Source organism: Pontixanthobacter sp. CEM42, assembly GCF_017812015.1.
Lineage (GTDB): Bacteria > Pseudomonadota > Alphaproteobacteria > Sphingomonadales > Sphingomonadaceae > Pontixanthobacter.
This window is the reverse complement of sequence record NZ_JADQTN010000002.1, coordinates 911,463-969,133: the sequence shown is the minus strand read 5'-3', so window position 1 is coordinate 969,133 and position 57,671 is coordinate 911,463. Positions and strand designations below refer to the sequence as shown.

Below are 57,671 nucleotides of genomic sequence, written 5' to 3'. Positions count from 1 at the left end.
ACCGGGCCAATCTCAGACGAGTCGCTCCCGCTGAACTCGGGATTCATCATCGCGCCGACACCGAGGATCACGGACCAATCGCCGTCTTCCTCATCCTCTTCGGCTGACTGCGCGAGCGCAGGCGAGAATGGGATCATCGTAACAAGCAAAGTAGTAACAAGGCGGAGTCGTGTCCGCCCAAGGGAAAAGTATCGCTTCATAGGGGGTACCTTTTCAAATTCAGGCGCATAAGAGGGGGCCTGAGGGATTGGAGGTTGAAGCAATCGGGAACGGAACCCCACGGGGGATGGGTAATTAGCGCCCGACGACTTCGCGGGCTGCTCTCGTGGTTTTCGACCGGAATACCATCGCATTTGCACGAATGGGAAACGAAATACATGAAACGGCAGGCATAGACGTCTTGCCGGACCGGTGCGCAAAGAGTTGATCACTGCATTGGCGCGAGTGATTGAACTACCGGATGAGGAATTCAAGAGGCGTTCAAGACCTCACCCGGTAGAGCTTAGGCAGGAACTGGCTTACAGCTGCGCCTGCGCCTCGTTCCGCCCCTGCAAATAGGCAAGTGTTGTAAAGACCAGACCGATGATCCAGAGAGTTGGCCCGATCACCGAAGCCGGAAACGGTGTTTGCCCATAAAGCACCGGGAACACGATGAAGCCGATATCTTCGGCTGAGATAATGAACGCTGCCACCCAATATGCGGCTGTGTTGTTCCGCCAGTTAAAGTACGAACAGATAAGGCCGAACACACCGATATAGAAAAGCGTCCAATGCCCCTGAGCAAGCCTGCCTGTGGCTTCGGCCAACGCGCCTTCACCCGCCCTTTCGGCGAGGCGGGTCACCCCAAGCACAATATGCAGCAGCGACCAAAGCGCGTAGGAAATGGCGCCAATCTTCGCATAAGCCATCTTACTATTCTCCGTTCAAGAGATGCGACGCGAGCCACGGAACGGAGTTCGCGATGATCGGAACGCGCGAACCGCAGTGCCCCTCTCCATCGGTGTAGAAGACCTTTCCATTCTCTGACGCGGCTGCCAAAACTTCCATGTCTTCGGGAGGAGCCACACTGTCGCTTCTGGTGTTGATCACCATTACCGGGGTTTTCGTCCGAACAGACCCGCCAACTAGCCCTTGCTCCACCAGAGAGAATTTGCGCAGACGATCTGCGAATTCAGGCAATTGCGCATTGTCGATGGGCGGCTGCATTCCCAACCGATCCGTGACCACATCGAAAACGACTTTCGGCGTGTTGGCCCTGACGGCGTCAGGAGCCTGACGCGCCGCCTGATCGGGGATTGAGAGTGCGGCATGCACAGGTCCGCAAGCGGAGACCACTGCGCCAAAGCGATCGTCGGTAAAGGCTGCACGCGCTGCGGCATTGCCACCCCAACTCGCAGCCCAGGCGCCGACATTATCGCCATCAATCCTCGGATCACTCGAAAGAGCATCCAGGAACGCGCTGTAGACCGCATCATGTTTGTGGTTTGAAGGCAGGAAGTTGCTTTCACCCACACCCGGCAGATCAACCACCAACGCCGACATGCCCGCCTCGTTCAAGGCTTTGACAAGCGGGAAGTGCTCGACTTTGAACGTATCGATGCCGCCGGACACGACAACCAATGGTGCCGGGTTTTCCAACGCAGCTGGGGTCAGGTGGAGGTACCCCCTGATCGCACGTCCTTTATACGGCAGATTTACGACTTCCAGCGGAACAGGCAGAAACTCCCCCGCCTTCTCATACGCAACCATGCTGCGCTTGTAGGCGAAGAGGTAGTATGGATAATCCGCCGTGCGAATGAACGGGAATTTGCCGATCTGATAATAGTTGGAAGCGCTGAAATAGGCATCACGGGCGCCATCTCTGTCGCCTGCAGCCTCTGCTGTGGCAGCACGCTTCATTTCTCCATCACCCAGAGCCAGGAACTCGTATGTCCAGTGACCAGGGCCGAACTCTGCAATCGTGTCATAAAGCTCCGGATTGCTTCGTTCGACCTGTGATGATTTCATCGCTTCAAAAGTCGAGCTCAGAACTTCAGGATCCGCACCACCCCAAACCCAGCGCTCGGTTAAGTTTCCGTCTACATCCCGGTAAGTTTCACTCGCTTCTCCAGGATCGGCGGCGGCAGGCGAAACTATGCCAGCCGACGATGCGAAAAGGCATGAGACAGCGAAGGAGCAACAGATTTTTTTGCTTAGAATACTCATATTGGATTTCCTTGCATCGGATTGAAGGGGGATTTGAAAACTCTGGGCAACTCAGCGTTAATAGCTAGCGCTGAATGAGATGCCGTACGTCCGCGGAGCGGCATAACCGGCCTGTCTCTGGCTAAAGTTCGCCATTGGCCCAATGTCGGTGATTTCAGCATTGTCTAGAACGTTTTGAGCCCACAGTGCGACTTCGAAATCTTGGTTCTCTGACTGCCAGGCCAACCTTAGATCAAGCATCTCTTCGCCCGGACGGACGCCGAAAATCGGATCAGGATTGGCATCTTCATTCACGTCATCGCGAAGCTGGAAGTCTGTGCGAGCTCGCAAGCTTCCCATGCCCGAGGGCAGCGGGATATCAAGCTGAGCCGTCGCGGCAATTGTCCAGTCCGGAACGTTGGCGAGCGGATTGCCGGAATTGTCGATGCCGTCTTGATCAATGAACTCGTCATACTCATGATCGTATAGCGAGCCGGAGAAGCCGAGCGTCAATACGTCGATAGGTCGCCAGAGCGTTTCCAGCTCAACACCGGAAATTCGTGCGCTTGCGACATTGTTGACCACGACAGATCCCGCAGCGGTGAAGAATTCCGCCTGAATGTCGGTGAAGTCGGTATGGAACAGCGAAAGATTGAGGCGCAGGCTGTTGTCGAACAACTCCGACTTAAGTCCTACCTCATAGCTCAACACCGTTTCTTCGTCGAAGGGGGTGACCGCATCAAGATTGGTGGCGGGCTCCGGGTTGAAACCGCCGGACTTGTATCCGTTCCCAGCACTTCCATAAACGAAGATGTCAGGCGCGACCTCCTGATTGAGCGCAACTTTCCAGGTCACACTATCGAAGGTTGCGTCCGCTTGACCTTGGACGGGGTTGCTCGGATCAAGCAGGAAGGCATCTGCCAAGAAGCCGGTTGCCTCGTGAAAGATCGACTGCTCCTTTTCATCGAGTGAGTAGCGCAATCCCAGCTCAAGCTTGGTGTAATCGCTCAGAGCAATCTGAAGATCGCCGAAGATACCGAATGAGTCGGTTACGTTGGTCTGAGTGAAGTTCTGCTCGGTCGCGACAAATCCGCCCAGCACGTCAGGCAGAACGACTTTCGTTTCCGACCGCGACGTGTCTTCGTTCAGATAGAACAGGCCCAACATCCAGGTGAATGTCTCTGCCGAAGGGGCATTCGAAATACGGATTTCCTGATCGATCGTTGTCGCACGCTCTGACGCGAGCTGGATAACGACCCGTTGATCGGTGCCAAAAATGTCGCGCTCGACATCTGCGGCGCCTCTGCGTACGGCAGTCAAAGAGAAGATATCAATGGAATCATTCGACCAGTTAAGCTCGATCGCTCCGCCAAATATCTCACGTTGAATTCCATCAACTGGTGTGTTGGAAACAAGGTACGGATCGGTACTCAGCTCAGTGAATGAGAAACCCAGGTTAGGGTCGGCATAAGGCAGCGTCGGATCATACAGCTTACGAGCCTTCGGTCCGTGGTCCTCATCTGAGTAATGCGAGCGCACAAGGATCGACAGATTGTCCGTTGGCTCAAAAAGCAATTGACCGCGCAGTGCCACTACGTTTGAGAAATTGATGTCATTGCCAGTTACGGCATCGACAGAATATCCATCCTGATCCTGAGAATAGAAGCTCAAGCGAGCGGCCACCTTGTCCGACAAGGGGGCGGAGACATAGGCCTCAGATTCGATCAGACCAAAGTTCCCGATCTCGACGCGCGCACCAGCCTCTAGATCGAAAGTCGGCTGGTTCGTGATGATATGGAACACACCGCCAGTTGAGTTGCGTCCGTAGGTGGTGCCTTGCGGACCACGCAGGACTTCAACCCGTTCAACGTCGAAGAATGCACCAGAACGCATGAAGTCACGCGAGATCACTTCCCCGTCGATCATCATCAGAACGCCAGCATCACCTGATGCACCTTCGGTGCCCGAAGAGATGCCTCGCAGAGAGAAGAGCTGTTCGAGCGGTCCAGACGATGCGACGGCCGCGCCCGGCGTAAGGGCCAGAATGTCCTCGGCTACCCGAATTCTGCTTTCCTTGATTTGTTCGCCACCGATCGCGGTGACAGCGCTTGATACGGCCTGGACGTCAGATTCGCGCTTTTTCGCCGTGACGATAATCACGTCCAGCGCGTTGCCGGAGGCCTCATCCGCTTCTTGTGGGTCACTTTCTTGCTGAGCGCTTGCTGCTTGCGCCGAAATCAACAGTGCAAATGCAGATGCACCAGAAGCAAGCGCAGCTATCTTGTTATTTTTCCTCATTTTTCTCTCTCCCCATGGGTGCCCACAAAGGTGGGCGCCTCATAAAATGTCCCAAACCTCCGCTCTGACGGATGGTTTATGTCCCAGCCGAACTAGGGGATGAGGGCGCCTTGCAGGGCGGCAAAATCACGAAAGGGCAGGATTTTTCACGAATGGGCATGGCCACAATCGGCGCCTAACCGTTGCGCTTCGAGCATTTTTCCTAAAGGTTAGAGCAAGATGCGCTCGAGAAGAGCCCAAGAGCTAGTTGGATCGCTCGATCCGCGGTCTACGGCGCAGTTTCGGCTTGCAACGCAGGCTCAGGCTCGGAATTCATCTGATGCGAGAGCAAACCCAGCTTCACCAGACCATCGATATTGTCCTCATCATGCGATGGCAGCATGATCAAGTCGGGCTCGCGCTCTGCCAAGGCAATTACGCTGGCCAACTGATCATAGACCGCACCGCGATCTTCTGGTTCCGGCATCAGGAATTGCTGAACGAAACGCGGTCGACCCAAAGCATCACGGATGTTGGACATGTTCCAAACCGTGTCGCCCAAGAACAAGACCTCTCTACCATCAGCCATGGCAACGAAGAAAATCACGCTGCCCGGCGTATGGCCCGCTGCTGGCAACATAACCACGCCCGGTGCCACGACGGTGGGTTTGTCGGAGCTTACTGGTTTCAGTCCGGCGAGCATGGCAGGAAGTTCGCCATTGTCCGCAAACTTGGGAATGCCCGCCAGTTGCTCGGCGGTAAGGAGAATCCCGTCGGCATCTGGCCGGATTGATTCGATCTGCCCCAACAATCCGATATGATCGGGGTGTTCGTGAGTGACGACGATACTGCGCGCACCAGCCACCGCAGCTGTGACGCGCTCCATTGCCTCGGCCTCAAAGACATCTTCGGCCATGAACTCCTGCCGCGTCGCGTCCGTCATGCCGACATCAATCATCGTGTCGCCCCATTCCGAACGCAGCCGAAACACAGCTCTCGCCATAGTGATAGGCGACCGTTCAAGCCCTGCCTGAGTGCCCAGCTTGGGAACATCGCGGCGTGCGACAATCTCATATTCAATCGTGGTCGGTCGCAGCTCACTCGGCGCTTCTGCAAGCTCCCTCAATTCTTCGATGTTGATCGCAAATTCGGGGTCTTCGGGAAGGGCGCCATCCATGAAGTAATGGAAAACCGCACCGGCCAGTAAGGCAACGATGACACCCAGAACTGCGAAAATTTTCACTAACTTCATAACCCTAGTGTCTCCCTTGGGTGTGCCTCAATCCGATGTTGTCCGAACTGGGAAGCTGATGGTGATCGAGAAGCCAGGCTCTGCTGTCACCTTGATATCTGCATTATGCGCATCTGCGATACTCTTGACGAGAGCCAAACCAAGGCCGTGGCCCGGCGTGTTCTGACGATGCGATGCACGATAGAAAGCATCAAAAACATGCGTCCGGTCACTCATCGAGATTCCCGGCCCTTTGTCCGACACAATCAGATCAACAAAACCGGTCCGTTCGCTGAGCTCTACACTTATCGGTTGGGCCCCGTGCTTCTCTGCATTGTCCAAAAGGTTGCGCAGCAAGCGACGGATCATTTTCTGATCGCCGGTGATGCGCGGCACGATTTCGCTCGCCAGTTGGCAGCCGACATAATGAGCGCACTCTTCTGCTGAAAGCGCGACCAGGTCGACCTCTCCAACGGTCATCCGAAAATCCGGTGCATCGAACCTCGATAGCAGCAGAAGTTCATCGATGAGTTCGTCCAGCTCTCGGATGTCCTTCTTGATGGAGCGATATTGCTTAGGGGGAACATCGCTCTCAACCAGATCAAGACCCAGTTGAACCCTCGCCAAGGGTGTTCTGAGTTCGTGAGAGGTGTTGGCCAGCAAGAGTCGTTGGGACGAAACCAGTTTCTCGATCTGATCGACGGCGCCGTTAAAGCTCTTCGCAACCGAGGCGACCTCGTCATTGCCGCGAACATCAACCCGCGTTCTAAGCTTTCCCGACCCCACTCTCACCGCTGCACGCTGAAGAGTCTCAAGCCGCGCAGTCAGACTGCGGATAAACGGATACATAACCAGAATCAGGACGATTGCGGTCGCAAACAGAACCATGATCAGGGTCCGCAGTTCTTCGGTCTCTGGTGGCTCTTCAAGATCAACGACAATCCACCGACCATCGCTCAATTGCGTCGTCCAATGCAGCTGATCCTGGCTAACCTCCCAGTCTCCAAGTCGAAAGCCGGTTGCGCCTATGGGCGACACGAAATCGCTCGTCGCGAGCAGCGCGCGCTCCTCGTCATACAGTGTGATGTTCATTTCCAGAACACCACCGATTTCCTTCAACGCGGCATCATATGTGTCATTGGAGGAGCCAACTTCGGGCAGCAGGGTGGCAAACAGAGGCGCGCTCTTGTCGACCACGACGCTGTCATATTGCGACACCTCGACCCGCTTGAAAATGAAGTAAGCGCTGGTGGCAAAAGCCATAAGGCTTGCCACCACAACCACCATGATGCGGACAAAGAGGCGGGGCCTAAAGATCGCTAGTCCTGACTCTTGGCAAACACATAGCCAATTCCGCGAACGGTTATCAGCCTTTTGGGATGCTTTGGATCTTCTTCAATCGCGGATCTGATGCGCGAGATATGGACATCGATAGACCTGTCAAAAACCTCTATCCCGTTGCCCTTGAGCCTCATCATGACAGCATCTCTGCTCATCACTGCTCCCGCATTCTTGGCAAACAGGTCCAGAACTTGGAATTGATATGACGTCAGCTCACACCTTTGGCCATCCAGCCGAACCTCCATTGCGCCGCGGTCAATATCAAGCCGACCGAACCGTTCGCGCTCAACAACATCCTTTTCACCTCCGCGGCGCAAAACGGCTCTTAACCGGGCGAGCAGTTCCCGCGACTCAAACGGTTTGGGAAGGTAATCGTCGGCGCCCACTTCCAGTCCAACGATCCTATCCATCGGATCCCCCTTGGCTGTAAGCATGATCACGGGAACGCTCGATTCCTTTTGCAGGGCCTGACAGACATCAAGCCCGTTGGAGTCCGGCAGCATGAGATCAAGAACCACGGCCTCAAACCGCTGCTCGGCATGCATGGCCAACCCTTCGGCACCGGTATGAGCTAGCGACACGTTGAAATCCGAACGCGTAAGGTACTCCTTGAGCATCCCTGTAAGCTTTTCATCATCGTCAATCACCAACAGGCTGACAGTCATTCTTCGCGGCTCCTCAATTCGCAGCTCAGTCGCTGCAGCGGCTTATAGTGTGCGAGCCCGTTAATCGACAGGTCGCGAAGTGAGTACGCAATTTTGGCTTGCTCAGGATACGTACGTCTCGATGAACTTCGATCGATAAAGCGCAAAAGACACAGTCACTTGGATCGTCGATGACGTTGCCCGAGCGGGGGCGAGAGAAGCTTTGATTGAGTGTGCCAGAGTGATCTAGTTCGAATTGTAATCCTGACGCCACCCGGTTACTCCAGCATCTCTGCTTCGTAAATTTTTTTGTTATATTGTAAACGAAGGGTCAGACTGGTCCCAATAATAGCGGCAATGCGCTAAGAAAGCGCCATGATCGTTATCTATAGGGTATTCGCAGGCTGGCCGCAGGAATCAAGGTGACGGCATTGGGCGCCAATTCAATAGCACGTCGCGCCGTCGTTCTGATCGCGCTGTTGGTCGCGCATGGATTGTTCGCATTCTATAACGCTGGCCCGGTGATCAGATCGCTATCAATGCCCGCTTCCGTCGGCTTCTGGGTTGTCGAGATCAGCTTTATATTCGGGGCTGCCGCGTGGTTCCGGACACGCGTTGACTGGACCACGCACGACATCGTCAAATATTGCCTCGTCACGCTTAAGGTCGGACTGTTCACCGCCGTTTTCCTGATGATCCCGCTGACCTATGTGGATTATGTTTTCGGGGTCAACGATATGGCGTTTCTCCTCGACGCCCCTTGGGAAGGCATGCTCACGGTTGTCCTGCGTGAGCTGGCAGAGGAAGTCTTGTTTCTGGCCGTGCCATGCATTGTCGCCACCACTATTCTGAACTGGATTTTTCCTGTTGGATTCTGTGGCGACGAAGAAGGCAACATTGCAGAAGAAGAGAGTGCTGAGAAACCCGAACCCGTCGCATCCATGAAGACGCCGGAATTCTGGGAAAAGCTCAAACAGCACCGTCACGCCAAATTGATCGCGCTTGAGGCACAACAGCACTACGTCCTCGTCCACACGAACCTCGGGAGTGAATTGATCCACTACAGGTTTGGCGCCGCAGTTGATGAGTTGAGCGATCGTGACGGAGTGCTGGTGCACCGGTCCTATTGGGTGGCCAGATCCAGCATCAAAGACATCATTTGCAACGGGCGGAACACGATCGCAGTCCTCGGTTCAGGCCTTGAAGTGCCGATCAGCAGGTCGCGTAAAGAGGAAGTTCTAGCCCAGCTACGGCGCTCCGATGATCAAGCCTCGGCGGCGGCATAGGCTCTCCACAAATTCAAATTCAACCGACCACTGGGCAATGCAGTCGCGCGAAAGCCCATTCATGCAAATAACTGACCATTCGTGAATTAGCGCTGTGCATCCTTTGCTCGCTCGTCTTTAGAAGCTTTCGGCAATCAAATGACTGCCAGCCCGGACGGGTGAACGCTCGCATCGGCCCAATGCCCGCCGAGCATTCCCCGAGAGATAAAGCGCCGAAAAATGAGAGCGCAAACTGATGGACGCCGCGCGTAGGCGCCACAGAAATAGAGCGGAGATGACCAAGTCATGTTGAAAAAAATCGCCATAGCCGTGGGCTCACTGCTTACCCTGGCCATTGTCTTGGGGTTCGCTGCAATTCCGTGGGCCTTTTCGGCCAAATACACCGGTCCAACCATCACGATGAAAGACGGCAAAGAGCTTGTCACCTTCGTACGGTTGCCAGAGGGCGACGGCCCCTTTCCAACCCTGATTGTCCGTTCGCCATACGAACTGCCGCACACCCCGCTTTCCGGCATGCCGACCGAAGACTTTACCGATGTTCCCAATTCCGAACTTGGTAAGATCGGCTGGCCGGAAGTGACCGAAGCTGGATACGCACTGGTTATACAGCACACTCGGGGGCGGATCGGTTCACAAGGTGCGGCGCTTGGTTTGAAAGATCGCGAAGACGCGGTCGAGTTGATCAACTGGGTCAAGAAGCAGCCGTGGAGTAACGGCAAGATCGGAACCACCGGCGATTCCATCGAAGCGATCATGGCGATGTTGGCCAATGACGAAGCACCAAATCTGATCGATGCTTCCTACGTCCAGATTGGCACCCCGAACCTTATCACAGATGCCATGTATGGTCCGGGCGGTGTGCTCAAACTGGAAACGTTCCTCCCTTGGGCTGGCGAGCAAATTCTGACCGCCGACAAAAACCATTTCACCGAAGTGGGGTATGGCCCCATTGATCGCAGGACTGCCCGCATTGGCATGGGTCTTAAAGTCTGGGACATTCTCAGTGATCTTGAGAACCCACAGAACCTTGATGTCTGGAAGCATTTGCCAATTAAGGATTATCCTCATTTCGCAGAGGCCACTCCGTCATGGAACGCCATGCTGGATGCAAAACCCAATAGCGCCGCAGCAAAACACTATGATGCGTCATTGACCGATGTACCGACCTATTATGTCGCCGCATGGTTTGATGTATTTGCACCATCCCAGATCACCGCCTTTGCGCGGGGTGAGAAGGAGGAGCTCAATCAACGTCTCTTGATCCTGAACGGCACGCATTTCACGCCGGAGGATCCATCGGTTTGGCCCATCAAGCCAATGATCCCGTGGTTCGACTATCTCTTGAAAGGTGATGAGAGCGCGTTGGACGATATGCCGCGCGTGATCTTCCCGATCGCGAATGCCAAGAATGAATGGTATGGCGCAGACACGTGGCCGCTGAGCGCGTCGGAGACGAGCAAATGGTATCTGTCTGCGAATGGCGGGCTGGCGATGTCCGAGTCTGGGCCAACTGAGTCGGCCACGCGCACCTATGATTATGATCCCGACAATCCTGTCCCGACCGTTGGTGGCCGGAACCTGATGATTTCACACGGACCGCTGGATCAGCAAAAGGTCCGCGGCGACAAGCGTGACGATGTCCTGTCCTATGACAGTGGCAAGTTGACCGAAGAGGTCGTAATCGCAGGCCACGTGTTCGGGAACCTGTCAGTAAGCTCCAATGCGCCTGATACGGACTTCACCGTAAAGGTCCTTGATATCGCACCAGATGGAACCGCCACTCTGGTGACTGAAGGCATCCTTAGAGCCCGTTTTAGGGAAGGCCTCCAGAAAGAAGTCTTCATGAAATCGGGCGAGACCTATCAGGTCGAGATTGACCTTGGTCCGATCGCGTGGCGCTTTGGCTCAGGTCACCGCATCGGCATCGACATTTCATCAAGCAACTTCCCGCAATGGGCTAGGAACCTGAACACCGGCGCTCCCTTGTATTCCAGCGTTGAGAGAATGGTGGCGAAAAACACGGTTTTCCATGGTGCCAAGAACGGTTCATACATAGAGCTGCCAATCATATCGGATTGGGGAGCAGTCGAGCGGCTAACAGACTTCAGAACATCGGCCAGCAGATAAGTCGGCAATTGGGTCGTTAGCCGACTGGCCGCTCTGTGAAACTAGACGGCCAAAAGCAAACTGACAGCTAACGACCCACTTCTAGACATCCCGCTCCAAGCCGACTTTTATTGCACAAAGACTTTTGTGTCGTCGGCAGCTTGTATCGGTAACATTCATCGGAACATCCCATTGCAATTCGTTCGAACGAACAATAGGAAGATGGTGTGAAGCAACGACTCATAGAAACCGCTATCGAGAAATTCGGCAAGCACGGCCTCGATGGAGCGAGCACGCGTGATATCGCGGCCGCTGCGGATACGGCGATGAGCTCGATTACTTATCACTTTGGCGGGAAAGATGGGCTTTATCAGGCCGCCGCTGAACACATCTTCTCGCATTTGCGCAATTTGCTTTCCGACCCACCGATTGATCTGCCCTCAGCAGATGCCTCTGACGAAAAGCGGCTGGATGTCGTCTGCACCATGTTGGGCCGGGTTGCCGGTTTCATGCTGCGAGATGAATCTGCGGCGTTTTCGCTATTTATCGCCCGCGAGCAGCAATTGCCCTCCCCGCTGGTACGGGAATTGATGCGCAATCATATGGAACAGACCATGAGCCGCCTATCCGGCCAGATTGCCCTGCTAAGGCCGGAGATGGATCAAGTTGATGTTCGCGCAACCGCACTTTTTCTGTTCGGGATGGCTGTGACGTTGCGGCATTCACGCACCGCACTGCATTTGCTGATGGAAGTGGATGAAATCGACCAGAAATTGAAACAACGGCTGCTTACTCGTCTCGACACGATCATACGCGCAGCGCTGAAGGAGTGATGATGGCACGCTTTCGCACTTTTGCCTTGGCGGCGGCCACACTCCCGCTGAATGCCTGCATTTCTATGGCGCCCGCCGCAGAAGCGCCCTCTATCGTCAGTGAAATGCCAGCGGCATATTCGGCTGCGGAAATTGACGGCGCATATCGTCCCACAGATTGGTGGAAAGGGTTTTCCGATCCTGTTCTGAACAGCCTCGTGAATGACGCGCTTAGCAACAATCTCGATATCGCCGGGGCGGCGGCGCGGGTAGAACAAGCCAGCGCGCAGGCACGCATCGCGCGCTCGGCCTTGTTCCCGGCAGTTTCGGCCAGCGCCGGTACGAGCTATTCGGACAGCCCGCTGGCGGGAAGTGCGTTTGGCGGCTTTGGCGGTGGCACCATCGACCGACTTACCAACGAGACATATTCGCTGAGCATTGGCGCTGCCTATGAGCTGGACCTGTTCGGACGCGTGCGCGGTGATTTGGCGGCGGCGCGCAATGATGCAATTGCGGCCGAGTTTGATTTCCGGTCGGTCCAGCTTGCCTCTGCAGCAGAGACTATCAGCACCTATTTCGAAATCGTCGATACGCGCCGCCAGATCGAACTGACCGTCCAGACCGCAGAGCTGCTTGCTGACCGCGCAGAGCGGACCAATGATCGCTATGCTCGGGGGCTGGCCGAGAGTTTGGAACTGTATCAGGTGCGGCAGGATCTTCGAAATACGCAGGCTAGTCTCCCGCGTTTGGAAGCTGCATTGACGGCGGGAAATGGCCGGTTGGCGACGCTTGTGAGAGCTTATCCAACTGCGTTGCGTGAGCGTTTGGACACCGCGCTCACGCCCCGGCTTGTGTTTGAACCTGTGCCCGCCGGGCTGCCGTCGGATATTCTGGCGCAAAGGCCCGATGTCGCGGCAGCATGGACCCGGCTTGAGGCGGCGCGGCAGCGAATTGGCGCGCGCAAGGCGGAGCGTTTTCCGACGTTGCAGTTGAATGCATCGCTCGGCAGTCAAAGCGACAATCCGGGCAGCGTGTTCGATTTTGCTGACAATTGGCTGCTATCGCTCGGTTCCACTCTGGCTGCACCGATCTTCGACGCAGGAAGAATTTCTGCCAATATCCGTGCGGCACGCGCTGCATATGATCAGCAAGCGGCCGCCTATGCCAAGGCTGTGCTCACGGCCTATCGCGAGGTTGAAGTCGCGATCGATGATTATGAAGAAAAGCGGCAGCGTTATGATCTGATCACTGGCCAGCTCGCTGAAGCGCGCTCTTCTCTTGAGTTGCAGTCCAGCCGGTTCGAAGCGGGCGTAGGCAGTTACACTGCCTATCTCGACGCATTGCGGGCGGTCTATCAAGTCGAATCCAGTCTTTCCAGCGCGGCGCGTGATGTCGCTTTGTCGCGTCTTGGCATTCACCGCGCTCTCGGTGGCGATTGGACCTCACAAGAAACTCTTGCTCCCCTGACTATGGTTCCCACTGCGGCACCCAAAGACATTGAAGGAAATGCGCAATGAAACGGCAAGCTCTTTGGGCGATTGGCTTGTTGGTCAGCGCATTCGCGATTGCAGCCTTGATGATCATTCTGCGGCCCGAACCAGAGGAAGAGGAGCAGGTTGAGCAGGTCCCCTTGGTTGAGACGATAGCCTTCGGAGCCGCATCTGGCCCCATTCAGGTGCTGGGTTCAGGAACTGTGCAGCCACGCGAGGAAGTTTCTATCGGTGCGGAAGTCGGCGGCCAACTGACCTTCGTGAACAGCAATTTCCGCGAAGGTGGCGTGGTGGGGGCCGGCGCAATCTTGTTCCGTATCAACACGACAGATTACCAGAACCAAGTTCGCACTGCGCGCGCTGATGTTGCCGCGCAGGATGTCGCCGTGCTTCAGGCGCAACAAGAGGTAACGATTGCGCAAGCCGAACTGGAGCGGTTCGCGCAGCGGCAGAATAGCGGCAGTGCTTTGGCGACGGTGATTGATGCCGATGATTATGCATCGCGTATCCTTCCGCCGCAGGAAGCAAACGGAACTGCTGCAGCGCCAATATCAGCGGAGCGGAAGAAATCTTCGCCGAGCAATCTGGCTACCCGAGAGCCACAACTGCGCTCTGCCAAAGCGGCACGCGAACGGGCTGCTGCCAATCTTGCCAATGCGCGGACGTCCTTGGCAAGAACACGCGTATCCGCACCGTTCACCGGCATTGTTCGCAGCGAGACTGCGGCAACAGGCACGCTCGTTCAGCCAGGCCAAGTACTCGGCTCGATTGTCTCGACATCATCCTATGAAGTGCGGATATCACTGACCGAGGCCGAGGCGGCGCTTATTCCAGATGTTTTGAAAGACAATAATGCGCGTATCCCGGCCAGCGTATTTTCCGATTTTGGCGGATTGACCTATCGCTGGGACGCATTTGTTGATCGGGCGAACAATATTCTGGACGCGCAAACGCGGACGATCGATATTTTTCTGCGCGTGCCCAATCCGCTGCGCGGGGGCAAGCTGGTGACTGATGGAGAGGCAGCGGGAACTGCGCCGCCACTCTTGCTCGGCAGCTTCGTTCGCGCTGAAATTACCGGTGCCAATCTAAGTTCCTATGCCGCGATTCCGGCTGAATATCTCCGAACGGGCAACAAAGTATGGGTCGTGCGTGACGGCAAGCTACGCATATTGCCCGTGCGTGTAATCCAGCGGACAGACGCGCTCGCCTATATCACTACAGCCAGCCTTTCCGAAGGCGGTCGCTTGGTAACCAGCAGCTTGCGCGCTGCAGTGGACGGTATGGATGTGCGAGTAAATTCCGTCACACCAGAGCCTGCGCAAGATACGTCGAGCTCAGCCGATGAGTGATCCTGGTACCGATCAGGGTCAAGCGGGTGATGGCGCTGCACTAGACCGGTTCGGTAATGCTGCCGAGGACAAAGCGCGCGACCGCCCGGGCGTGATCGCTTTTATGGCAAAGAACGGCGTCGCCGCGAACCTGTTGATGATCGTGATGCTCGTCGCGGGCTATATGTCGTTCAACACGATCACGCAGGAAGTGTTTGCTGAGAGCAGTCTCGACACCATCTCGGTTTCGGTCGCCTATCCCGGCGCCACGCCTGAAGAAATCGAGGAATCGGTTGTCCAGAAAATCGAGGAAGCCGTCGAGGCGATTGAGGGCACCAGGGAAATAACCGGAACGGCATCCGAAGGCATCGGCACCGTTAAAGTCGAGCTGGAACTTGGCACCGATATGGACCGCGCACTGGACGATGTGAAATCGGAAATCGACCAGATCCAGACTTTCCCCGGCGAGGCGGAAGAGCCTGACGTACGCGAATTGACCACGCGGCAAATCGTGATGCGGCTGGCGCTGTACGGGGATGTTTCGGAATCGACGTTGAAGGAAACAGCCTATGTCTTGGAAGACGCAATCGCTGCCCTTCCTGACGTTAGTTATGTCCAAACCAGTGCAGTGCGCGACTATCAGATTTTCGCTGATGTGCCACAGGATAAGCTCCGCGCACTTGGCCTATCGTTAACCGATATTTCGCAGATCGTCGCTGCAAACAGTCTCGATACACCTGCTGGTGCGATTGATACTGATACTGCGGAAGTGCGGGTGCGAACGGTTGGTCAGAACTACAACCAGACCGATTTTGAAGACATCGTAATCCTGACGAGCGCGGATGGAAACATTCTAAGACTGGGCGATATCGCAACGGTTGAAGACGGTTTTGCAGACACGGATTTGATCACCCGCTTTAATGGCAAGCCGGTGGCGTTTGTGGATGTCTACCGCACTAGTGACGAACGGGTGTTGGATGTTTCTGCTGCCGTGCGCAAGTTGCTGAAGACCGACTACCGCACGCCGGTTGGTGTGGAATATGCGATCTGGGATGACGATTCCGAACTGCTTGACGACCGTCTGAGTCTGCTACTGAAAAACGCCGTTATGGGTCTGATCCTGGTTCTAATCGCGCTAACTCTTTTTCTCGATCTGCGGCTGGCATTCTGGACAGCCATCGGCATTGGCGCGACCTTTGTCGGCGCGATCTTCATTCTCGACTGGGCGGGCTCCAGCATCAATATGTTCTCCCTTTTCGGGTTCATTCTCGCACTGGGCTTGGTCGTCGATGACGCCGTCGTTGTGGGCGAGAATATTTACGCTGAACGCGAACGTGGTCGATCGGGCATTGGTGCAGCCATCGCAGGTGGACAGCGGGTTAAAGTGCCCGTCTTTTTCGCAGTCGCTACAACCGTCACCGCTTTTTCGCCGCTGCTCGCGGTGGGCGGTACAATCGGTAAGGTCCTCGCAGATATTCCGCTGGTCGTGATTGCGGTTCTCGGCCTTTCACTGGTCGAGGCGCTACTGGTTCTCCCGCACCACTTGAGCCATTTGCCGGAAATCGGCAGTCGCTCAAAAAACCGGGTTTTGGCGAAGGTCGAGGACGTGCAGGCTGCGGTTGACCGGCGCTTCAAAGCTTTCGTTGAGGGCCCGCTCGACCGCGCTTTGCGCTTCACTGTGGCAGCACCCTACCTCATCCTCGCCGCTGGTGTAGCCATCCTGATCGTGGTCGTGGCCATGCTGCCAGGCGGGATTATCAAATTCTCGTTTTTCCCAAATATTGAATCCGATACAGTCTCCGCCTCTCTGGAAATGCCTGCCGGGACTACGGTGGAACGGACAGCAGAAGTTACGCGGCGGATTGAAGCCGCTGGTAACCGCGCATTGGAGCGCTACACCGATGGTGACGCGCAGGATGCTGCTTTCTTGGAGGCGATCTACACAACAATTGGCCTTTCCGGCGGCGGCGGCGGCCCCGATGGCATTGTCGATAATTTTGCACCCAACCTGGCCAAAGTCCAACTTAGCCTAGTGTCGTCCGGAGACCGCGATGTCTCATCGGCGGAAATAGAAGAAGCATGGCGCGAACAGCTGGGCCCTGTGCCCGAAGCGCGATCTTTAGCGATATCGTCTTCGCTGTTGTCTGCGGGTGACCCGGTCAACGTCCGATTGTCGGACTCCGACCCTGAGGTACTGGACCGGGCATCTGCCCAACTGATGACTGCGCTCCGGCGCGTGAGCGGAGTGTTCGACATCGAAAGCGATCAGGACGAAGGAATGCAGGAGATTGAGCTGCGCCTCAAGCCATCCGCACGCACCCTTGGTGTAAGCCTACAAGATGTTGCTGGACAGGTGCGTGCAGCGTTTTTCGGTGCGGAGGCAGTCCGGGTCCAACGAGGGCGCGAAGACGTCCGCGTCTACGTCCGTTTACCGGAGGAAGAACGCAATTCGATTGCCGATATAGAACGCTTCCAAGTTCGCGTTCCAGGCGGGCAAGCACCCGTCAGCAGTCTGGCGCGGGTCTCGTTCTCCGAAGCGCCATCGGTCATCCGCCGCGAGGCCGGGCGCCGTGTTGCAACGGTGACCGCCGATCTGGATGACGAGATTGTGACCAGTCAGGAAGTTGCACAATTACTCGATAGCGAGATTATGCCCGTGATTGTCGCCAACTATCCCTCCTTACAATATAGCTTCGGTGGAGAGCAAGAGGAGCAAGCAGAGAGCTTCGGCGATTTGGGCAGCGCGTTTATGCTCGCGCTGGTCGTGATTTACGGCCTACTTGCGGTGCCATTCCGATCCTATATCCAGCCCATGATCATCATGGCGGCGATACCTTTTGGTATTATCGGCGCTCTTCTGGGGCATCTCATATTGGGCATTCCGCTGGGCATTCTGTCGATGTTCGGGATCGTCGCACTGTCCGGTGTGATCATAAACGGCGCACTGGTGCTCATTGATTTCGTGAACGAGAATCTCGCTGCTGGAATGGAACGGAACGAGGCGGTCATTGATGCGGCGAAATCTCGCTTTCGCCCGATCATGCTGACTGCCATCACAACCTTCTTGGGCGTCGCACCAATCACTTTCGAAACGAGCCTGCAGGCCCAATTCCTGATCCCTATGTCCGCTAGCCTTGGCTTCGGCGTCCTGTTCGGAACCATCTTGCTGATTCTGCTCATACCCGCACTTGCGATCATCCAAATGCGTGCAGTCGACCGGTTCAAACAAATGTTATCCTCCAGCCAGGCTGTGACGACTTAGGTTGCAGCGTCTTGTCATACTAACTGCATCTCTTGCGGATTGAGGCAGCTAGGGTAGAGCGGTTCGAAGCCGACAACTTCAAAACCGGCCAGTCCATTTCGCTATTTCAAGTCAATGCCTGAAGTGATCCGTATGGTGGTTTGAATGTATGTCCGCTTTCCACCCCAAAAGCGGACGCCAGCTCGCTGAGAGCTAGCGCCCAAGAGCAGTCAAATCTCAGTCTTCTCAGCCAGGGTAAGTGCGTCTTCGATATCGACACCCAAGTAACGGACCGTATTCTCAATTTTCGAGTGCCCAAGCAGAATTTGAATTGCTCGAATGTTACCCGTGGCTTTGTAGATTATCGAAGCCTTGGTCCTTCGAAGTGAGTGGGTCCCATATTCCTCCGGCCGCAGCCCAATTGCCTCCACCCATTCATCAACCAGCCTTGCGTATTGGCGTGTGCTGAGATGGCGTGAATGATCAACTCGACTGGGAAAGACAAAGTTCTCAACGCTACCACCCCTGAGCTCGAGCCACGCGAATAGGCTTGCTCTTGCATCTGCGGCGATCTCAAATTGGACAGGTCGTCCTGTTTTTCGTTGGGTGATCGTGGCGCGTTTCCGAATTTCAGACCCTGACACCAGATCACCGATCTTTAGCTCGACCAAATCACAACCTCTGAGCTTGCTATCAATCGCCATATCGAAAAGTGCGCGATCCCGAATGCGCTGCTCGCGATCAAGGTAGAACCGGATTGCCCATATCTGTTTCTGTTTGAATGGCCGCTTTGGGCCAATCTTCGCTCCAAAGTTCCAAGGCACGCGGTTTTGGGAAGCTGGATCAAATTGCGAATATGTCATTTACTTTCTCCTTGGCCGGAATGGCCTCCAAGAACGTCCGCTTTCAGTTGCTAAGAAATTGGGTCGCCACGGCTGAAACGGCGCAAAGCAGACATAAACGTAACCGCCCGATGCGGAGTGAAAGTTCAACCAACGCATCTGCGTGACAGTCGCATGTTCCATTGGACTTCGTGCGCACAGCAAGCATTGGTGCTCATGCGAGTCGACCGGTTCGGCCGCAATGCCTGACAGCTCAAAGCTGCTCAGGCCTTGGTTGGTGAGCCCAGCATTATGCTGGCTCACCAACCAAGGAGAACCTTCATGACCACCGCGACCAAAACTTCAGCCAAAGCCCGCAATCGCCGCATGGCACGCATGTCTGCCGATAGCGGCGGCGACAACGAGCAAACAGGCACGAAGAAGCCTGCTGCAGGAATTGCAAAGGCAGCTGCCAAACCCAGCGAGACACCGAAGAAACCGGCCAAGATCGACCTAGTCCTCAGCATGTTGTGCCGCGCTGAAGGCGCAACGCTTGACCAGATGGTCGAAGCCACAGGCTGGTTACCGCATACCACACGAGCAGCACTGACGGGCCTGAAGAAGAAAGGTCATGTCATCAGCAGCGAGAAGATGGACGGCGTGCGCACCTACCACGTCGCGGTATCCAGTAACGCGTAATGGATTTGGACGTGAAGATCGGGCGGCTTATTGAGATGAACCCGTCCCAGAAAAAGGCTGAGTGGCGCAAAGTGTTCGGCTCACCTGCGCCGCCAGCCTTTGGTATCGCATTGATGACCCGCGCTATCGCCGCCCGATATCAGGAGAAGGCGCTGGGCGGGCTCACCAAAGCGGAGCTGCGCATGCTCGAAGTCGAGTCGCGGAAAGATAAGCGCCATCCACGCTGTGTCAGGGCTACAAGCGTCAAACCCGGCACATGGCTCTCGCGCACATGGCATGGCGAAGTCCACGAAGTGGTGGTGCTCGAAGGGGCTTTTGAATATCGCGGCAGCCGATATCGCTCCCTCACCGCTATCGCCAAGCATATTACCGGCTCCGCATGGTCAGGCCCGCGCTTCTTCGGCCTACACAGCTCCCGCCTCGGAGCCTTGGGAGTGACGCGTCATGACTAGCGATACGAAGACGATGCGCTGCGCGGTCTACACGCGCAAGTCCACCGAGGAGGGTCTCGATAAGGCGTTCAACAGTCTCGATGCCCAGCGCGAGGCTTGCGAAGCCTATATCCTGTCGCAGCAGCATGAGGGCTGGAAGGCGCTGCCAGATCTTTATGATGATGGCGGGTTCTCTGGCGGGAGCATGGAGCGCCCTGCCCTGCGCCAGCTGCTCGACGATGTGAAGGCGGGCAAAATCGATGTAGTGGTCGTTTACAAGATCGATCGGCTTACGCGGGCGCTCTCTGACTTTGCCAAGATCGTTGATGTCCTTGATCAAGCTGATGCGTCTTTCGTGAGCGTAACGCAGGCGTTTTCGACCACTACCTCAATGGGTCGCCTGACATTAAATGTCCTGCTCTCCTTTGCGCAGTTCGAGCGTGAGGTCGGAGCCGAACGCATCCGCGACAAGATCGCCGCGAGCAAAGCCAAGGGCATGTGGATGGGCGGCGGGGTTCCGCTTGGTTACGAGGCCAAAGATCGCAAGCTTCAGGTCGTCCCAGATGAAGCAGCGATAGTTTGTGCAGTCATGGAGCGATATCTGGCGAGCGATTCCATACGCACGCTCGTGGAAGAACTTCGCTGTGATGGCTTCGTTAGCAAGCGGCGTGTGATGAAGGATGGATCGGTTCGAGGCGGCGTACCGTATAAGCGCGGCGCACTGGCTTACATGCTGTCGAACCGCATCTACGTTGGTGAGGTGGTCCATAAGGACAACGTCTATCCCGGCGAACATGATGCGATCGTCAGCCGCGAGGTCTTCGATGCCGTCCAAGCCAAGCTGGCGGACCGAACTGCCAGCAAAGATAGTGCGGTGCGAAGGCGCGTGTCGCTGCTCGCTGGTATGATCCGCGATGACCATGGCCGTCCGATGTCGCCTTGCCACACGCGCAATCATGGGCATCGCTATTCCTATTACGCTTCAAGCATGAACGACGATGCTTCCAGTCCCGCACTACGGCTGCCCGCTGGTGAACTCGAATTATCGGTCAGGACGACGATTGCAGAATGGCTGCGCAATGGAGATCGGATACGAGAGTTGGCAGCAGGACAGAGTGCCGATGATACCGAGCGTCTGTTCGAGTGCTGCTCAGATTTAGCAATGCGCATTAATACCACGCCCGTTGCAGAGGCTCGAAGCTTGCTGGAGCAACTTGCACTGCAAGTGTCGGTCACGGCCAGAGCTGCCAGCGCGTCTTTTGAATTATCGGTGCTGGGTTCAATGGCAGGGTTGGCGAACGTCTCCGAGAAGCGCATCAGCCTCGCCATTCCAACCAGTCAGTCAAATTACGGTCATGAGCCTCGGCTGCGATTGGAGCCAACTGGATCAGGTTCAATCTCCCGCGACGAGCGGCTTGTCGAACTGATCGCGCGCGCGTTTGCGGCGCGGGAGCAACTGCTCGGTCTCGACCAGCATCAACTGGACGCTCTGCCGGTTACCAAGCTGCGTCATCTCCAGCGAACTGCGCGGGTGAGTTATCTTGATCCAATGATCATCCGAGCCATACTCAGTGGCACGCAACCCTCTCGGCTCAGTGCCCGTTCCATATGGCGCATGAGCGATTTGCCGCTCGACTGGGCTGGCCAACGTCAGGCGATTGGGACCCACGCCCCACAATCATAATATCGGTAGTAGGTCGCTTTTTTGGCCGCAGAGAATCTGCGCCTAATACCCGCGCAATTGCGAGGTCAGCGCGTCTCTGTTTTGGATGTTGCCGAGTTGCTGCACGGCAAAGCCACGGAAATGCGGGGAGAATTTGCGCTTCAGCTAGCCAGCGTCTCGAATATCGAAACGCGACGAACTGGGTGGTGAGCCCTGCTGGGTTCGAACCAGCGACCTACTGATTAAAAGTCAGTGCAAAAGAGTTGGCCATATCTCTGAAAATTCTATATTATCCGTTTAATATCAGATGATTATTTTATCCATACTTTTGCATCAGTGACTATTAACTCGCATGAATTAGCATCATTAATCGGACTTCTATCGGACCAATGCCAAAATTATCAACCATTCGCCTGACACAGAAATTTTGCTCTGAAGCCTTAGCGTCATCTTCGTCAGCTAAAACCTACCGTTGCTGTGAGGTTCGAGGTCTCGGATTGAAGGTTAGTCCCCCCGGGCGTAAGGTGTTTATATTTAGCTATTCAATTGAAGGTCGGGAGAAACGACTGACGATTGGGCAGTTTGGTCCATGGACGCTGGCGGGTGCCAAGAAGCGGGCCTCCGAACTGCGAAGAGAAGTGGACCAGGGCCGTGACCCGTTAGGTGAAAAAGTCGCAGCCAAAAGTGCTCCGACGTTCGCGAATGTTTGGGGTTGGTATCGCGATCACTTTTTTGCGGGCTTGTCAGAAAGCCATAAACGCGATCTCAAAGCATCATGGGAGCGAACAATCATTCCCTACTTTGGGGCAAACACCAAGCTCCAACAGCTCTCGAAGGCTGAGATTCAAGCATTCCTAGACAAGGTTTCCAAGGACCGAGGCAAGGTTACTGCAAATCGCAGTCATAGTTATTTGCGCAGCGTGTTGGCGAAGGCTGAAAATGATGGGTGGATTGACAGCAACCCTGCTGCAGGGGGCATCCGGAGAAACAGTGAGCACGGTCGCGAAAGGTACCTTAGCGAACGCGAATTCGGCGAACTGACCAAGGCCCTAGAGCGTCGACGGGGGGAAGCGAGTGCCGACGCAATCGCAATCATGATGTTCACTGGTGCAAGAAAAACCCAGACACTGAAAATGCGATGGGCGGACATCAATTTCGAGGCAGGACTGTGGATAGCTCCATCGTCGAGCACGAAGAACCAGAAGCCTCATAGAGTTCAACTAAACTCAATTGCGCACGCAATCCTACGTCAACGTTTCAAAAGCGCTGGATCAAATGAGTTTGTCTTTCCGAGCTGCAGCGCAACGGGCCGTTTGCAGGAGGTCAGGAAAACATGGGGTAGCCTTAAGCGTGAAGCGCAGATCACGAATTGCCGGTTGCATGACCTTCGGCACACTTTTGCGAGCTTCCTTGTCTCTGATGGGAAGACGCTTGAATTGATCGGCGCCATGCTCGGGCACTCGCAAATGCAGACCACCAAAAGATATGCCCATCTCCAAGATGCACCACTTAAAGAGGCCGCTGAATCGATCATCAAGTTCGCAGACTAGCTTTTGCAATTATTGCAAATTCAATAGCATACGCTGTTTTTTTGACTCACCAATAACTATTGCTTGCTATATTGAATCAAGAGGTTAGGCTTATGGGGTAAGTCCAAGGAAGGCGCTGTAGCCTTTCCTGTGTCTGCGGCGCTTTCTCCAGATGGAGAAAATGACATGCCGAAACTGTTCACCCGACAACAAGCTGCCGACTATCTTGGTATAAGCTATAGCACCCTGTGTCGCTGGGCTTATCTTGGGGAAGGCCCAAGCTTTTGCAGAGTTGGAAAGCAGCCGCGCTATCGCATGGCTGATCTCGAACAATATCTTGAACTTCAGCAAACCGGCTAAGGCTAGTGACCTCTGCCAATCTCGATCTACTTCGTCAGCCGCGATACAGCGCATCTAAGCAAGGTGCGATGTAATGGGCTACTCAATCATCACCACTTTGCCTTATCCTACTAACAAGCCGTCAAATGAAGATATCAATACATTCAAAGACCAGTTCCCCAATGTGAGAGATTATCCGAATGGTCATCGTATTAGGATATCAGATCCAAAGCCTGATAAGATCAATCTGACTATCCCGCTAGTCGATGAGGTTTTGACGGATAAGTTGGCCAAAGAGTGCCCCTCTGACATGCGTTGTGAGCGGATCAGTCAAGTCTTTTGCAGCGGTTCCGCAAACTCCTCCATCATCCCATCATCGGTAAGGCCGCATTTCGCGAAACCCTACAATCGGGTGTTTGAGATCGATTTTGGCACGCCCGGGGCTGTTCTGCGTTGTGAATTTAGAGACGGGAAAAAGTGCGGCAGGTTGCTTTGTTTGTCATTCAACCCGAGCAATGTCGGCCCTAATGGTCACAAGGAGTTCGCTGCTCTGCTGTTTGGATGCAGCTGGTCGGCTGGCCCAGCCATTTTCAAACGCTCAACATTTGCGCAATGGGCAAAAGTCACGCGTATTGATTGTGCAGTTGATTGCACAGGCATTCGGCCAAACGAACTGGTGATGCGCCATGACACTGTAAAGGCGCTGACCCTGTATTCGTCTGGGTCGAGCCTAGAGACAATCTATCTGCGAAACGCTTCACAACCAGACAAGCACGCGCTTGTGAAAGCTTACGACAAAACCGCGGAAGTATTGCTCAAAGGCGGCGATCTGTCGCCTTGGCCAAATCAGGTGACGCGTATCGAAGTGACACGAAAGGGACTGCAGCAGAAGTATCTCGAAGACGTTTTCGACTTGCCTGATGCGTTTCGTAAAATTCGATGCGGCTACGCCTACTCCCAAGGGGCTGATTGTTGGAAACGCTTTCAGGCTTTCCGATGCCTCCGACAAGAGCATGGCCTGCTCGGCGCAGTTGAATTGATGGGGCTCTCTGTCGACAAAGCAACCGCTCTTGAGCAGCTAATAACGAAGGTGCCGACCCCCGATCTAGTAAGGCCTAAAGTCTCTTGGCAGGGTTGGAAAACCGGATGCAAAAAGACAGGGATACAAGCCCTTTTGGATTGTCCTAAGACACCGTTTTAAGACAGCCCTAGAACGCGCTTAGCATCTGTGTCCCTGTTCTGCTTTCATCGGTCAAAAAATCTGTCGATTTTTCAGCCCCTTGCGATCTTTTGCAATCAATTTCACTTCGCCCTTCACTCCCCAAGCAAACGCAATTTTCTTACTTGATCTCTTGGGCGCATCTCCAACCGAAAAGCAGATAGCGGAATGTCTGCAAATGAGGTCAGGTCGCCTAATGGGCAACGTCGGTGTTTGGGAGTGTTGGCAGTCAGGCCGCTCTTAGCGTCAAAACCTAACTAGCTGCCAGTCTGCTAGCAGAATGCGCCCCATTCTTATGGGGGTGGAAGCGGACATCTCTCTGTCTTCAAACAAGCAGCCGCGCTCCGCCTTTCATCCACCATTTCCGGTAGAAGAACCAACCCGCCCACATGACCGCATAGAGCCCCAAGGCGGCAAAGATTGCTGGGCGCGGATCATCCAAAGTGCTGACCGAACCCGCATAGGCAGCGATGCTCATGTAAGGCAGCGTTCCGATCAGCCAAAACATTGCAAAGCGCGCCAGCGGCATTTTCGTCATTCCAGCCATGCAGGCAGTCACTTCGGGCAGGATCGGAGCAGCCCTTGCGAGCATGATCATACCCGGCCCATGCGCGGTAAATGCATCGCGCATTTCGCTTCGTTGCTTTTTGTCGCGGATAACTCTGCTCAGCGCGCTCTCACCCCAGCGGCTGCAAATCGCATAGCCGCCAAATGCGGCCAGTGCGGAACCTGCCATTGCGGCGCTAAAGCCCCATTCAAAGCCGAGGAAGTAACTGCCCACAATAACAATCGTCAGCGTCGGCACAGCAACAAACAAATCGATGGCAAGCAATCCGATCACCACTGCGGCAACGGTAAGCACAGACAAAGTGCTCGCCAGCTCCAACCACTCACGGACATTATTCTCTGTCAAAATACCCAGCACGCGGCCCAGAATGAATGTCGAAGCAAAGATAGCGGCGATGGTCAGCATGACCTTTAGCAGTGTTTTCATGAGTCACCTTTTTGCATGATACGGTTGGCGATTGCTGGGGAAATGCGGTTGACGAGGCGCAACAGCGGCACCTTGCCAATGTCGATGTCGGTCTTGCTTCGCTCGATCCCTGAAATGATCTGGCGAGCGACCTCGGTTGAGGAAAGTTTGCCACGCCCACGTCCTGTAGTCATGGGAGTGTCGACCAGCGGCAGGAAGGCTTGGCTGATTTGCACGCCTGTTCCGGCCAATTGCGCACGCAAACCACGTGATAAATTGTCGAGGCCTGCTTTGGTTGCGCAGTAAATCGCCGATTCCGCCTTGGGCACCAGACCAAGCCCAGAATTCACGTTCAGGATGACGCTGTGCTTGCTCTTCTGAAGGCTAGGCAACAAGCCGTGAATGATCTGGGCCGGACTGGTCAGATTGATAGCGATCTCTGCCGCAATGCTGGCCGGATCAAAATCGGCATCGGTAAAGCGCGGCAGGAACTGCACGGCGGCGCAATTGATCAATACGTCGATCCCGTTTGGATTTTCCTTTGTTATCTGAGCAATCGCAGAGCGCACGCTGGCCTCTTCCGCCAAGTCTGTCGCAATATGCTCGATATTGGCTGACTGCGGCAAAACGCCTTCAGGCGGCGCACGACGCGATAGGTTGATGATACAATTGGCCGCGCTAAGCATGCGAAGCAAATCAAGACCGACACCAGAACTGCCGCCAGTCAATACGATAGTTTTGTTTTCGAGTTTCATGGCGCTAGGGTATTGCTGATCCGCGCGCCGCCGTAATTAACCGAGGTTCATTTGTCGCTATTTCAAAAGCTTATGATCCAAAATGGGCGCAAAGTGGCATTGGAATCAGGCGATCATGCCTTTATGCAAGGCGATAGCAATTCGAATATCTACTTCGTGCAGTCAGGCCTTCTGAAAGCCTATTACATTCGCGCTGATGGCAAGGAGCATATCAAATCCTTCCTTCCAGAAGGGTCGATAATTGGCAGCATGGTGGCGCTGGTAGATGGTGATCCATGCACCTTTAGCCTGGTCGCAAGCGAGCCGACCACGACCATCGCTCTGCCTTACAAAATTCTAGCCGACGCCGCACAAAGTGACATTGGGCTAGCCAACGCACTGGTCGGTTTTTTGGGCACCTATGGCAAGCGCAAAGAACAGCGCGAATATCAACTGCTAAGCCTTTCTGCTGAGGACCGCTTTGCTTTGCTGGTTGAAACCATGCCCGACATTGCAGATCGAGTTAGTCAGGCTGATCTGGCAGCCTATATCGGCATCACTCCGCAGGCGCTCAGCCGGATCAAAAGGCGTTTGAAATAGCGATCCCGCTCATTCGATTTCCATGAGCAACAAATGTCCGCAATTGGGTCGTAAGCAGACTGGCTCCTTTCGGGCGCCCTGTCTGAACACCATTCGCTCGGCGCTGAGCTAACCCTTGCTCTTCGCCAGTAACCTTTCAAGAAAGGTGATGGGACCAAGCACGGCGACCTCCCGATAAGGAGGTCACATTGCAATTACCTAAATCAAGCTCGTCCGTTCCGTCTGATTTGCTTCTCGCAATTCGAGAGGCACCAACTCCCAAGATCAAGCAAATGCACATCCCGGACAAATGGGTTGCATCGAGCCTACTGCAAAAGGCGATCCGGCGCGGGCAAGCCGACTTTGCCCTTGCTGCGGGTAGCTTCTTGCACCAGCTAGACCCGCGCATTGTGTGGCGAAGGTTGCCGCTCATCGGATGGGAAGATGTCTCATTCGGAGATCTCGATGCGTGCTGCAATGCAAGCCAATTGGCGCGCAACAAACGATTGCGAACCAAGCTTGGTGGTGACTGGCATACTGCTGCTTGGTTCATCAGCAGGTTCTGCGGAGCCCCAAAGAACCGGATCACCGATGATCTAGTGACAGTTCTAGAACACGCGCCTTCAGCGCCGGCTATCATTTCACAAGTTTCTAAGCTGGACGACGGCGACCTGCGTAGATTGTTGACGCCTACCGATCGCTGCATATTGCGGCGTGCCGCAGCGACATGGCTACTATGCGGGACTGACAAATTTCCTTCCGAGGCTATGCCTGCTCGTTCCGGTGATCTTGCCGCCTATTTTCGATACTTCGCGAGGGACTCGGCTGCTTCAAATCTAGCGGTTATCGGTGAGGCTGCATCGAAGTCGACCAAAACAATCTTCCCCGCCCTAACAGCCATGCTCTGGGAGGAATGGTCTGAGAACCAATCGACCTTTGAGATCGTCAAAGACCAGTTGAACTGGAACGCTACCATCGGTGACGTCCCTGCCTACGCTTATGATGGCCATACAGCCAAGGGCAGCAGGTATCTGCGCAAACTGGGCCGAGTAGATGCCGAACTCGCGATTTGGCTGATTGAGGTGCTACCAGCCGAATTGCACGTTCCAATGCTCAAGAAGTTCGCTTTTAGATCTGTGGCCTCCCTGTGCAATCAATTGCACAACTGGGGTAACATCCAGAAAGTCCGAACTCTTGCCGACAGCGTCGGCTTCCATCTCGAACAATCGGTCTTTGCGGAAGGCATGGAGCTGTTTCGCACCGCCGCCAGCCGATTTCCGATTGAGGAGATTGGCTGATGGCGCATTCCGTAACACACAAACCAACCTTTACATGTAACCCCCGCATGAGCAGCGAGTTACCAGTGCCAGCCGCTTACCTTCGAGTAAGCACACAAAGACAAGGTCAATCAGGCCTAGGTCTCGAAGCGCAGCGCAGTGCAATCATTGCACTGGTTGGTTCCTTTGGGTTCCACGAGTTTGTGGAGATCGAGAGCGGCAAAAAGAGCGCGAGACCTGAACTGAAGGCAGCGCTGGCTTATTGCCGCAAGCATAAGACAAAGCTCATCATCGCCAAACTAGACCGGCTTGCTCGCAATGTTCATTTCATTAGCGGCCTTATGGAAAGCGGCGTTGATTTCGTAGCGGCCGATATGCCTCAAGCTGACCGGTTCATGCTGCATGTTTATGCAGCAATGGCGGAAGAAGAAGGAAGAAGGATCAGTGAGCGGACCAAAGCAGCTTTGGCAGCAGCTAAGGAGCGAGGTGTCGAGCTTGGGCGGAATGGAAAGTTACTGGCCAAGCAAAACCGGAGCGAAGCAGTCGAGTTTGCAAGAACGATCACCAAAGAAATCGACAAGTTAGGCTTGGGCGTCTCGGGAAGCTTGAGAGAAGTTGCCTCGGCGCTGAACGACGCCGGAATTAGGACTAGAAACGGAAGCCACTGGCACCCAACATCAATCGCTCGATTGCTTAAGAGGATTGATTGAACGCATTTGCTCGATATCAACCGGAACTGGGCCGATTGCAGACATTCCGTTTTTGTCCAGAGGTAACTCCAAAGCGGTCATTCCACTCACGACCCATATCTTGGACGAGTTTTCATTGCTTTCGTTTCAATGGTTCCGGTTAGAATGGGTAGTTCGCGGCCTTGGCCATGACCTGCTGAACCCACTTGTTGGGGAGAATAGCTGCCAGTTTACGCTCTACTTTGGCGCGGAAGCCTTCAACCCTGTCGTAGTGGCCGCTGCGAGACTGGGCAGCATTCCAAACTGCATCAGCGACGTTCTCTGCGGTAATGACAATGTCGTTCGCGGTGAAAATCTCTGATCGATCACCCTGCGTCATCTCAGTAGCGACAAAGTGTGGTGCAATTGCACAAACATGGATGCCATGGCGTTTCCACTCGATCGCCAAAGCTTCGGTCAAGCCGCGCACAAAGAACTTTGATGCTGAATAGCTGGCGATGCTTGGCACGCCGCGATCCGCCGAGCCGGAGCTAAGGTTGATCAACGAAGCCCTATCGCTCTTGGAGAGGTAGGGGAAGGCAAGGTATGCGCCACAAAGAACGCCATTCGCGTTCACCGCCATCAATGCCTTGTGCTGCTCTAGACTGACCCTCTCGAAGTGGTCGTTGAATAGGACACCGGCGTTATTCAGCATACAATCGATAACACCATCATTCACCGCGCCGAATTTTGAGAGCGCCCCTTCAAACGCGTCAGAATCCGTGACATCAAGCCGCTCGTAAAAGTGATCATCTCCCAGTTCTGCACGCAGCTTATCAAGACCAGCGGCGGAAACATCGGTTGCACCCACTCGCCATCCTTCATTGGCAAAGCGTTTTGCAGAAGCGTAGCCGATACCTTGTCCAGCCCCGGTGATGAATATGGACTTTTGCCTACTGCCAGACATCTCAGGCAGATTCCGCAGGGCTTAAAGCTTGTGGTCGGATCGCAGAGTTGAGGCCCGGAATATCCCAAGCTTCAGCAATCTTGCCATCAACAACCCGCCAAACAACGGCGGCATCGGTTTCCAAGCTCATTCCATCCAGCGTCATGTTCGGTAGAGCGTGGACCACCACGAGTTCATCGCCTATTGGGTGGATGTTCCTCATTCCAACATTGAAGGTGCCGCCGGTCTTCTCAGCCAGATCCTTAAAGAACTGCATCCAGCCGTCAAAGCCGTGATAGGTTTTGTTCAGCTCGGGCAGACCTTCATTGAAGTAGTGCCATTTGAAGTCTTCAGCAAAAGAGCTTCGAACTTGCTCAATCTCGGGAGACGTAGGCGCGGGAAGGTTTGCAAAAAATGCGACATTTGTTTCAGGCGTGTTCACAGTGAATTCCTTTCTTGATCGTTGCATTGCACTCCAAATTTGTTGAGCACATTCTGCGTGATTTTGTTGACGAATGGGTCCTTTGCGGAAAGCCCGTGCACCCATTCGGTGGTGCCCGCGTTGAAGACCTCTCCTTTGCCGCATTTGAAACTCGCCATGACAGCATGGCCACGCATCAGTTTGCCGCGATTGGTTTCTGAATCTTCGCCAAAGGTCACTCGGGTCAGGATCTCGCGATCCTCCAGCGGAATGATCTTGGGGAAGGGGCTGCGGTCCGATTCCGCCAATGTGGCGGGCGTCGTCGCGATGATCTCTAGGTTCTCAGGGACGCCCAAGCCGCCTCCGGCTTTTGGCAATCCGTCTTCGCCGAACTGGATCGGGCAACCATCATTTTCATACCCGATGAGAGGCACGTTCCCGCCGATCACATCGCCATAGTAAAGGTCAGTGTCTTTGAGGGCCCAGTGCTCGTCATCGTAGATCGTGTAGGCCGCGCTTCCACGTGCTGCGCACATGCCAATCCGGTGATAGCCGCCATAAAGAAATGACAGCCCAAGGAAGCGTGCTTCGGGAGCGGAAAACTCAGGATGAGACCAGAGATGCGTAGCCTCTTGGCGGGTCGCAGGATCGGCCCAAAGCGGGTCATTCTCCTCGCCCGCCCATTTGTGTGCCACGAGCGTCGTACCATTGTCCTCCCAGCGGACTTTCCAATAGCACGTGTTGCCAGAGAAGCTGACGAAGTTTCCGCCGGCCTTTGTGAACTCCTCAACCGCGAACCGTTGAACGCCAGACCAATACTCGCTGTGCCCAACCACGAGAGCCGTTTCATACCCCGACAAAGCCTCTGGATCGCGCTCAAAGTCGTGATCGGTCAGATAGTCCAGTTCGTATCCGTGCTCTTCTGCCCAGATCGCAAAGACGTGCTCCCACTTCTTTAAGAAACAGGCCGAACCATCGTAGGGTGTGGGCCGGTGCTGCATGGCCCAGCCCAAGTCTCCCGGTATCGGCATTTGTCCGACATCGCGTGGCTCGTAGTTGATAAGTCTCGGCGGTTCACCCGGTGGAGCAATCAGGCCTTGGGGGTATGGGCGCATTCGTGACAAGTGAGCAATGGCACCATCACGCGAAGCATCAGGTGTGACCCGCCCCTCGACTAGCGCCATCACATCGGCATAGGCGTTGCATCCGCCCCAATAGTTGTAGGCAGTATAAGTGTTGGTCGAGAGTATGAGCACAGCCTTGGCTTTGACCTCACCCTTAGATTTGCGAACGCAGAGAAAGTGCTGGCTCGATCTTCCTTCCGCGTCGGTCAATGTCAGATCGTGGTAACCCGTTTGCCATTCCTCGGCGACAGTGAAGCTAAAGCACTCTGGCCAACCACAGCCAGCCGTGTCTGCGTTATCTGGAATGGGGTGATTGCCGATCGCGATCCCCTCAAACCGAGCAACTTCCACCGTGTCTTTGCCAACTCGTGAAACCACTAGCGTGCAAAGGCTGGCGGGCGCGCTGGCGAACAAACGGATGGTGTCGCCGCCCGTCGCGCTTACGCAATCAGGATAGAACCATGGACGATCAACGGTCATCGGTCATTCCTTCCGTTTTGAGTGCTATCAGGCAGCCTTTGACAGGGCTGGACGCTCCGGGGCTTTTGCGCTTTCAGCAGGAAAATTCTCAAGCGCCCGCTCGACGCTCCAAAGCGCACTTTCCATGTAGCCGCCTGCCAGATAGTCGCCGCAGAAGGAGACGCCTGCCCTCAAGTCAGTTTGATCTAGAAATGCGAGTGAACGCGCATCGTGACCGACTGAGGATTGCGGGATTGCAACTTCGTGCCGCATGACATGACTGTCCTCAATCATGTCAGAAATTCCTGGAAGGAAATTCTCGACATCCTTACGCACCACATCGGTGAGTTCCGCGTCGCCCAGCTCCATGTATTGGTCGGACTTAGGCGCCAAAACCCACGCTTGCAGGGTTGCCTTACCCGAAGGTGTGTTGCCTCGGGATTTTTGCTGTGCATCGACACAAAACGTGATCGGGCCTGTGTGATCCATTGGGGCGAAATAGGTCCAGACACCCGGCGTCAGCTCGCGGTCGAGGAAGAAGGATATGATTGCCATCTTCGGCATTTCTATGCCGGAAAGATAAGCGCGCTCTTCCTGCCACGACGGAGGCAACATACGTGCTGCATTGGGCGCATGCGCAGCGACCACAACATGATCGGCATCGACGATTTGACCGTTCGAAAGCTGCAATCCGCTGATACTGCCGCCGCTCTCGGTCAGTCGGGCAACGGGCGAATTGTATTGGACGTTCAAGCGCTCAGACAGCTCTCGGTGAAGCGTGGCTGTGCCACCCTCCAGGGAGATATAGCTGGTAAACATCACAATCTTGATCAGACGGTAAATCTGCAAGAGACTGACGCTTCCGTTGTCGGGCTCGTTCAAGCCGCCAATCAGGCTCAACATCCTGACAATGTGATCGAGCGGAGCCTTCTGCGAAGTGCTTTCATAGGCTGCCACTTGATCATGGACCGCCTGTTTGGCGTCAGCTTCAAAGCAGCCTGAGCGCAGCCTCATCAGTGTTTTGAGAACGAACCATGCAATCTTGATATTGCCCATGACACCGGCTGAGCGAATGATCGGCAGGTTCTGCGACAAGTCATAGAATTTACCCGGCGCATAGAACATGCGGGTCCGTCCACCGAGTGTCTTGAGCTTTGGCGTGAGCCCGAGATCATCGATCAATTTCAGCCCGATCTTGTAGTTCGAGTGAAAATACTGCGTTCCCACATCGGCCCAGTCGTCCGTGCCCGGCCGGTTTAGCAGACGCCCGCGTCCTCCGGCTCGCTCTGATGCCTCATAGACTGTGACTTCATGCCCGCGCTCTTGAAGGCGATAAGCAGCGGCAAGACCTGCGATGCCGGCTCCGACAACCGCGACCCTCATTCTGCTGCCTCGGCGAGTGGCTTGCCGCCTCCATTATAAGTGGCGTCATTGCTAGGACGAATATAGCGCGGCACGGGACGGTTAGTCATTTGACATATCGCCAGCATCGCCTGCTCGATCCCATTGGCATCATCGATATTGATGAAATTGCCATCGTCATCGAAGTTCACATTTGCGCCAGAGACGACCATGAAACCCTCGGCCGCTTCTTCCGCATCTTCCGGCACCATGAACTGATGCACCGATCCGCCTGGTTCGTAGAGGTAGCTGCCTGCGGTTTGAGGCTGGTCAGGGTACTCAACGTAGTTCCATTGGCCCTTGGTGGTAAAGAAATGGACCGTACCCGTGTGGAAATGACGAGGCAGCTTTGTGCCGGGCTGGAAGCGAGCATAGAGCACCCAGGTCCCATTCTCCTTGTCGAGGAAGAGCGGTTGAAGGCTGTAACCATCTGTTGGGTGTGGGACCGGTTCTTCTGCATTGATATTGATCGTCAGAAGCTCGTGCTGATCGTTGATGATTTGCGGAAGGGCCATCTTTGTCTCTCCTTGTTTGATGAGACCGAGATACGCTGGCCAACATCCGACATATAGGTTAGCTCAGGACAAAGATGGATCATTTTCGGACATATGGCCTTGGGCTTTGACCTTGAGAACTTCGACCGTCCGGTCCTTTCGACCCAGATCGCGCGGCTCATCGTCGAGATACTTGGCGAACAAGGAGTCTCGCCAAAGCAGGCCTTTGGCGGCCTGGCTTTCGACGAAAGTGACATAGATGGCGAAGATGCATTCCTGTCATTCAATCAGATGTTCAGCCTAATCGATGAGGCGCTCCGATTGTCGCTCACACCATGGCTCGGCCTAAAGGTTGGGGACCGAGAAACTGTCGGCACTTGGGGCGTTCTTGGATACGCGATAATGAGCAGCGCCAACGAGATTGAGGCTGCGAAAATTGGATCCAAGTTCTTTCAGGCCGCCCCTAGTCTGATGGAGACCACAATCACGATTGATGGCTATAGGCAGCGGATCCAGATGGATCCCATTTTCCCAATCGCTCGCCTGGTTCCATTTTGTGTGGAAGAGAATGTGATGGGAATACTCCGGGTAGCGAGCGAATATCTCCAAGAGCCGCCAACGCCGTTGGAAGTGCACTTAAGCTATCCAAAGCCGGTCTATGCGCGAAAATATGAAGAGTACTTTGGATGTCCAGTGCGTTATGATCAGCCGCAAAACGTGGTTTGGACCAGAGCGCCGACTGACCAGCCGTTGCGCACTTCGGACCCTGCCAGTGCAGCTATCTGTCTCAAATTAGCAGAGCAACTTTCGGCCCGGCACAAGGGTGAGGATAATTTCTTGCGTATCGTAAGGCGGGAGTTGCTGCGCACGCCGGGCAAAATGCAGGACATGGAAGCTGTAGCATCCGGTCTGGCGATAAGTTCACGGACTCTTCGCCGGAAGCTCAAAGAGCTAGGAACTTCATTTCGCCTATTACAAGATGAGATCAGGAAGAGCCTGGCGACCGATTACCTGACTCATACAAGCATGAGTGTCGATCAAATTTCAGCTCGCCTTGGCTACACCGAAACGACTAATTTTCGTCGGGCATTCAAGCAATGGACGGAAGTTTCTCCGTCTCGATACCGCGCAACTAAGTCAAACATATCGTCGTCTTTGCCGTAAAGTCTGAACAGCTGCCGCTATTGGGCCGTTAGCCGAATGTCAGCTTTTAGCGAAAAGAGATCAAATACCGCCCTTCGCTGACCAGCCAAATTCTGCCGTACGTCAACTGCTGGGGATAGCTCGCTTACCGCGTGAGCCGGTACTCGTTTCGGTTGATGTACTCGGCTCCGGCGAAGCGTACGTCCTTACGGATGCTGAAATAATCTGCGCCAATCTTGTAAGTCATGCGAATGTCAGCTGGGCGATTATCATCGCGTCCATTACCCTCCGTCACCAAAGTAAGTACGCCGTCTGCGGCCACATTGCGCTGCGTAATCGTATTGCCATCTATCTGCCTGCCATCGCGTGAGATGCGCAGTTTTTCGCGCGCGTTCATATGCGTTTCGCCGGGATAAATGACGCCGTAGCTCAGTGATCTCTTACCCATGTCGCGGGCGATCATTTGCACCGAAATTGTTGAGCGCTCAGTGCTGCCATAATTGAGGTATTCAAGCTCACCGCTCCATACTTCGCCCAACATCGGGGTAAAGTCAGTGATGCTCGCGAGCGGCTCTTGATCGCGCGGCTCAGTGATGGGTGTAGCCATATTGGAGAGTGCCTTGGCCGCCATAAGCGCTGGGTCATTACCGCTACGAAAATCCTCGACCGTCATGCTGGCCGCAATATCTGGCGAGAGGCCCATACCCGGCTCAAATGTGTTCACGTTGTTTTTATAACGGAACAATGGAATGCGCGTGCGAATCCCGCTTTCGGGTAGTGTCAATGTTAACAGAATTCCAGCAGTCGGCCCCTCCGCGCTGCCTCCAGTCCGCTCGCCGATCAGGGTCGTGCGCTCTTGCTGTTCGAGTATTGCCAGCAAATTCGTGCTGCCTGAGGAATTACTATTGCTGGTCAGCACAAGCAATCGCCCACGAAAGGCCGCGTCTGCTGGCGCGATCACCTTGGTATCGTCCATGATCCCATCGCGCAGCGTATACGTGCCATCCTCATTGGCGATGAAGCCACGCGGATCAGGGTTGAGCGCGCGCACGTCCCATGTGGTGAGGTTTTCCTTCAATCCTGAGAGGTCGAGCGTTGCAACCTTCATTGACAGCTTGAGCGGCATTGCTTCTTCAAGCAGATATGATGTGAGGGCTTGCGATGCATCGGTCGAGCCACCCCCATTTTCGCGGAGGTCGAGGATCAAGGTGCCGCGCCGTTCGGCCAGCATAGCCTCGAATACCGGAGACAGCACTTCATGCGGGTCAACAGGATCGCGGTAGTTAACAAAGGTATCGACTTTGAGATAGCCTGTGTTGTCGCCCACGCGCTCGAAATGAACGGCATCCTTGAAGTTCGCGGCGTTGCCTAAATCACGTCCAAGAGCAGACCACTCTTCAAACGAGATACGATCGGCCATGACCGTGCGCTCGCTCCCCTCGGCATTGCGAATTGTAAGGTTAGCGGTAGCCGGAGTATCCCACAGCAGTATGCCGAAGTGATCGACCGCGCCGCCCATAAATTCGAGTGACTGCGCGATGCCTGCGCGCTTGGCCCAGTCGGTATATCCATCGACCGGTATGTAAGGCGATACGCTTGCGACGACCTCCTCGAGCGGGCGCCCATCAATCGCAACAATCTCCTCGCCGCGCCCCAAGCCTGAGTCTGCCGATGCGAGCTCAATCAATCCGCGACCCTCAATCAGCTGCCACAGAAAGGGCAGATAAAGCGGCTTGCCTTCGCGTACTTTGCGCATGGCTTTGGGTAATTCGGCTTTGGTATGGTCACAGCGGATTGTCGTCAGGGCCAACTCAACCGCAAGGTAAAGATCGCCAAGTGCCATGCCGCCTTCCGCCCTAGCGCGGTTATCAATTTCGGCCCACGCCGCGCGCAATTCTGCGTCGCTTGCATAGCGGGTGTATCCGGGGTGGATGCGCGAATATGCCTCCTGCGCTAGCGCTATGTCAGACTGTACCTGCTCGGCTGTGAGCCATCGATCGGCAGCGTTATCCTGAGCGTGTGCTGGCGCGGCCGTTGGGGCCATTACTACCGCAAATGCGGCCATGATACCGCGCATAAGAGAGGCTGGTTTCATTGGTATTCTCCTTTGCGCTCTGATCTAGCGGTGCCGCGATTAGCTGCGCTGCAATAAGAGAAAAATGACATGTTTTTTGTGATTTGAGACGGTTTACTTCGCCTGCTGCGCAGCGCGATATTCGCTCGGACTAGTGCCGGTGTGCAGTTTAAACGCGCGGTTGAAGCTCGCTTTGGAGCCAAACCCGGTCGACAGCGCTATATCGATCATCGACTTGTTGCCAGCCTTGATCAGGCCCTTCGCATGCTCAATCCTGAGGCCATTAATGAAGCCGCTAAAATTCTGTTTCAGCCCCTGATTGATCGCGCGCGAAAGATAGGCTTGGTTCATGCCGAAGCGGCGCGCGAGCACTTGCAAAGAGAGGCCCGCCTCCAGATGCCATTTGTGCTCCAGCACTTGTGCTTTCAGCCGCGTCCCTTCAAGTACCCAATCGCGCGCCGCAGGTTCGCTCGGCTTATCCAGCTCCTTTTCGCTGCCCATTTTCATTTTTGGAAAGGGGCGGTCGATCCCTGCGAGCGCTTCCAGCACGATAATAAAAATCGCAAACAGCGCGATAAACTCCCAAATGAAGACGTCGGGATAATCTGCGTTCATCAGCCGTGCTAAGACACCTTCAATCGCCCAGAAAAGGCCGACTATGCCGGCCAGTACGACCAGGTGGGTTAGCCAGATCGGACTAAAGCGTTCGTCATCGGAGTGATGGTCCTGCAACCATTGTAGATAGCGCGTGCGTAGCTGCCAGACATAGGCGAGGCACCCGGCTGCCAGTATCCACGAGCCGACAACTGCGACTGGCAGGATATAGGGCTCGTGTACGGCATCGTTGAACGCCCATTTTGCCCGGTAGTCGCCTAGCATGGTGAACGCCCACAGCTGATAGATCCAATAGGCAATGCCAGGCGTAAAAAGCCACCACAGGCGCCGATCCACGCTTCCTATCATAAGTGCGCGCGCATGGAGCGCGACGGCTGGGCCAAAGAAAAGTGCCGTCTGGGTGGGCAGGAATGTCAGCCCCGGCCATATGTCATATGCGCCAGCAAAACCGATCAGCAGTGGAATGGCAGAGACGTTTGCCGCGATCACAAAGACCGCTAGCCAGCCAATTGCACGCCGCTCGATACCACGCCGTGCCAGATAGATCAGCGCGGTCGCTGAGCAAACCATCGTCAGCCCGACCAGCGCCGAGCGCCAATTCATCGCTAGGTGTTCAAATCCATCCATATCTTCGCACCGATATCCTGCCTAAGTGATGGACTTAGTGCTAGTGGCAAAGACAAATTGAGGCGTCTCAGATTCGATAAATGCTCGAGCAGTGCAAGATATTTATCGAATGCGCCTTATGTCCAAACCAGTCTATTTGTTTTGTTGACGCACTGGAATCTGCTCCCGAAAAAATCGGTCCAACAAAAGCGCTTTCTGAGAATGCACTTTTTGGGCCGATTACGGACTGTCCGCTTTGCTGAGCGGTATATCCGGGAAAGCCGCCGTTCGATTCCCTACTTAACGTGAGCTTGGACGGCCTAACTGCGGTAGCAATGATCTAAGTTATTCATGTCTAAGCGCTTCGATTGGGTCCAATTTGGAGGCGCGCCGCGCGGGATAATATCCGAAGATAATCCCCATCACTGCTGAGAATAGAAAACTAAGAATATTGATCATCGGATCGAACAGGAACGGTACATCGATGGCTGACGCGAGTCCGAACGACATGCCGAAGGCCAATGCGATACCGACCAAGCCGCCGAGACAGCAAAGCACCACAGCCTCGGTTAAAAACTGCAATTGCACTTCTTTGGCAAGCGCCCCGATGGCCAATCTAATCCCGATTTCGCGGGTTCGCTCAGTCACTGAGACCAGCATAATGTTCATAATACCGATCCCGCCAACCAGCAGGCTAATTCCTGCGATTACGGCGACCATGGCTGTTAGTGCGCCAGTCGCTGCCCCCAATGCCTGATTGACCTGCGCAGTATCGATGATGTTAAAGTCATTGTCCTGCCCCTCTTGCAAAAGCCGTCGCTCGCGCAACAGATCGATCAGGGAGGTTTGGATGCCCGAGCTTGAATAGCTCGCGTCATATTTGACGACAAAGAACTGAATATCATCGCTGCCGGTAAACCGCCGCTGCACGGTCTTAAGCGGCATCATCACAGTGTTGTCTTCGTCACTTCCGCCGCCGCCCTGTCCGCGCTCTTCGAGTACCCCGACGACGGTGCATGATACGGAATCGAGTCGCATTTCTTCACCCAGCGGACTGGTCCCAGGGACAAAAATCGCCTCGACGACTTTGGGCCCAATCAGGCAGACATTCTGACCAGCGCTCTCTTCTGCCGAAGTGAACGGCCGGCCTTCGGTCAGTTCAATTGACTGCGCTTTTAGAAACTCGCTGTTGACACCTTCCACTTGTGATGCCCAATTCTGGCCATTGTGGAATGCGGTGGCGGAGGTCGAAACATTGCCCGCCGCAACCTCGACGCCAGCAATCTGGTTTGCGACGGCATCGACGTCGGCTTGATCGAAGGGCCTAGGATTTCCGCGCTCATTGCGAATGGGAAAGATGATATAGACATTCGAACCGAGCGAGGAAATTTGATCTTGTACCGATGCGGTCACGCCTTTGCCCAGCGTGACCATTGTAATCACTGCGGCAACGCCAATGATAATCCCCAATGTTGTTAAGAATGATCGCAGCAAATGCCTGCGAATCTCGCGCAGCGACAAGAGTAGTGTGGCACCGAATATTCTGAACATCAGACAGTCATTCCGGCATCGTGCATTGCGTGTCGACCGGCCCCTTGCTCAACCCGCTCGACGACACCATCGCGGAAGCGGATGATTGTCTTCGCGAAAGAGGCCATCTCTTCTTCATGCGTGACCATCAGAATTGTGATCCCACCACGATTCAACTCGGTCAGCAACTCCATAATCTCGACCGATCGTTCGCTATCCAGATTGCCTGTGGGTTCGTCGGCGAGCAGCACATCTGGTTCGGTGACCAACGCGCGGGCTATCGCGACACGTTGCTGCTGGCCGCCTGACAGTTCGGCAGGCGTGTGCTTGGCCCATGGAACCAGGCCGACCATATCGAGCGCTTTCAGGCCAGCTTCGCGGCGCTGAGCCTTGTTCTCGCCGCGGTAAAGCAGGGGCAGTTCGACATTCTCCAGCGCGGTTGTGCGTGACAGCAAATTGAAGCCTTGAAACACGAATCCGAGATATCGTCGGCGCAAGAGCGAGCGCTGATCGCGCGTCAAGGCCTGAACTTCAGTGCCACGAAAGCGGTAAATTCCCGAAGTCGGAACATCTAAACAGCCAAGAATGTTCATGGTCGTTGACTTGCCCGAACCCGAAGCACCCATGATCGCAACGAAATCGCCGTACGAAACCTCCGCATTGACGCCCTTGAGCGCTTGGAATGCAGCTGCTCCGCTGCCGAAGGTCTTGGTGATGCCTTCCAACTCGATGAGCGGTATTTCGCTCACTCGCCGAGCGCTTTCTCTCCAGTGACAACTTCCATTTCGGCCTTCAATTCATCAGATTTGACCACCGTCATGCGGCCATCACTTTGACCAGTGATAACACTGATAGCCTTAAGGCTGCCATCGTCCTGCAGAACGTGTACTTGTTGCTTGCTACCCACGCCGATGGTTGCCTCTTGCTCCTTCTGCTCAAGTCCGATTTGCGGATTGAGAACGCCGCCGCTCTCCTCAGCGACGGAATCGGGGCGAAAGCGGAGCGCGCCATTGGGAACGAGCAGTTGCTTGCCGGTGCTTTCGGTGGAGACTGCCGCAGTCGCGGTCATACCGGGGCGGAGTAATCCGTCCAAATTGGCGACCGACAGCCGCGCTTCATAACTAACTACTGAATTGCCGCTCGTAGACAACCCGCCAGAGCCGTCCTGCGCGGTAGTGTTCGAGGCTAGATCAATCCGCTCAACCACCGCCGGAAAGCGGCGTCCTGGATAGGCATCGACAGAGAATGTTGCCTTCTGCCCCGAGGCGACCTGGCCGACATCGGCTTCGTCAATCGCGACGCGCAGTTGCATCGTTGACAGGTCCTCAGCAAGAACAAACAGCGTCGGCGTGTTGAATGATGCAGCAACCGTTTGGCCTGGCTCAATACGGCGGGCCAGAACAACACCAGAAACAGGAGAGCGGATGACGGCCCGCCCACGTGTAGTGGTGCTGGACGACAAAGCTGCCTTTGCTGCTGCGACATTTGCCCGCGCAGAGGCGACTGCTGCCTTGTCACGCGCAACGGCAGCCTCGGCTTGCTCCATTTCGGTTTGCGAAGGAACCTTGCCGTCCGAAATTCGGTGCACTTCGCGAAGGCGTGCCAGCTGCGCAGTATTTACGTTCAAGCCCGCTTGGGCCTGTGCCACTGCAGCCGTTGCAGCGTTGAGATTGGCGCGCGATTGAGCAATCTGATCGTCTATAATTTCTGTATTGATGACGGCGAGAATCTGCCCGCGCGTCACGCGGTCGTTCACATCGACGCGAATGTCATCAATCCTGCCTGAAACTTCTGAGCCTACCTCGACTTGATTGGTGGGGCGTAAATTGCCTGTCGCGGACACGGTTAGATCAAGCGACTTCTCGCTGACGACTTGCGTAATATATTGCGGACCCTTGTCGCCTCCCGAGCAACGCGAAACCCCAAGAACCAGCAGCAAAATGATCAGCGCGGGCACCCAATATTTGGCCCAGCGCCGCCAGCGCGGACGCTCTTTCTCACCGAGGAATTCCTCGACACTTTCAGCCGGTGCGTTGTCTGTGGCATCGGTCATTGGGAAGTTCCTTCTTCGGCGATCATCGACCTATCGGGTGTCCAGCCGCCGCCCAGAGCCTGTGTAAGCCGGACAAAGGCACTGGCGCGCTGCGCCTCTGCGGCGGCAACTGCGTTTCTCGCAGAAAGCAATTGACTCTCCGAAGTCAGCAAGATTTGGAAATCGATCAAACCCGCCTGATATTGGCTGCGTGCAAGGATTGCGGCATTCTCCGACGCTTCGAGCGCATCTTTCAGCAAGGCAACCCGCTGACGGGAGGTTGTGAGTAAAATGCCGCTCGACTCAACGTCTTCTAATGCACGCAGGATTGATTGCCTCCACGCGGCTAGAGAGGCTTCGGCTTGTGCTTCTGCTGTACTGATTTGCGCACGCGTGCGTCCGCCGTCAAAGATCAGCTGGCTTAAGCCGGCAAACAGATTGCCCGTGATGATATCGAACAAATTTTCGACGCCGCTGCTTGCCGATCCAAGCGTGCCAGTCAACCGTACCATCGGCAGCAATTGTGCCCGCGCAACGTCGATACGTGCTGTATCCGACATTAAGGCATATTCTGCTGCGCGCACATCGGGCCTGCGGCGAAGCACTTCTGCCGGTGCACCGAAGCCAAGTTCTACGGTCGGCTCAGGGATAGGCGCGGCTTCCCTCAGCAATGCGAGCACACGGCCTGGAGGTTCTCCGATCAGGGTTGATATAGCGTTGGCGGTTGTAGCAAGGTCACTTTCCAGAGCAGGGATTGACGCAGCCGTTTGAGCGCGTTGACCGCGCGCCTGTTCAACATCCAGGCTAGAGACGAGCCCGGCTTGCCTACGCCATTTCGCAATCTGAAGATTCTCCTCCTGAATCGCGAGCGTTTCCCGCGCAATTGCGAGTTGTACGGCTATTGCGCGGGCAGAGATTGTTTGAAGCGCAACATTGCCCACTACCAATCGCTGGACGTCGGCAAGTGAATATCCGGCGGCGATCAGATCTGACCGTGACTCAGAAACGGAGTTAGAGATTTGCCCGAACAAATCGGCTTCCCAACTCGCATCGGCACCAACGTTGAACTGCAACTGATCGTTAGAAAAATCACCGACATCGCGCCGCACGCCGCCAGTGCTGGAGATCTGCGGCAGTCTGCCAGATCGCGCCGACGCAACCGCTGCACGCGCTTGGCCCAATCGCGCTGCAGATTGGGCGATGTCGAGATTGCTAGTGATGGCGAGAGTGACAAATTCGGTCAGCAACGGATCGTTCAAATCCTGCCAGTATTGCGAGACATCGCTGCCGATCGCTGTGCTGCCAGCAACGAAAGCTTCGGGCACGGGGATGTTTGCCTCGGCGACATGCGTCGCAGGAAGCATTGACGTGCATCCGCTCAGCCCAGCGGCCAAGATTGCAACAAGCGCAGCGTAAGGTTTTCGGTGGCGTCTAACCGGTGACAACAGAATCCTCCCTACTGTTTAATCATCAGTGCGCTTTTTTGAAGCAAACTCAATATGCTGCAACTAAGTTATTCGACAAGTGGCAGGATTTGGCGGTCCATTGTCGATCAGAAAGCCGGCAGTTGGGCCGAAAGCTGACTGACTGCTTTAGATCAAAAAGCTACTCGGACCGGACTTTTGGGCTACCACCTAGTTGCCGCTTGCACTGTGGGTTCACCAGTATCTTTACTCGGCAAGCAACACCGTTTGGCCTTCGCGCTGCCCTTCGATTTCCGATGCTGCAAAAGGCAGACGATGCCACTTTTTATCAGAGTACAGTTCGGTCTGATCGGAGTAATGCTCGGACGCCGGATCGGTCGTTTGCGAGTATGTTAGGATCGCATCGGCCACTGGACCATCCTCATCGAACCCGACGATCTGGATATAGCTGGAGCCGTGAACGGGGACGATCCCGTCTTCGATCAAGCGGCCACGCTGCATATTGAGAACACCGGCAACGCCGGGGCCGCCATGAAGTGCAATCCGGCGCTCGCCGTGGCGGCGCGTCAGAACTTCGCCCCACGGTGCATCCAGAGCGATCCCCGTTTCCTTGATATCAGCGGCGGCACTGAGCAGCGCGCCGATCAGCGCCGTGCCCTTTGTGCCATCGGTTGCTAGCGTGTGCGGCGTATTAACCGGGTCGTTTGAATCAAACGGGACTTGCCACAACTCATCGGATTTCCGCATTTTCTCCCAAAACGCCATGAAAAGAAACGCGCCGCGGCTGTTCTTTTCAAATAGGCGATCCCATCTGCCCAGCACTTCGCACACCTCTGCGAGGTCTTCACGGTCGGCGCAAAGGGCGAGTAGCGGTTCAACCACCATGTCGGCGGCGAGGCTCTTATTGCCGAAGACCAACGCCTTAGCAGCATCGTGATCGAGTTTGCCCGCTTGGATCGCCGCTTCGGTTTCGGTGAAGTTCGAGCGAGATCGCAGTCTAAGCGCTTTTTCGAAATCACCCAATATCGGCGATAGCTGACGATAGGGTTCGCGCGGATTGCTGACCCAGTAGCTGTCATTGCTATTGGCAACGTAATCACGGCGAGTGCGGGAGGCTTGCTCGGAGGCTGGTAAAAGTCCCGCCACAGAACTGTTCGCGCCTTTGCGCCAGTCACACATCGCGCGTGTTCCATCGAGCAAGGTGACCTTATCAGCAACGAAGCTGGAAAATGGTGTGCTGCAAGACTGTGCCATTGCGCTCGTTACGCCGGGAACCGCTGTGATGTCTGCATGCAGTGCATCGCCGTGCCGATCCGCAGCAATCGTATTGACCCACGGAATGCCGAGTCGGTCGGTTACTGCAGCCTCGATCTCACCGACGTTCGCGGCCTTGCCGATACCAAGCCAAGTATCAATCGCCCGCTGATTGCCCGAATTGGCGTCACGGATTGCGAAGGCAGCACCCTTGCTCCACGCAAGCGGCGATCCGGGCATGGTCACGACCGGGCCGAACTGGGTTGAATAGGTGGTGCGCGTAACGGGATCAGCGCCGTCAGGCATCGGCACGATCACTTCGGTCTTGGCCATTCTGACCGGCTGACCATCAACGAGATACACAGTCGGGTCATCGGGTGAGAGCGCGAGCATATAGATCGTAAAGTGGCGCGCAGCAGTGACTGTGTGCGTCCAGGCGACATCCTTGTTGAAGCCGAGAGTCGGGATCGGTGAACCAGCGATACCCACGCCCATCACGTCATAACCATCCGGACCTGTGACATGCATCTGCCAGAAGCGTGCCGGCCCTTCCCACGGGAAATGCGGATTGCCGATCAGCAAACCCTTGCCATCTGTCGTGACATCGCCGCCAAATGCCCAGCCATTGCTGCCAAGAACTTCGTCCTCATGCGGCTCGAAAATGAAAGAAATTTGCGATGCCTCAGGCGCTCCCGGAGGTGCCGCCGAGGCAATCCCAGGCGCGAGCGCGAGCGAACTGGCCAGCAACATCTGTTTCTGATTGAGGCGCACCAGATCATCGCGGTCAATCGCGCGCGCCCAACGTTTGCCCGCGCAGGCTACAGGCAGGTTCTCGATCCCGGTGTCGCGCAGGTACCGGTTATATCCGGCGATGTAGCCATCCAGCAATTCGCGAGCAGTAGCGCTTTGTTCGTCCCAACCAAGGCGCAGTTCTTCGAGATTGATCTGGCTGCGATAGAACACGTCCGAGGTGACATTGTCGACCGCGCTAAAGCCGAGCACGGAACTGTTTTCTGGCCCGAAATGGAGCGAGCGCGTACCGGCAACGGTCGCGAACTCCTCTGCCAACATGCAGAAATTGTCCTGCGCGTAGGCGTAGGCAACGCCGTAGCCAACGCCGCCCCAACTATCAGATTGGATATGCGGTATGTTGAACTCAGTACGCGTGATCTTTGTACTATATGTCGGTTGGGCTGAAAGCCCCTGTGCCAAAGCCATCGTCGCCAATGCGGCGGCTAGAGTCCAAACACGCATGAAATTCATCCTCAACCAGTTGTTGCCCAGCGCCTGCTCACGCCTTCGCTATTTCCATGTTTCCAGCAGCTCGTCATATTCAATCGTGACCGGGGCGGGTTTTTCATCTGCCAGTTTAGCTTTGGGAGAACCCGGCTGGTTCAACCAATACGTCCCGCCCTGCTCGTCATTGAGTTTGGGGCCCAGATCACCCTGCAAGCCTGACCGCTCCAGACGGGCGAGGACACGCTCCTGCTGCTCACACAGTGCATCAAGCGCAGCTTGCGGTGTTTTGTTGCCCGAGGAAGCATCACCAATGTTCTGCCACCAGAGCTGAGCCAAACGCGGGTAATCGGGCACATTGGTACCCGTTGGTGACCAGCGGGTACGTGCAGGCGAGCGATAGAATTCTACCAGCCCGCCCAATTTGGGCGCGCGCTCGGTGAAGGATTCGTGCTGAACGGTCGATTCCCGGATGAAGGTCAGTCCGACATGCGCCTTTTTGACGTCCACAGTTTTCGACGTCACGAACTGCGCATAAAGCCAGGCTGCCTTTGCACGGTCAGTCGGCGTGGATTTCATCAGGGTCCATGATCCGGCGTCCTGATAGCCCACTTTCATACCGTCTTGCCAATAGGCACCATGCGGGCTGGGCGCCATTCGCCAGCGTGGGGTTCCATCATCGTAAAGAACGGCGGACGCTTCGTCGCCAACCATGTTGGCGGTGAAGGTAGTGTACCAGAACATTTGCTGCGCGATGGCCCCTTGCGCAGGAACTGGGCCCGCTTCGGAGAATGTCATGCCGGCTGCCGATGGCGGCGAATAATCGGCAAGCCATTTGGAATATTTGGCGATTGCGTAAACGGCGGCTGGCGAATTGGTTGCCCCGCCCCTTGCGACACAGGAACCCACCGGCTGCGACTTCTCGTTTACGCGAATGCCCCATTCATCGACCGGCAATCCATTCGGCTCACCAATCGATCCCATACCGGCCATAGACATCCAAGCATCGGTGAAACGCCAACCGAGCGATGGGTCTTTCTTGCCATAATCCATGCTGCCATAGACCGTCTGGCCATCAATTTCCCGACCCGTGAAGAATTCTGCAATGTCTTCATAAGCGGACCAATTGACCGGCACGCCCAGATCATAACCATATTGCTGTTTGAAATCGGCCTTGATCTCAGGGTCTGTGAACCAATCGTGGCGGAACCAATAAAGGTTCGCGAATTGCTGATCCGGGAGCTGGTAAAGTTTGCCATCTGGACCGGTCGTGAAGTCGGTCCCGATGAAGTCCGCTAGATCGAGCTCCGGATTGGTCACATCGCTGCCTTCGTCTGCCATCCAATCAGTAAGATTGCGCACTTGCTGATAGCGCCAGTGAGTCCCGATCAGGTCGGAATCGTTGACATAGGCGTCATAGATATTCTCGTTAGACTGCATCTGTGTTTGCAGTTTCTCGACTACATCGCCTTCACCAATCAAGTCATGCGTCACCCGAATGCCTGTGATGGCCGAAAACGCAGGCGCAAGAACTTTGGATTCATATTCGTGAGTGGCGATGGTTTCGGACACCACCGATATTTCCATACCCTGAAACGGCTCCGCCGCATCCATAAACCAGGTAAGTTCAGCTTCTTGCTGCTCGCGGGACAGGGCTGACAGATCGCCGATCTCCGCGTCCAAAAACTTGCTTGCAGCCTCCTGACCGGTGACGTCATACTGGACAACATCTGGCGTATCGCTGGCATCTGAACAGGATGCCAAAGCCAAACTTACACAGCACATCGCAGTGGTTGTCATGATTCTCATTACGTCGATCCGATCGTTGTTGTCGTCATACCCAGCGAAACACGCAAAATGCGAAGATACCGCAGATGATAAGCGCGCCATATTGCGGTGCGTCTACCAAGCCGATCCAGGCGAGGTTGATAAAGCCCGAACCCAGAAGCGAGATGAAAAGCCTGTCGCCGCGCATCGTTTCAATGCCAAGCACTCCGATCCGCGCGACGCTGGGGTATTTCATATGCAAAAGGCTCATGCCGAACAGCATAGCGGCAATAGCAATAAAAAATAGCGCCGTTGGCAGCGTCCAAGCCATCCAGTCCATCTAGAACACCTCTTCCATATCGAACTCGCTCAAACCCGCCCCAAAGCAAAGCCCTTGGCAATGTAATTGCGCACAAAATAGATCACGATCGCGCCAGGGATAATGGTCAGCACGCCCGCCGCCGCCAGCACGCCCCAATCCAGACCCGATGCTGAAACTGTCCGTGTCATGATCGCAGTGATGGGCTTTGCATCCACGCTCGTCAGCGTGCGGCTGAGCAGCAATTCCACCCAGCTAAACATGAAACAGAAGAATGCGGTCACCCCGATGCCCGGCCCGATCATCGGGACAAATATCCTGGTGAAGAACCGCGTGAAGCCGTAGCCATCAATAAAGGCAGTCTCATCGATCTCTCGCGGGATTCCGCGCATGAAACCTTCCAAAATCCACACCGCTAACGGAACATTGAACAGACAATGGGCCAGAGCGACAGCAATGTGCGTGTCGAACAACGACACACTTGAATAGAGTTGAAAGAAGGGCAGAGCGAAAACAGCCGGCGGCGCCATCCGGTTGGTCAGCAGCCAGAAAAATAAATGATTGTCACCAAAGAACCGATAGCGGCTGAACGCATAAGCAGCCGGTAGCGCGACTAGCAAAGAAATCACCGTGTTGAGCGACACATAAATGAAGCTGTTTACATACCCCATATACCACGACGGATCGGTGAGAATTGTCTGGTAGTTCTCCAGTGTGAAATTGTCTGGAAACAGCGTGAAAGAGCTCAATATCTCTGAGTTTGTTTTGAAACTCATGATCACCAGCCAGTAAATTGGCACGAGCAAAAACAGTAAGTACCCGGCAATCACAACGTTTGCCGGTCGGATTCTGAACTTGCGATTATTGATGCGAGGTTCCGCGCTCATGCCTTCGCCTCATCTTTGTCGATGGTGATCATCACCGTGTAGAACACATAGGAAATGAGTAGGATGACGAGGAAGTACATCAGTGAGAAGGCCGCTGCAGGGCCGAGGTCAAATTGTCCCAACGCCATTTTCACCAGATCAATCGATAGAAAGGTCGTCGAATTCCCCGGTCCGCCGCCGGTCAAAACAAACGGCTCGGTATAGATCATAAAGCTGTCCATGAAGCGCAGCAGGATCGCGATGATCAAGACTCCCCGCATCTTAGGCAACTCGATATAGCGAAAGACGCTCCAACGGCTCGCCTGATCAATCTCAGCCGCTTGATAGTAAGCACTCGGGATTGAGCGCAGCCCGGCATAAGCCAACAGGGCCACCAGAGACGTCCAATGCCAGACATCCATCGCTATGACAGTCACCCAGGCATCAAAGGCATTTTGCGCATAATTGTAAGATATGCCGAGGTCTGAAAGTGTGCGTCCGAGTAAACCAATATCGGCCCGACCGAACACCTGCCAGATGGTGCCAACAACGTTGTAAGGAATGAGCAGTGGCAGCGCCATGAGGACCAGACAGACCGACGCAGCCCATCCCTTTTTCGGCATACTCAAAGCGACCAATATTCCCAATGGGATCTCGATTGCCAGAATAATGGAAGAGAACAGCAACTGCCGTCCAAAGGCATCCCAAAGCCGCCCTGACCGCAGCAACTCTTGATACCACTCCAGGCCTACCCAAAAGAACTCATTCCCGCCAAAACTGTCTTGGAAGGAATAATTCACCACGGTCATCATCGGGATAACGGACGAGAAGGCGACGAGCACCAACACCGGAAGCACTAAGAACCAAGCACGCTGATTGACCGTCTTTTCCATCAGCGAGTCCCCTCTTTGACGCTTTCAAGCCGCCAATCATCGCAAAAAATGCCGACTTTGCTGGGGTCGAAGGTCACATTGGTCATATCGGATTCAATTGCGAAACCCGCATCGGCAACGATGTTGATTTCGGCATCAAACAATGTCGCATTGATGATCTTATGCCGCCCTGCATCCTGAATGCGGTTTATGCCTACCGGCAAACCATCACCCTTTGTCAACGTGACAAATTCGGGCCGTATGCCCAACAGGACATTACCTTGCGGATTTCCGTAATCGGCAGCGAGATCGATTGTTCGACCTCCATTCTGCGCAATTCGCCCATCAACCGACATGGGCACGAAATTCATGCCGGGGGAACCAATAAAATACCCGACAAAAGCATGCGACGGGCGTTCGAAGAGTTCCTGTGGCGTGCCGATTTGGACCACCCGTCCTTCGTGCATAACCACCACCTGTTCTGCAAAAGTCAGTGCTTCGGTTTGATCATGGGTCACATATATCATCGTGTGACCAAATTCGCGGTGCAAGGATTTGAGCTGTGTTCTCAACTCCCACTTCAAGTGCGGGTCAATCACCGTCAATGGTTCGTCAAACAGCATGGCGTTCACGTCATCACGAACCACACCGCGGCCGAGTGAGATTTTTTGCTTCAGGTCCGCGGTTAGCCCCCGTGCCTTTTGATGGACGCGCACTTCCAACCCGATCATTTCAGCGACGCGCGCCACGCGTTCTGAGATGTATTGCGAATCCATGCCTCGATTGCGCAGCGGGAAAGCCAGATTCTCGCCCACTGTCATGGTGTCGTAGACCACAGGGAACTGGAAAACCTGTGCAATGTTTCGTTCCGCCGTGGACGACGCGGTGACATCCTTACCGTCGAACAGAATTCGCCCCCGCGTTGGTTTGAGCAAGCCGGACATCAGGTTTAGCAACGTTGTTTTCCCGCATCCACTGGGGCCCAACAGAGCATATGCGCGCCCATCCTCCCATGTCTGGTTCAATTCTTTGAGCGCAAAATCATCGTCGGATTTCGGGTTAGGGTGATAGGCATGCGCCAAAGCCTCAAGAGTAATGGAGGCCAAGTCTATTCTCCCTGCTTCTCGGTTTCGGCTTCCGACAAGCCAACAAGCTTTCCATCGCGATCAAAATAGAAGACATTCTTGGGGTTCAGGTGGATTTGCAGAGCAGCGCCAACCTCAAGTGCTTGGAGGCGTGGAACCAAACCGATCCAGCGCTCGCCAACCGCTTCCACATGGATATATGTGTCTGATCCGGTAAGTTCTGTAGCAATCAACTTTGCGTCGAAGCAGACATTGTCCTTTGATCGCACGCTCATCTCTACATGGTGGGGTCGAAATCCGGCGCGATACTCACCGTCAGGCAATCGGGCCAAATCGCGTGTAGCCTGCGCCGATTGACCGCCCGGGAAGTGGGCCACCGCACCTTCTTTTCGCACGGATAGGAAATTCATCGGCGGATCGGAGTAAACGCGCGCGGTGACCTCATCGACAGGCCGGCGATATACGTCGATTGAGAGTCCGAATTGCGTTACTCGCCCCTCCCAAACAGTCGCGGTATTCCCGCCAAGCAGCAACGCTTCCTCCGGCTCAGTGGTCGCGTACACAAAGATGGCTCCTGACGCAGCGAACAAACGCGGAATTTCGACGCGCAGCTCTTCGCGCAGTTTGTAATCGAGGTTAGCCAAAGGTTCATCCATCAAAACCAAGCCAACGTCTTTCACCAGCGCGCGCGCAATGGCACATCGCTGCTGCTGGCCTCCGGAGATTTCATTGGGCTTGCGATCCAGAATGGGCGCCAATTGCAGCAGTTCCGCAATTTCCCTGACTTTTGCGTCAATCTCAGCCCATGATCGCTTCTGCAGTTTCAGCGGTGATGCGATATTGTCGTAAACCGTCATCGCTGGATAGTTGACGAATTGCTGATACACCATCGCGATATCACGGGCCTGCACCCGCTGGCCGGTGACATCAATTCCGTCCCAATAGATTTTGCCGGTGTCGGGCTTGTCTAGACCGGCCATGAGACGCATCAATGATGTCTTGCCCGCTAATGTTGGGCCCAACAGAACGTTCATTGTTCCTTTGTGGAATTCCAAATCGACCGGGTAAATGTGCGTTTCGCCTCCCAGCGATTTCGAAACGCCATCCAGCCGCAGGCTCATAGCGTGTTCTTCAAGAGGCTATATTTCAACTCACTCACCCGTTGTCGTCGCCGTCTTCCGAAATCGAATATCGTCATACCTCAACTAGCCATATAAGGATGGGCTCTGATCGCAAGGTTTTCCAGATGGTTTCCTGTTTACGCCTCAGTTTGTTCGACACCAGCTTCTAGACAGCTATTCAGAAACCGGCTTATGTTGATTTATTGAGCTTGCCATTCTTTTTTGCTTAACCAGTGTGACCGTAAAAAGTGTCTGCTTTTTAGGCCTGTGACTTCAGGGCATAGCGACCGGATATGGGGCGCAAAGCAGACACCTAGCTCAGTTCGCGAAGTGCAGTTGATTGCACACCCTCACAATTCTGCACGAGCAAGCAACTCTGCCATAGTTAGATCCAGTGCAGTCGCAATCTTACCAAAATTCAGAATGGTCACGTTGCGCTCGCCTCGCTCGATGCGCCCCATATGTGATCGGTCCAATTGAGCCGCATCTGCGAGCGCCTCTTGTGATATTTCCCGCTCTTTGCGCGCGCTCCTTATGGCAAAACCCATACATCTAAGCACACCATCGGGGTCATTCTCTCCGGAAACACGTCGCATTCCATTAACTTGCCAATCAGCGCATTTTCAGCCACGGCATTTACGGCTCATTTTGAAGGAGAATGGTTAATGCGAGTTGCTCTTGGATCAGTTCTTTTCACTCTTGCCGCTTGCGGAAGCGGTAATAGTGACGGCGGCAAACAAGCGGGAAAAGTTGAAACCACGGTCGGTTGCGAACAAGCCCTAAAGAGATTCCTGCTCGACGAAAATTCGTTCGACCCACACCTTGCGGGATGGGTTTATTCGACCGATGGGTTAGAGGGGTTCGTGAGACGCGAGTACACTTCCAAGAACGGCCTCTCAGCGGAGATCAGCGCCGAATACCATTGTACGTTCGACCTGAACGCCCAAGAAGTGATTTTTCTTCGGACCGATGGTCCGGGGGGATTGAGGACGCTAATCAATCGTCCAGCGATCAATGGAACGCGGTGAATCCCTATCGGACCACTTTCGGATCAAGCAAATCGCCGGACGACAGCTTGCCGCTTTAAGTCATTGAAAATAGGTGGTGAGCCCTGCTGGGTTCGAACCAGCGACCTACTGATTAAAAGTCAGTTGCTCTACCGACTGAGCTAAGGGCCCACATCACGTGGTATCGGTACCGGGGGCGTCACCTAGGGATGGGGCGCGGCTTGGTCAAGCGGGCAAATAGCTGTTGGAGCGATAAAGATGTTACCGGATCGCGCCAGTGCGGGGCTATCTCTGCTGCCGGGCCCAAAACGAAGTCCCTTTTGCGGAACTCGGCATGGGGGATTCCTAGGGATTCCGACGCCCAGATGCCTCCGCCCCAGAGCACGACATCCAAATCGAGCACGCGCGCCTGCCAGCGTCCGCCGCGCCGCATACCAAAGCTATGTTCGATATGTTTTAGCAGCGTCAGCAGCTGATCGGGGCCAAGTTCGCTTTCGAGAATCAACGCCGAATTGGCATAGCGCCGATTCGATGGGCCGAGCGGCGCGCTGTCGATGATTGTCGACCTCTCGGTTACTACGCCGAGTTCATCCAGCATGTCTGAAGCCGCTGCCACCACTGCTCGCGGTGAGCCGTAAAGCGGATGGCGTATGTTTGAGCCGAGCGCGATCAGATAGGTCTGCGCCGAATACCGCCGCTTCAAATATCTTCGCATAGTCTGCCGTAAAGTTGCGGTCTGCGGTCACGGAAGAAACCCATGCCCGCACGGTGCTTGGCTGCGATAGCGAGATCGAATGTGGATACGAGCACGCCATCTTCCTCCGCGCCGAATTCACACACCAGATCGCCCCATTCATTGGCTATGAAGCTGTGGCCGTAGAAGGACTGCTGCCCCTCTTCCCCGATGCGGTTGGCTGCAATCACCGGCATGCAATTGGATACCGCATGCCCCTGCATTGCCCGGCGCCACATCCGGCTCGTATCCAGATTCTCATCGTAGGGCTCGGAGCCAATGGCGGTGGGATAGAACAACAATTCTGCGCCTTGCAGGGCCATCGCCCGCGCTACCTCTGGATACCATTGGTCCCAGCAGATGCCGACGCCGATCCGCGCGCCGAACACATCCCACACTTTGAAACCGTCATTGCCCGGACGGAAATAGAACTTTTCCTCATAGCCTGGGCCATCGGGGATGTGGCTTTTGCGATATGTGCCCATCACTTCGCCATCAGCACCAATCATGGCGACAGTGTTGTAATAGTGATGTCCGTCGCGCTCGAAGAAGCTGGTCGGGATCGCAACCTCCAGCGACTTTGCCAGCTTGCGCATAGCAATAACCGAGGGATGGTCGAGCGTTGGCCATGCGAGCGCAAATAGCGCTTCGTCTTCCTCGCGGCAGAAATACGGGCCAGAAAACAATTCGGGCGGCAAAATGATTTGCGCACCCTTCTCTGCCGCATGCTCGACCAACTGCGCGACGGCATCAATATTCTCAGCCTCGTCATTCGAGGCGAGAGCAAGTTGTAGAGCGGCGACAGTAACTTCAGTCATGCCGCCGCTCTTAGTCTTACATTGCTTTCTTGAACAGCAGCGTCATCCGGTCGGACTCGCCAATCGCTAGGTAGTCAGCACGCTTGGGATCGTCATTACCCGTGGCCAACACAGGTGGGAGAGTCCACACGCCGCGCTCCCAATTGGCGGGATCTTTCGGATTGGCGTTGACTTCGCTTTCAGCAGCCAGTTCGAAACCGTTGGCTTCAAAAATCGCGACGACATCTTGCTTGCGCATATAGCCGCGCTGGCGTGCGCCGTAGTCATCGTAGCTGGCACCTTCAGGCGCGCGGTGCTGAACTACACCAACCATGCCATCATCCTTCAGCATCGTACGGGCAGCTTTCAGAATGGAATCCGCAGAATTGCCAATATTGAGACCGTGCATGGAACGGAAAATAACGATCCGATCAACGGTGCCAGCAACGTCTTCGGGCATTTCATCAACTTCGAACGCGGTGATTGTGTCAGTTTCTACGTCCATCGCTTCGGCAAGGCCTGTTTTGAACCGTTCGGTCCAACCCTTGGAGCGGGCTTCCTGAGCGCGCGTGCGATAGGTACGCGCATCACTATCACCATTGAATGCCAGATATTTGCCTTTGGGCATGATGTAAGGCGCCAACACGCGCGTATACCAACCACCGCCGGGGCCATATTCAGCCACAGTCATCGTCGGTTCGATTTGGAAGAATGCCAGCGTTCCCGCCGGATTGCGATATTGGTCGCGTGCACCATCATCGCCGCGCATGTCGGAAGCCAACACTTCGGTGAGCGACGGCATTTCTCCATGATCATCAGCCGTTGCAGGCACAGTTAAAGTAAGGGCGGCGACTGCGGCGGTGGCAGCTAAAATCGAACGCATGAATTCTCTCCGGAAATTGAGTGGATATTCTAATTAATCTCTGCAGCGCACTCTAAAGACGAAAGCACCGATGACAAGGGAACTCGCGCTTCCTATCTATGTTCCGAAAACAGAAAAGCAGAAAGCGAGACTCTCCATGGCAGACACACAACAGGCGATCATCGCGGGCGGATGCTTCTGGTGCACAGAGGCGGTGTTCCGCGATGTGATCGGCGTTAGCGAAGTCGAAAGCGGCTATATCGGCGGAACAGTCGAGGACCCGACTTACAAGCAAGTATGTACCGGCACGACGGGTCATGCAGAGGGCATCCGTGTGACGTTTGATCCCAATACGATTTCGCTACCAGAGATTTTCGACGTGTTCCTCGGCACGCATGATCCAACCCAGCTGAACCGACAAGGCGGCGATGTGGGCACGCAATATCGTAGCGCAATCTTTCCATTAGACGATGCGCAGCGCGCGGAAGCCCAGGCGGCGATTGAACGGTGGAATGCAGACCACCCGAGCAACGCAGTGACGACTATCGAAGCGCCCACGCAGTGGTATCCGGCAGAGGACTACCATCAGGAATATTGGGAAGGCGAAGGCAAGAGCAATCCCTATTGCCTAGCGGTAATCCCGCCTAAGATTATGAAGCTGCGCAAGAGCTTTCAAGATAAAGTCAAAAGCTGAGGTAACAGCAACCATGGCGAACACCGCGCCCGACATAGAGTTCACGCACGACCGTGTGATCCAGCCGGATGGTTCGGTCACCTTTGGCTGTCCAAAGGTTGCAGATGACTGGCCTTGGCTGGCGCTGCATCCGCACCATCCGATTGCGCTGCAGAATCTGCAATATTGGGCGAGCGTGGAGGCCGGGCGAGAACGCGGCACTTTTGACGGCACCAAGTGGACTGCTCTGACATGGACCAAATGGTCGTGTGGCTCGGCAGATGTTGGCAATCCGGTTCGCGGAACATCGGAAAATGTGAATGAGGATGGCAAGCTGCAAAGCAAGCTGACTTTCTACGATGCCAATGATGCGCTGGTGTCGACGATGTTCAGCATGGGCGTCGAATTCCGGAATCGTGATTTCGAAGCATGGCGAGCGACAGCGAAGCAGGAGTCGGAACCGGAAGCCGATCCGTCATCGTTCAGCTTCGCGGCACCCGAAGCCGTCGGCAGCGCGGGTGTCGGCCCGTCATTTCTATCACCTTTGCAGGATGGTGAGGCACCTCATGCGCTTGGTTTGATGACATTGGGCAACGCCTTCCCACCCGCACATCCATTTATGAGCGGATCGGGCGATCATGTGAATGCGACGCATTTAGCAGAGGCGGTGCATCAATTCGTGCACTTGCTAGAGGGCGGCGGAGATTTGCGGATCACCGGCGGCGAGATGCGATTCACCCGCTATGTCGAGTTGGGACGCGTCTTCACGGTCGAATTGGTAGAACGCAGCGCCACGTCAGTATCGGCCAAGATTGTTCAAGGCGGGCGCGATTGCACGCACGTTACGCTGCAATTCGAACCGGCTTAGCGGTACTTTGCCGCTGTGATGAACTCACCGAAGGATTCGCACCACACGACGACGGTCGAATACTCTTCAATGTCCACGCCTTCGGGAATGTTCAGCAAGAACCCGTCAAAGCTCTTCACAGGACCAACGCGCACAGCCTCTGATTTGATCGGTTCAAACTCGTCTTCGTGCTCTACGAAGTCCTTGGTCAGATAGACCATATAGTCAGGCCCGGGAGCGAGTTCGCCTTGATGCGCGATGGTATCCGCCGAAACACTGATGGTCCCATCACCCCAATGCAGCGCATCGACACCGCGCAAATCACGGGACAGCTCGACGCTATATTGTGATTGTGCCGCTTGCTGCTCCAGAACCGCTGCATCGGGCGCGGATTCCGCGGTCAGGATGGGCAGAAAATAGATTCCTGCCGCAAAGCCAATCGCCACGGCTGCGCCATGGGTGATGGCCAATAGGATAATGCGTTTCATCAAATTTTCTCCCTGCCGCTCCTGCGCGGCCTATTTTTTCCAACGTCCGACAAAGAAGCCATCCAACCCGCCCGCATCCGCCAACATACCCGGATCGGTGCGCAGCCAACCATCCTCAGTTGGTTCCAAGCCATCGGGTAATTCGTCACTCGTGATTGGCACTTGCGTCAAACCGACGCTTTCCGCCTGAGCCACACCTTCCGAATTTTCAAGCGAGCAAACCGCATAAATCAGCGTCGCCCCTTCGGGCAGCCATTCCACGGCGCGTTCCAGCAAAGCGTTTTGCAGCTCAGCCTGTTCTTCGATCTGACGTTCCCCGATACGGTGAATCACGTCTGGATGGCGGCGGCAGGTGCCAGTTGCGGTACACGGCGCGTCCAGCAGTATCGCATCGAATTGTTTGGCGGGCTGCCATGTCAGCGCATTGGCCTTGATGATTTCCGCTTGCAAGCCGGTGCGGTCGAGATTTTGACGCACTTTGCCGAGCCGCCGCTCACTAATATCCAGCGCGGTAACTCTCCAACCGGCCGCCGCAAGCTGCATCGTTTTGCCGCCAGGTGCCGCACACAGATCGAGAACACGTTTGCCCTCTCCCGGACC

At 55.1% G+C, this 57,671-nt stretch carries 53 protein-coding genes and 1 tRNA gene (2 of these 54 cut by a window edge); 19 read left to right on the top strand and 35 right to left on the bottom strand.

Going from position 1 to position 57,671, the window contains the following annotated elements; all coding sequences use genetic code 11:
- From J9777_RS14560 to J9777_RS14530, 7 genes are all read right to left on the bottom strand, one after another.
- A protein-coding gene (locus J9777_RS14560) for a MipA/OmpV family protein (RefSeq protein WP_209349504.1) crosses the window boundary here: on the bottom strand, positions 1–137 show its 5' portion. 607 nt of this gene lie to the left of the window's left edge; 137 of the gene's 744 nt are visible here — the first part of the coding sequence; its start codon is at positions 135–137; its stop codon lies beyond the left edge, outside the window.
- A gap of 381 nt (positions 138–518) precedes the next feature.
- Positions 519–908, bottom strand: coding sequence for a hypothetical protein (locus J9777_RS14555; RefSeq protein WP_209349503.1), 390 nt, complete (start codon positions 906–908; stop codon positions 519–521).
- A gap of 4 nt (positions 909–912) precedes the next feature.
- Entirely contained in the window at positions 913–2,205 is a 1,293-nt protein-coding gene (locus tag J9777_RS14550) for an alpha/beta fold hydrolase (protein WP_209349502.1), read from the bottom strand.
- A 57-nt stretch (positions 2,206–2,262) separates the two neighbouring features.
- Positions 2,263–4,482, bottom strand: a complete 2,220-nt coding sequence (locus J9777_RS14545) for a TonB-dependent receptor (protein WP_209349501.1) — start codon at positions 4,480–4,482, stop codon at positions 2,263–2,265.
- 268 nt (positions 4,483–4,750) lie between these two features.
- Positions 4,751–5,713 (bottom strand): MBL fold metallo-hydrolase, encoded by a 963-nt coding sequence (locus J9777_RS14540; protein WP_209349500.1) that lies wholly within the window; start codon positions 5,711–5,713, stop codon positions 4,751–4,753.
- Between the two features lie 27 nt (positions 5,714–5,740).
- Positions 5,741–6,955, bottom strand: a complete 1,215-nt coding sequence (locus J9777_RS14535; RefSeq protein WP_209349499.1) for a HAMP domain-containing sensor histidine kinase — start codon at positions 6,953–6,955, stop codon at positions 5,741–5,743.
- A 56-nt stretch (positions 6,956–7,011) separates the two neighbouring features.
- Entirely contained in the window at positions 7,012–7,698 is a 687-nt protein-coding gene (locus J9777_RS14530; RefSeq protein ID WP_209349498.1) for a response regulator transcription factor, read from the bottom strand.
- A 401-nt stretch (positions 7,699–8,099) separates the two neighbouring features.
- On the opposite strand from J9777_RS14530, the gene J9777_RS14525 reads away from it, so the two are divergent.
- From J9777_RS14525 to J9777_RS14500, 6 genes are all read left to right on the top strand, one after another.
- Positions 8,100–8,963, top strand: a complete 864-nt coding sequence (locus tag J9777_RS14525) for a LytTR family DNA-binding domain-containing protein (protein WP_209349497.1) — start codon at positions 8,100–8,102, stop codon at positions 8,961–8,963.
- A gap of 285 nt (positions 8,964–9,248) precedes the next feature.
- Positions 9,249–11,090: a CocE/NonD family hydrolase gene (locus tag J9777_RS14520; RefSeq protein WP_209349496.1), complete on the top strand. Its 1,842-nt coding sequence runs from the start codon at positions 9,249–9,251 to the stop codon at positions 11,088–11,090.
- Between the two features lie 206 nt (positions 11,091–11,296).
- Entirely contained in the window at positions 11,297–11,902 is a 606-nt protein-coding gene (locus J9777_RS14835; protein ID WP_209349495.1) for a CerR family C-terminal domain-containing protein, read from the top strand.
- A gap of 2 nt (positions 11,903–11,904) precedes the next feature.
- On the top strand, positions 11,905–13,398 hold the full coding sequence (locus J9777_RS14510; protein WP_209349494.1) for a TolC family protein: 1,494 nt from the start codon (positions 11,905–11,907) through the stop codon (positions 13,396–13,398).
- Positions 13,395–14,723, top strand: coding sequence for an HlyD family efflux transporter periplasmic adaptor subunit (locus J9777_RS14505; protein ID WP_209349493.1), 1,329 nt, complete (start codon positions 13,395–13,397; stop codon positions 14,721–14,723). The genes J9777_RS14510 and J9777_RS14505 overlap by 4 nt, the downstream gene beginning before the upstream one ends.
- Positions 14,716–17,964, top strand: coding sequence for an efflux RND transporter permease subunit (locus tag J9777_RS14500; protein WP_209349492.1), 3,249 nt, complete (start codon positions 14,716–14,718; stop codon positions 17,962–17,964). The genes J9777_RS14505 and J9777_RS14500 overlap by 8 nt, the downstream gene beginning before the upstream one ends.
- Positions 17,965–18,173: 209 nt before the next feature.
- Here J9777_RS14500 and J9777_RS14495 read toward each other — a convergent pair whose 3' ends face one another.
- Complete coding sequence (locus J9777_RS14495; protein WP_209349491.1) at positions 18,174–18,806, bottom strand: tyrosine-type recombinase/integrase; 633 nt, start codon at positions 18,804–18,806, stop codon at positions 18,174–18,176.
- A gap of 300 nt (positions 18,807–19,106) precedes the next feature.
- On the opposite strand from J9777_RS14495, the gene J9777_RS14490 reads away from it, so the two are divergent.
- The 6 genes from J9777_RS14490 to J9777_RS14465 all read left to right on the top strand — a co-directional run bounded on the left by J9777_RS14490 (position 19,107) and on the right by J9777_RS14465 (position 24,626).
- On the top strand, positions 19,107–19,463 hold the full coding sequence (locus tag J9777_RS14490) for a DUF3489 domain-containing protein (protein WP_245228770.1): 357 nt from the start codon (positions 19,107–19,109) through the stop codon (positions 19,461–19,463).
- On the top strand, positions 19,463–19,915 hold the full coding sequence (locus J9777_RS14485; RefSeq protein WP_209349489.1) for a DUF2924 domain-containing protein: 453 nt from the start codon (positions 19,463–19,465) through the stop codon (positions 19,913–19,915). The genes J9777_RS14490 and J9777_RS14485 overlap by 1 nt, the downstream gene beginning before the upstream one ends.
- On the top strand, positions 19,908–21,578 hold the full coding sequence (locus tag J9777_RS14480; protein ID WP_209349488.1) for a recombinase family protein: 1,671 nt from the start codon (positions 19,908–19,910) through the stop codon (positions 21,576–21,578). Before J9777_RS14485 ends, J9777_RS14480 begins: the two co-directional genes overlap by 8 nt.
- 368 nt (positions 21,579–21,946) lie before the next feature.
- Positions 21,947–23,107: a site-specific integrase gene (locus tag J9777_RS14475; RefSeq protein ID WP_209349487.1), complete on the top strand. Its 1,161-nt coding sequence runs from the start codon at positions 21,947–21,949 to the stop codon at positions 23,105–23,107.
- Between the two features lie 165 nt (positions 23,108–23,272).
- On the top strand, positions 23,273–23,446 hold the full coding sequence (locus J9777_RS14470; RefSeq protein ID WP_209349486.1) for a helix-turn-helix domain-containing protein: 174 nt from the start codon (positions 23,273–23,275) through the stop codon (positions 23,444–23,446).
- A gap of 73 nt (positions 23,447–23,519) precedes the next feature.
- Positions 23,520–24,626 (top strand): hypothetical protein, encoded by a 1,107-nt coding sequence (locus J9777_RS14465; RefSeq protein WP_209349485.1) that lies wholly within the window; start codon positions 23,520–23,522, stop codon positions 24,624–24,626.
- Between the two features lie 343 nt (positions 24,627–24,969).
- Here J9777_RS14465 and J9777_RS14460 read toward each other — a convergent pair whose 3' ends face one another.
- Together J9777_RS14460 and J9777_RS14455 are read right to left on the bottom strand one after the other, a co-directional pair.
- The gene (locus J9777_RS14460) at positions 24,970–25,638 is read right to left on the bottom strand and encodes a VTT domain-containing protein (RefSeq protein WP_209349484.1); all 669 of its coding nucleotides are present in this window, start codon (positions 25,636–25,638) and stop codon (positions 24,970–24,972) included.
- Positions 25,635–26,372 carry an SDR family NAD(P)-dependent oxidoreductase gene (locus J9777_RS14455; RefSeq protein WP_209349483.1) on the bottom strand — a complete coding sequence of 246 codons (738 nt, stop codon included), beginning with the start codon at positions 26,370–26,372 and terminating at the stop codon, positions 25,635–25,637. Before J9777_RS14455 ends, J9777_RS14460 begins: the two co-directional genes overlap by 4 nt.
- Positions 26,373–26,465: 93 nt before the next feature.
- On the opposite strand from J9777_RS14455, the gene J9777_RS14450 reads away from it, so the two are divergent.
- The 3 genes from J9777_RS14450 to J9777_RS14440 all read left to right on the top strand — a co-directional run bounded on the left by J9777_RS14450 (position 26,466) and on the right by J9777_RS14440 (position 28,917).
- The gene (locus tag J9777_RS14450; RefSeq protein ID WP_209349482.1) at positions 26,466–26,951 is read left to right on the top strand and encodes a Crp/Fnr family transcriptional regulator; all 486 of its coding nucleotides are present in this window, start codon (positions 26,466–26,468) and stop codon (positions 26,949–26,951) included.
- Positions 26,952–27,139: 188 nt separating this feature from the next.
- The gene (locus tag J9777_RS14445) at positions 27,140–28,228 is read left to right on the top strand and encodes a hypothetical protein (protein WP_209349481.1); all 1,089 of its coding nucleotides are present in this window, start codon (positions 27,140–27,142) and stop codon (positions 28,226–28,228) included.
- Between the two features lie 47 nt (positions 28,229–28,275).
- Positions 28,276–28,917: a recombinase family protein gene (locus J9777_RS14440; protein ID WP_209349480.1), complete on the top strand. Its 642-nt coding sequence runs from the start codon at positions 28,276–28,278 to the stop codon at positions 28,915–28,917.
- A gap of 139 nt (positions 28,918–29,056) precedes the next feature.
- On the opposite strand, the gene J9777_RS14435 is transcribed toward J9777_RS14440, so the two are convergent.
- Genes J9777_RS14435 through J9777_RS14415 form a run of 5 tightly spaced genes read right to left on the bottom strand, consistent with a single transcriptional unit; the run spans position 29,057 to position 33,741 of the window.
- Entirely contained in the window at positions 29,057–29,842 is a 786-nt protein-coding gene (locus J9777_RS14435) for an SDR family oxidoreductase (protein WP_209349479.1), read from the bottom strand.
- A 1-nt stretch (position 29,843) separates the two neighbouring features.
- On the bottom strand, positions 29,844–30,263 hold the full coding sequence (locus J9777_RS14430) for a nuclear transport factor 2 family protein (RefSeq protein ID WP_209349478.1): 420 nt from the start codon (positions 30,261–30,263) through the stop codon (positions 29,844–29,846).
- Entirely contained in the window at positions 30,260–31,846 is a 1,587-nt protein-coding gene (locus tag J9777_RS14425; RefSeq protein WP_209349477.1) for a N,N-dimethylformamidase beta subunit family domain-containing protein, read from the bottom strand. The genes J9777_RS14430 and J9777_RS14425 overlap by 4 nt, the downstream gene beginning before the upstream one ends.
- A gap of 27 nt (positions 31,847–31,873) precedes the next feature.
- Positions 31,874–33,208: an FAD-dependent oxidoreductase gene (locus J9777_RS14420; RefSeq protein ID WP_209349476.1), complete on the bottom strand. Its 1,335-nt coding sequence runs from the start codon at positions 33,206–33,208 to the stop codon at positions 31,874–31,876.
- On the bottom strand, positions 33,205–33,741 hold the full coding sequence (locus tag J9777_RS14415) for a 2,4'-dihydroxyacetophenone dioxygenase family protein (RefSeq protein WP_209349475.1): 537 nt from the start codon (positions 33,739–33,741) through the stop codon (positions 33,205–33,207). The genes J9777_RS14420 and J9777_RS14415 overlap by 4 nt, the downstream gene beginning before the upstream one ends.
- A gap of 93 nt (positions 33,742–33,834) precedes the next feature.
- On the opposite strand from J9777_RS14415, the gene J9777_RS14410 reads away from it, so the two are divergent.
- Positions 33,835–34,884 carry an AraC family transcriptional regulator gene (locus J9777_RS14410; protein WP_209349474.1) on the top strand — a complete coding sequence of 350 codons (1,050 nt, stop codon included), beginning with the start codon at positions 33,835–33,837 and terminating at the stop codon, positions 34,882–34,884.
- A 124-nt stretch (positions 34,885–35,008) separates the two neighbouring features.
- Here the strand turns inward: J9777_RS14410 and J9777_RS14405 are convergent, their stop codons facing one another.
- From J9777_RS14405 to J9777_RS14340, 14 genes are all read right to left on the bottom strand, one after another.
- Complete coding sequence (locus J9777_RS14405; protein ID WP_209349473.1) at positions 35,009–36,958, bottom strand: S41 family peptidase; 1,950 nt, start codon at positions 36,956–36,958, stop codon at positions 35,009–35,011.
- A gap of 93 nt (positions 36,959–37,051) precedes the next feature.
- Positions 37,052–38,179: an AraC family transcriptional regulator gene (locus J9777_RS14400; protein WP_209349472.1), complete on the bottom strand. Its 1,128-nt coding sequence runs from the start codon at positions 38,177–38,179 to the stop codon at positions 37,052–37,054.
- Between the two features lie 324 nt (positions 38,180–38,503).
- Positions 38,504–39,700 carry an ABC transporter permease gene (locus J9777_RS14395; protein ID WP_209349609.1) on the bottom strand — a complete coding sequence of 399 codons (1,197 nt, stop codon included), beginning with the start codon at positions 39,698–39,700 and terminating at the stop codon, positions 38,504–38,506.
- Positions 39,701–39,708: 8 nt separating this feature from the next.
- Complete coding sequence (locus tag J9777_RS14390; protein WP_209349471.1) at positions 39,709–40,437, bottom strand: ABC transporter ATP-binding protein; 729 nt, start codon at positions 40,435–40,437, stop codon at positions 39,709–39,711.
- Positions 40,434–41,741, bottom strand: a complete 1,308-nt coding sequence (locus J9777_RS14385) for an efflux RND transporter periplasmic adaptor subunit (protein WP_209349470.1) — start codon at positions 41,739–41,741, stop codon at positions 40,434–40,436. Before J9777_RS14385 ends, J9777_RS14390 begins: the two co-directional genes overlap by 4 nt.
- Positions 41,738–43,165 (bottom strand): efflux transporter outer membrane subunit, encoded by a 1,428-nt coding sequence (locus tag J9777_RS14380; RefSeq protein ID WP_245228767.1) that lies wholly within the window; start codon positions 43,163–43,165, stop codon positions 41,738–41,740. The genes J9777_RS14385 and J9777_RS14380 overlap by 4 nt, the downstream gene beginning before the upstream one ends.
- A gap of 225 nt (positions 43,166–43,390) precedes the next feature.
- Entirely contained in the window at positions 43,391–45,652 is a 2,262-nt protein-coding gene (locus J9777_RS14375) for a penicillin acylase family protein (RefSeq protein ID WP_245228766.1), read from the bottom strand.
- Between the two features lie 48 nt (positions 45,653–45,700).
- On the bottom strand, positions 45,701–47,443 hold the full coding sequence (locus J9777_RS14370) for an ABC transporter substrate-binding protein (protein WP_245228765.1): 1,743 nt from the start codon (positions 47,441–47,443) through the stop codon (positions 45,701–45,703).
- Positions 47,444–47,468: 25 nt separating this feature from the next.
- Complete coding sequence (locus J9777_RS14365; RefSeq protein ID WP_209349469.1) at positions 47,469–47,741, bottom strand: DUF2160 domain-containing protein; 273 nt, start codon at positions 47,739–47,741, stop codon at positions 47,469–47,471.
- Positions 47,742–47,770: 29 nt separating this feature from the next.
- Positions 47,771–48,607 (bottom strand): carbohydrate ABC transporter permease, encoded by an 837-nt coding sequence (locus J9777_RS14360; protein ID WP_209349468.1) that lies wholly within the window; start codon positions 48,605–48,607, stop codon positions 47,771–47,773.
- Positions 48,604–49,479 (bottom strand): sugar ABC transporter permease, encoded by an 876-nt coding sequence (locus tag J9777_RS14355; protein WP_209349467.1) that lies wholly within the window; start codon positions 49,477–49,479, stop codon positions 48,604–48,606. The genes J9777_RS14360 and J9777_RS14355 overlap by 4 nt, the downstream gene beginning before the upstream one ends.
- Positions 49,479–50,564, bottom strand: coding sequence for an ABC transporter ATP-binding protein (locus J9777_RS14350; protein ID WP_209349466.1), 1,086 nt, complete (start codon positions 50,562–50,564; stop codon positions 49,479–49,481). Before J9777_RS14350 ends, J9777_RS14355 begins: the two co-directional genes overlap by 1 nt.
- A 2-nt stretch (positions 50,565–50,566) precedes the next feature.
- Positions 50,567–51,664 (bottom strand): ABC transporter ATP-binding protein, encoded by a 1,098-nt coding sequence (locus tag J9777_RS14345; protein ID WP_209349465.1) that lies wholly within the window; start codon positions 51,662–51,664, stop codon positions 50,567–50,569.
- Between the two features lie 350 nt (positions 51,665–52,014).
- Positions 52,015–52,260, bottom strand: a complete 246-nt coding sequence (locus J9777_RS14340) for a helix-turn-helix transcriptional regulator (RefSeq protein WP_209349464.1) — start codon at positions 52,258–52,260, stop codon at positions 52,015–52,017.
- 69 nt (positions 52,261–52,329) lie between these two features.
- Here J9777_RS14340 and J9777_RS14335 point away from each other — a divergent pair, with 69 nt between their 5' ends.
- On the top strand, positions 52,330–52,692 hold the full coding sequence (locus J9777_RS14335) for a hypothetical protein (RefSeq protein WP_209349463.1): 363 nt from the start codon (positions 52,330–52,332) through the stop codon (positions 52,690–52,692).
- A 74-nt stretch (positions 52,693–52,766) separates the two neighbouring features.
- Here the strand turns inward: J9777_RS14335 and J9777_RS14330 are convergent.
- The 4 genes from J9777_RS14330 to J9777_RS14315 form a co-directional block, all read right to left on the bottom strand.
- A tRNA-Lys gene (locus tag J9777_RS14330) sits at positions 52,767–52,842 on the bottom strand.
- 28 nt (positions 52,843–52,870) lie between these two features.
- The gene (gene folK / locus J9777_RS14325; RefSeq protein ID WP_245228764.1) at positions 52,871–53,374 is read right to left on the bottom strand and encodes a 2-amino-4-hydroxy-6-hydroxymethyldihydropteridine diphosphokinase; all 504 of its coding nucleotides are present in this window, start codon (positions 53,372–53,374) and stop codon (positions 52,871–52,873) included.
- The gene (aguB, locus tag J9777_RS14320) at positions 53,371–54,222 is read right to left on the bottom strand and encodes an N-carbamoylputrescine amidase (protein WP_209349461.1); all 852 of its coding nucleotides are present in this window, start codon (positions 54,220–54,222) and stop codon (positions 53,371–53,373) included. The genes folK and aguB overlap by 4 nt, the downstream gene beginning before the upstream one ends.
- 16 nt (positions 54,223–54,238) lie before the next feature.
- Positions 54,239–55,084 carry a class I SAM-dependent methyltransferase gene (locus J9777_RS14315; RefSeq protein ID WP_209349460.1) on the bottom strand — a complete coding sequence of 282 codons (846 nt, stop codon included), beginning with the start codon at positions 55,082–55,084 and terminating at the stop codon, positions 54,239–54,241.
- Between the two features lie 136 nt (positions 55,085–55,220).
- On the opposite strand from J9777_RS14315, the gene msrA reads away from it, so the two are divergent.
- The gene (msrA, locus tag J9777_RS14310; RefSeq protein WP_209349459.1) at positions 55,221–55,757 is read left to right on the top strand and encodes a peptide-methionine (S)-S-oxide reductase MsrA; all 537 of its coding nucleotides are present in this window, start codon (positions 55,221–55,223) and stop codon (positions 55,755–55,757) included.
- Positions 55,758–55,770: 13 nt separating this feature from the next.
- Positions 55,771–56,604: a hypothetical protein gene (locus tag J9777_RS14305; RefSeq protein WP_209349458.1), complete on the top strand. Its 834-nt coding sequence runs from the start codon at positions 55,771–55,773 to the stop codon at positions 56,602–56,604.
- Here J9777_RS14305 and J9777_RS14300 read toward each other — a convergent pair.
- Together J9777_RS14300 and J9777_RS14295 are read right to left on the bottom strand one after the other, a co-directional pair.
- Positions 56,601–57,071, bottom strand: a complete 471-nt coding sequence (locus J9777_RS14300) for a DM13 domain-containing protein (RefSeq protein WP_209349457.1) — start codon at positions 57,069–57,071, stop codon at positions 56,601–56,603. The two genes, J9777_RS14305 and J9777_RS14300, sit on opposite strands and share 4 nt — an antisense overlap.
- 30 nt (positions 57,072–57,101) lie before the next feature.
- On the bottom strand, positions 57,102–57,671 hold the final stretch of the coding sequence (locus tag J9777_RS14295) for a transcription antitermination factor NusB (protein WP_209349456.1). It continues 666 nt past the right edge of the window; only the last 570 of its 1,236 coding nucleotides appear in the window; the start codon falls outside the window, past its right edge; the stop codon is at positions 57,102–57,104.

Excerpts from the sequence above, each read along its gene's own strand:
- J9777_RS14400 (WP_209349472.1), bottom strand. The coding sequence starts at position 38,179 with ATGGATGGATTTGAACACCTAGCGATGAATTGGCGCTCGGCGCTGGTC.
- J9777_RS14425 (WP_209349477.1), bottom strand. The coding sequence starts at position 31,846 with ATGACCGTTGATCGTCCATGGTTCTATCCTGATTGCGTAAGCGCGACG.
- J9777_RS14410 (WP_209349474.1), top strand. The coding sequence starts at position 33,835 with ATGGCCTTGGGCTTTGACCTTGAGAACTTCGACCGTCCGGTCCTTTCG.
- J9777_RS14510 (WP_209349494.1), top strand. The coding sequence starts at position 11,905 with ATGGCACGCTTTCGCACTTTTGCCTTGGCGGCGGCCACACTCCCGCTG.
- msrA (WP_209349459.1), top strand. The coding sequence starts at position 55,221 with ATGGCAGACACACAACAGGCGATCATCGCGGGCGGATGCTTCTGGTGC.
- J9777_RS14475 (WP_209349487.1), top strand. The coding sequence starts at position 21,947 with ATGCCAAAATTATCAACCATTCGCCTGACACAGAAATTTTGCTCTGAA.
- J9777_RS14460 (WP_209349484.1), bottom strand. The coding sequence starts at position 25,638 with ATGAAAACACTGCTAAAGGTCATGCTGACCATCGCCGCTATCTTTGCT.
- J9777_RS14335 (WP_209349463.1), top strand. The coding sequence starts at position 52,330 with ATGCGAGTTGCTCTTGGATCAGTTCTTTTCACTCTTGCCGCTTGCGGA.
- J9777_RS14415 (WP_209349475.1), bottom strand. The coding sequence starts at position 33,741 with ATGGCCCTTCCGCAAATCATCAACGATCAGCACGAGCTTCTGACGATC.
- J9777_RS14385 (WP_209349470.1), bottom strand. The coding sequence starts at position 41,741 with ATGACCGATGCCACAGACAACGCACCGGCTGAAAGTGTCGAGGAATTC.
- J9777_RS14470 (WP_209349486.1), top strand. The coding sequence starts at position 23,273 with ATGCCGAAACTGTTCACCCGACAACAAGCTGCCGACTATCTTGGTATA.
- J9777_RS14405 (WP_209349473.1), bottom strand. The coding sequence starts at position 36,958 with ATGAAACCAGCCTCTCTTATGCGCGGTATCATGGCCGCATTTGCGGTA.
- J9777_RS14505 (WP_209349493.1), top strand. The coding sequence starts at position 13,395 with ATGAAACGGCAAGCTCTTTGGGCGATTGGCTTGTTGGTCAGCGCATTC.
- J9777_RS14355 (WP_209349467.1), bottom strand. The coding sequence starts at position 49,479 with ATGGAAAAGACGGTCAATCAGCGTGCTTGGTTCTTAGTGCTTCCGGTG.
- J9777_RS14365 (WP_209349469.1), bottom strand. The coding sequence starts at position 47,741 with ATGGACTGGATGGCTTGGACGCTGCCAACGGCGCTATTTTTTATTGCT.
- J9777_RS14305 (WP_209349458.1), top strand. The coding sequence starts at position 55,771 with ATGGCGAACACCGCGCCCGACATAGAGTTCACGCACGACCGTGTGATC.
- J9777_RS14345 (WP_209349465.1), bottom strand. The coding sequence starts at position 51,664 with ATGAGCCTGCGGCTGGATGGCGTTTCGAAATCGCTGGGAGGCGAAACG.
- J9777_RS14375 (WP_245228766.1), bottom strand. The coding sequence starts at position 45,652 with ATGCGTGTTTGGACTCTAGCCGCCGCATTGGCGACGATGGCTTTGGCA.
- J9777_RS14530 (WP_209349498.1), bottom strand. The coding sequence starts at position 7,698 with ATGACTGTCAGCCTGTTGGTGATTGACGATGATGAAAAGCTTACAGGG.
- J9777_RS14500 (WP_209349492.1), top strand. The coding sequence starts at position 14,716 with ATGAGTGATCCTGGTACCGATCAGGGTCAAGCGGGTGATGGCGCTGCA.
- J9777_RS14535 (WP_209349499.1), bottom strand. The coding sequence starts at position 6,955 with ATGGCTTTTGCCACCAGCGCTTACTTCATTTTCAAGCGGGTCGAGGTG.
- J9777_RS14495 (WP_209349491.1), bottom strand. The coding sequence starts at position 18,806 with ATGACATATTCGCAATTTGATCCAGCTTCCCAAAACCGCGTGCCTTGG.
- J9777_RS14485 (WP_209349489.1), top strand. The coding sequence starts at position 19,463 with ATGGATTTGGACGTGAAGATCGGGCGGCTTATTGAGATGAACCCGTCC.
- J9777_RS14315 (WP_209349460.1), bottom strand. The coding sequence starts at position 55,084 with ATGCGTTCGATTTTAGCTGCCACCGCCGCAGTCGCCGCCCTTACTTTA.
- J9777_RS14300 (WP_209349457.1), bottom strand. The coding sequence starts at position 57,071 with ATGAAACGCATTATCCTATTGGCCATCACCCATGGCGCAGCCGTGGCG.
- J9777_RS14480 (WP_209349488.1), top strand. The coding sequence starts at position 19,908 with ATGACTAGCGATACGAAGACGATGCGCTGCGCGGTCTACACGCGCAAG.
- J9777_RS14540 (WP_209349500.1), bottom strand. The coding sequence starts at position 5,713 with ATGAAGTTAGTGAAAATTTTCGCAGTTCTGGGTGTCATCGTTGCCTTA.
- J9777_RS14420 (WP_209349476.1), bottom strand. The coding sequence starts at position 33,208 with ATGAGGGTCGCGGTTGTCGGAGCCGGCATCGCAGGTCTTGCCGCTGCT.
- J9777_RS14520 (WP_209349496.1), top strand. The coding sequence starts at position 9,249 with ATGTTGAAAAAAATCGCCATAGCCGTGGGCTCACTGCTTACCCTGGCC.
- J9777_RS14340 (WP_209349464.1), bottom strand. The coding sequence starts at position 52,260 with ATGCGACGTGTTTCCGGAGAGAATGACCCCGATGGTGTGCTTAGATGT.
- J9777_RS14455 (WP_209349483.1), bottom strand. The coding sequence starts at position 26,372 with ATGAAACTCGAAAACAAAACTATCGTATTGACTGGCGGCAGTTCTGGT.
- J9777_RS14465 (WP_209349485.1), top strand. The coding sequence starts at position 23,520 with ATGGGCTACTCAATCATCACCACTTTGCCTTATCCTACTAACAAGCCG.
- J9777_RS14435 (WP_209349479.1), bottom strand. The coding sequence starts at position 29,842 with ATGTCTGGCAGTAGGCAAAAGTCCATATTCATCACCGGGGCTGGACAA.
- aguB (WP_209349461.1), bottom strand. The coding sequence starts at position 54,222 with ATGACTGAAGTTACTGTCGCCGCTCTACAACTTGCTCTCGCCTCGAAT.
- J9777_RS14370 (WP_245228765.1), bottom strand. The coding sequence starts at position 47,443 with ATGAGAATCATGACAACCACTGCGATGTGCTGTGTAAGTTTGGCTTTG.
- J9777_RS14360 (WP_209349468.1), bottom strand. The coding sequence starts at position 48,607 with ATGAGCGCGGAACCTCGCATCAATAATCGCAAGTTCAGAATCCGACCG.
- J9777_RS14490 (WP_245228770.1), top strand. The coding sequence starts at position 19,107 with ATGACCACCGCGACCAAAACTTCAGCCAAAGCCCGCAATCGCCGCATG.
- J9777_RS14550 (WP_209349502.1), bottom strand. The coding sequence starts at position 2,205 with ATGAGTATTCTAAGCAAAAAAATCTGTTGCTCCTTCGCTGTCTCATGC.
- J9777_RS14555 (WP_209349503.1), bottom strand. The coding sequence starts at position 908 with ATGGCTTATGCGAAGATTGGCGCCATTTCCTACGCGCTTTGGTCGCTG.
- J9777_RS14545 (WP_209349501.1), bottom strand. The coding sequence starts at position 4,482 with ATGAGGAAAAATAACAAGATAGCTGCGCTTGCTTCTGGTGCATCTGCA.
- J9777_RS14440 (WP_209349480.1), top strand. The coding sequence starts at position 28,276 with ATGAGCAGCGAGTTACCAGTGCCAGCCGCTTACCTTCGAGTAAGCACA.